General features: G+C 67.0%; 49 protein-coding genes (2 of these 49 only partly in view). 11 read left to right on the plus strand and 38 right to left on the minus strand.

Annotation, left to right across the window (positions count from 1 at the left end; translation table 11 throughout):
* Both uvrA and AC1KAR_RS09410 read left to right on the plus strand, forming a co-directional pair.
* Window positions 1-549 carry the 3' end of an excinuclease ABC subunit UvrA gene (gene uvrA, locus AC1KAR_RS09405; RefSeq protein ID WP_480316791.1) on the plus strand. The gene continues 2376 nt to the left of window position 1, outside the view, so the window shows 549 of its 2925 coding nt (coding positions 2377-2925); the start codon falls outside the window, past its left edge; its stop codon occupies window positions 547-549.
* 137 nt (window positions 550-686) lie between these two features.
* Window positions 687-3500, plus strand: a complete 2814-nt coding sequence (locus AC1KAR_RS09410; protein ID WP_480316792.1) for an ATP-binding protein — start codon at window positions 687-689, stop codon at window positions 3498-3500.
* A gap of 281 nt (window positions 3501-3781) precedes the next feature.
* On the opposite strand, the gene AC1KAR_RS09415 is transcribed toward AC1KAR_RS09410, so the two are convergent.
* From AC1KAR_RS09415 to AC1KAR_RS09475, 13 genes are all read right to left on the minus strand, one after another.
* Window positions 3782-4219 carry an SWIB/MDM2 domain-containing protein gene (locus AC1KAR_RS09415; protein WP_480316794.1) on the minus strand — a complete coding sequence of 146 codons (438 nt, stop codon included), beginning with the start codon at window positions 4217-4219 and terminating at the stop codon, window positions 3782-3784.
* A 234-nt stretch (window positions 4220-4453) separates the two neighbouring features.
* Window positions 4454-5824, minus strand: coding sequence for a sulfite reductase subunit alpha (locus AC1KAR_RS09420; RefSeq protein WP_480316796.1), 1371 nt, complete (start codon window positions 5822-5824; stop codon window positions 4454-4456).
* On the minus strand, window positions 5821-6843 hold the full coding sequence (locus AC1KAR_RS09425) for an FAD:protein FMN transferase (RefSeq protein WP_480316798.1): 1023 nt from the start codon (window positions 6841-6843) through the stop codon (window positions 5821-5823). The genes AC1KAR_RS09420 and AC1KAR_RS09425 overlap by 4 nt, the downstream gene beginning before the upstream one ends.
* 14 nt (window positions 6844-6857) lie before the next feature.
* Window positions 6858-7697: a DUF4198 domain-containing protein gene (locus AC1KAR_RS09430; RefSeq protein WP_480316800.1), complete on the minus strand. Its 840-nt coding sequence runs from the start codon at window positions 7695-7697 to the stop codon at window positions 6858-6860.
* Window positions 7698-7716: 19 nt separating this feature from the next.
* Window positions 7717-8235, minus strand: a complete 519-nt coding sequence (locus AC1KAR_RS09435; RefSeq protein ID WP_480316802.1) for a DUF2271 domain-containing protein — start codon at window positions 8233-8235, stop codon at window positions 7717-7719.
* Between the two features lie 17 nt (window positions 8236-8252).
* Entirely contained in the window at window positions 8253-8873 is a 621-nt protein-coding gene (locus tag AC1KAR_RS09440) for a PepSY-associated TM helix domain-containing protein (protein WP_480316804.1), read from the minus strand.
* Window positions 8870-9550, minus strand: coding sequence for a Fe2+-dependent dioxygenase (locus tag AC1KAR_RS09445; protein ID WP_480316806.1), 681 nt, complete (start codon window positions 9548-9550; stop codon window positions 8870-8872). Before AC1KAR_RS09445 ends, AC1KAR_RS09440 begins: the two co-directional genes overlap by 4 nt.
* A gap of 50 nt (window positions 9551-9600) precedes the next feature.
* Window positions 9601-11883 carry a catecholate siderophore receptor Fiu gene (locus AC1KAR_RS09450; protein ID WP_480316808.1) on the minus strand — a complete coding sequence of 761 codons (2283 nt, stop codon included), beginning with the start codon at window positions 11881-11883 and terminating at the stop codon, window positions 9601-9603.
* Between the two features lie 149 nt (window positions 11884-12032).
* Window positions 12033-12242 carry a hemin uptake protein HemP gene (gene hemP, locus AC1KAR_RS09455; protein WP_480316811.1) on the minus strand — a complete coding sequence of 70 codons (210 nt, stop codon included), beginning with the start codon at window positions 12240-12242 and terminating at the stop codon, window positions 12033-12035.
* 6 nt (window positions 12243-12248) lie between these two features.
* Window positions 12249-12668 (minus strand): ExbD/TolR family protein, encoded by a 420-nt coding sequence (locus AC1KAR_RS09460; RefSeq protein ID WP_480316813.1) that lies wholly within the window; start codon window positions 12666-12668, stop codon window positions 12249-12251.
* 10 nt (window positions 12669-12678) lie between these two features.
* Window positions 12679-13398, minus strand: a complete 720-nt coding sequence (locus AC1KAR_RS09465) for a MotA/TolQ/ExbB proton channel family protein (protein ID WP_480317815.1) — start codon at window positions 13396-13398, stop codon at window positions 12679-12681.
* A gap of 44 nt (window positions 13399-13442) precedes the next feature.
* Entirely contained in the window at window positions 13443-14150 is a 708-nt protein-coding gene (locus AC1KAR_RS09470; protein ID WP_480316815.1) for an energy transducer TonB, read from the minus strand.
* A 287-nt stretch (window positions 14151-14437) separates the two neighbouring features.
* Window positions 14438-17605, minus strand: a complete 3168-nt coding sequence (locus AC1KAR_RS09475; RefSeq protein ID WP_480316817.1) for a S8 family peptidase — start codon at window positions 17603-17605, stop codon at window positions 14438-14440.
* A gap of 224 nt (window positions 17606-17829) precedes the next feature.
* Here AC1KAR_RS09475 and AC1KAR_RS09480 point away from each other — a divergent pair, with 224 nt between their 5' ends.
* The gene (locus AC1KAR_RS09480; protein WP_480316819.1) at window positions 17830-18186 is read left to right on the plus strand and encodes a phage holin family protein; all 357 of its coding nucleotides are present in this window, start codon (window positions 17830-17832) and stop codon (window positions 18184-18186) included.
* A gap of 66 nt (window positions 18187-18252) precedes the next feature.
* Here AC1KAR_RS09480 and alaC read toward each other — a convergent pair whose 3' ends face one another.
* The gene (alaC, locus tag AC1KAR_RS09485; protein ID WP_480317817.1) at window positions 18253-19437 is read right to left on the minus strand and encodes an alanine transaminase; all 1185 of its coding nucleotides are present in this window, start codon (window positions 19435-19437) and stop codon (window positions 18253-18255) included.
* Between the two features lie 160 nt (window positions 19438-19597).
* Here alaC and AC1KAR_RS09490 point away from each other — a divergent pair, with 160 nt between their 5' ends.
* A complete protein-coding gene (locus tag AC1KAR_RS09490) occupies window positions 19598-20635 on the plus strand; it encodes an alpha/beta fold hydrolase (RefSeq protein WP_480316821.1) in 1038 nt (345 codons plus the stop codon).
* Between the two features lie 45 nt (window positions 20636-20680).
* Here the strand turns inward: AC1KAR_RS09490 and pbpC are convergent, their stop codons facing one another.
* From pbpC to AC1KAR_RS09505, 3 genes are all read right to left on the minus strand, one after another.
* Window positions 20681-22768, minus strand: a complete 2088-nt coding sequence (pbpC, locus tag AC1KAR_RS09495; protein WP_480317819.1) for a penicillin-binding protein 1C — start codon at window positions 22766-22768, stop codon at window positions 20681-20683.
* 140 nt (window positions 22769-22908) lie between these two features.
* Window positions 22909-28785 (minus strand): alpha-2-macroglobulin family protein, encoded by a 5877-nt coding sequence (locus AC1KAR_RS09500; protein ID WP_480316823.1) that lies wholly within the window; start codon window positions 28783-28785, stop codon window positions 22909-22911.
* Window positions 28786-28861: 76 nt separating this feature from the next.
* Window positions 28862-30436, minus strand: a complete 1575-nt coding sequence (locus tag AC1KAR_RS09505) for a M48 family metalloprotease (protein WP_480316825.1) — start codon at window positions 30434-30436, stop codon at window positions 28862-28864.
* A gap of 114 nt (window positions 30437-30550) precedes the next feature.
* On the opposite strand from AC1KAR_RS09505, the gene moaC reads away from it, so the two are divergent.
* Complete coding sequence (moaC, locus tag AC1KAR_RS09510; protein WP_480316827.1) at window positions 30551-31057, plus strand: cyclic pyranopterin monophosphate synthase MoaC; 507 nt, start codon at window positions 30551-30553, stop codon at window positions 31055-31057.
* A 12-nt stretch (window positions 31058-31069) separates the two neighbouring features.
* Here moaC and AC1KAR_RS09515 read toward each other — a convergent pair whose 3' ends face one another.
* The 15 genes from AC1KAR_RS09515 to recA form a co-directional block, all read right to left on the minus strand.
* Window positions 31070-32959, minus strand: a complete 1890-nt coding sequence (locus tag AC1KAR_RS09515) for a PglL family O-oligosaccharyltransferase (protein ID WP_480316829.1) — start codon at window positions 32957-32959, stop codon at window positions 31070-31072.
* A gap of 18 nt (window positions 32960-32977) precedes the next feature.
* Window positions 32978-34375 carry an O-antigen ligase family protein gene (locus AC1KAR_RS09520; RefSeq protein ID WP_480316831.1) on the minus strand — a complete coding sequence of 466 codons (1398 nt, stop codon included), beginning with the start codon at window positions 34373-34375 and terminating at the stop codon, window positions 32978-32980.
* 64 nt (window positions 34376-34439) lie between these two features.
* Window positions 34440-34886, minus strand: coding sequence for a pilin (locus AC1KAR_RS09525; protein WP_480316833.1), 447 nt, complete (start codon window positions 34884-34886; stop codon window positions 34440-34442).
* Between the two features lie 185 nt (window positions 34887-35071).
* A complete protein-coding gene (locus AC1KAR_RS09530; protein WP_480316834.1) occupies window positions 35072-35848 on the minus strand; it encodes an MBL fold metallo-hydrolase in 777 nt (258 codons plus the stop codon).
* Window positions 35849-36019: 171 nt separating this feature from the next.
* Entirely contained in the window at window positions 36020-36697 is a 678-nt protein-coding gene (locus AC1KAR_RS09535) for an FHA domain-containing protein (RefSeq protein WP_480316836.1), read from the minus strand.
* 68 nt (window positions 36698-36765) lie between these two features.
* Entirely contained in the window at window positions 36766-37548 is a 783-nt protein-coding gene (locus AC1KAR_RS09540) for a Stp1/IreP family PP2C-type Ser/Thr phosphatase (RefSeq protein ID WP_480317821.1), read from the minus strand.
* 43 nt (window positions 37549-37591) lie between these two features.
* Window positions 37592-38854, minus strand: a complete 1263-nt coding sequence (locus tag AC1KAR_RS09545) for a serine/threonine-protein kinase (RefSeq protein ID WP_480316838.1) — start codon at window positions 38852-38854, stop codon at window positions 37592-37594.
* Between the two features lie 75 nt (window positions 38855-38929).
* Complete coding sequence (locus AC1KAR_RS09550; protein ID WP_480316840.1) at window positions 38930-39379, minus strand: hypothetical protein; 450 nt, start codon at window positions 39377-39379, stop codon at window positions 38930-38932.
* A gap of 18 nt (window positions 39380-39397) precedes the next feature.
* Window positions 39398-40099: a TerC family protein gene (locus tag AC1KAR_RS09555; protein WP_480316842.1), complete on the minus strand. Its 702-nt coding sequence runs from the start codon at window positions 40097-40099 to the stop codon at window positions 39398-39400.
* 278 nt (window positions 40100-40377) lie between these two features.
* Window positions 40378-41064, minus strand: coding sequence for a TerC family protein (locus tag AC1KAR_RS09560; RefSeq protein ID WP_480316844.1), 687 nt, complete (start codon window positions 41062-41064; stop codon window positions 40378-40380).
* A gap of 121 nt (window positions 41065-41185) precedes the next feature.
* Window positions 41186-42079, minus strand: coding sequence for a succinate--CoA ligase subunit alpha (sucD, locus tag AC1KAR_RS09565; RefSeq protein ID WP_480316846.1), 894 nt, complete (start codon window positions 42077-42079; stop codon window positions 41186-41188).
* A 17-nt stretch (window positions 42080-42096) separates the two neighbouring features.
* A complete protein-coding gene (gene sucC / locus AC1KAR_RS09570; RefSeq protein WP_480316848.1) occupies window positions 42097-43257 on the minus strand; it encodes an ADP-forming succinate--CoA ligase subunit beta in 1161 nt (386 codons plus the stop codon).
* A 12-nt stretch (window positions 43258-43269) separates the two neighbouring features.
* Window positions 43270-43866 (minus strand): DUF2889 domain-containing protein, encoded by a 597-nt coding sequence (locus tag AC1KAR_RS09575; RefSeq protein ID WP_480316850.1) that lies wholly within the window; start codon window positions 43864-43866, stop codon window positions 43270-43272.
* A 114-nt stretch (window positions 43867-43980) separates the two neighbouring features.
* Window positions 43981-44457, minus strand: coding sequence for a recombination regulator RecX (gene recX / locus AC1KAR_RS09580; RefSeq protein ID WP_480316852.1), 477 nt, complete (start codon window positions 44455-44457; stop codon window positions 43981-43983).
* An 8-nt stretch (window positions 44458-44465) separates the two neighbouring features.
* Window positions 44466-45560 (minus strand): recombinase RecA, encoded by a 1095-nt coding sequence (gene recA / locus AC1KAR_RS09585; RefSeq protein WP_480316854.1) that lies wholly within the window; start codon window positions 45558-45560, stop codon window positions 44466-44468.
* A 130-nt stretch (window positions 45561-45690) separates the two neighbouring features.
* Between recA and AC1KAR_RS09590 the strand changes: the two genes are divergently transcribed.
* The 4 genes from AC1KAR_RS09590 to AC1KAR_RS09605 all read left to right on the plus strand — a co-directional run bounded on the left by AC1KAR_RS09590 (window position 45691) and on the right by AC1KAR_RS09605 (window position 49634).
* A complete protein-coding gene (locus tag AC1KAR_RS09590) occupies window positions 45691-46152 on the plus strand; it encodes a MarR family winged helix-turn-helix transcriptional regulator (RefSeq protein WP_480316856.1) in 462 nt (153 codons plus the stop codon).
* 47 nt (window positions 46153-46199) lie between these two features.
* Window positions 46200-46871 carry a response regulator gene (locus tag AC1KAR_RS09595; RefSeq protein WP_480316858.1) on the plus strand — a complete coding sequence of 224 codons (672 nt, stop codon included), beginning with the start codon at window positions 46200-46202 and terminating at the stop codon, window positions 46869-46871.
* Between the two features lie 95 nt (window positions 46872-46966).
* Window positions 46967-48496 (plus strand): sensor histidine kinase N-terminal domain-containing protein, encoded by a 1530-nt coding sequence (locus AC1KAR_RS09600; protein ID WP_480316860.1) that lies wholly within the window; start codon window positions 46967-46969, stop codon window positions 48494-48496.
* Window positions 48497-48560: 64 nt separating this feature from the next.
* Window positions 48561-49634 carry a patatin-like phospholipase family protein gene (locus tag AC1KAR_RS09605; RefSeq protein WP_480316862.1) on the plus strand — a complete coding sequence of 358 codons (1074 nt, stop codon included), beginning with the start codon at window positions 48561-48563 and terminating at the stop codon, window positions 49632-49634.
* A 6-nt stretch (window positions 49635-49640) separates the two neighbouring features.
* Here AC1KAR_RS09605 and AC1KAR_RS09610 read toward each other — a convergent pair whose 3' ends face one another.
* The 6 genes from AC1KAR_RS09610 to AC1KAR_RS09635 form a co-directional block, all read right to left on the minus strand.
* Complete coding sequence (locus AC1KAR_RS09610) at window positions 49641-50549, minus strand: NAD(P)-dependent oxidoreductase (RefSeq protein WP_480316864.1); 909 nt, start codon at window positions 50547-50549, stop codon at window positions 49641-49643.
* A gap of 16 nt (window positions 50550-50565) precedes the next feature.
* Window positions 50566-51720, minus strand: a complete 1155-nt coding sequence (gene rodA, locus AC1KAR_RS09615; RefSeq protein ID WP_480316866.1) for a rod shape-determining protein RodA — start codon at window positions 51718-51720, stop codon at window positions 50566-50568.
* The gene (mrdA, locus tag AC1KAR_RS09620) at window positions 51717-53861 is read right to left on the minus strand and encodes a penicillin-binding protein 2 (RefSeq protein WP_480316868.1); all 2145 of its coding nucleotides are present in this window, start codon (window positions 53859-53861) and stop codon (window positions 51717-51719) included. The genes rodA and mrdA overlap by 4 nt, the downstream gene beginning before the upstream one ends.
* A 207-nt stretch (window positions 53862-54068) precedes the next feature.
* Window positions 54069-54587: a rod shape-determining protein MreD gene (mreD, locus tag AC1KAR_RS09625; protein WP_480316870.1), complete on the minus strand. Its 519-nt coding sequence runs from the start codon at window positions 54585-54587 to the stop codon at window positions 54069-54071.
* 31 nt (window positions 54588-54618) lie between these two features.
* Window positions 54619-55548, minus strand: a complete 930-nt coding sequence (gene mreC / locus AC1KAR_RS09630; RefSeq protein WP_480316872.1) for a rod shape-determining protein MreC — start codon at window positions 55546-55548, stop codon at window positions 54619-54621.
* A 101-nt stretch (window positions 55549-55649) separates the two neighbouring features.
* Complete coding sequence (locus AC1KAR_RS09635) at window positions 55650-56693, minus strand: rod shape-determining protein (RefSeq protein ID WP_480316874.1); 1044 nt, start codon at window positions 56691-56693, stop codon at window positions 55650-55652.
* A gap of 279 nt (window positions 56694-56972) precedes the next feature.
* On the opposite strand from AC1KAR_RS09635, the gene gatC reads away from it, so the two are divergent.
* On the plus strand, window positions 56973-57272 hold the full coding sequence (gatC, locus tag AC1KAR_RS09640; RefSeq protein WP_480316876.1) for an Asp-tRNA(Asn)/Glu-tRNA(Gln) amidotransferase subunit GatC: 300 nt from the start codon (window positions 56973-56975) through the stop codon (window positions 57270-57272).
* A protein-coding gene (gatA, locus tag AC1KAR_RS09645; protein WP_480316878.1) for an Asp-tRNA(Asn)/Glu-tRNA(Gln) amidotransferase subunit GatA crosses the window boundary here: on the plus strand, window positions 57269-57671 show its start. It continues 1085 nt past the right edge of the window; only the first 403 of its 1488 coding nucleotides appear in the window; it begins with the start codon at window positions 57269-57271; the stop codon falls past the right edge of the window. The genes gatC and gatA overlap by 4 nt, the downstream gene beginning before the upstream one ends.

Consider the following 57671-nt stretch of genomic DNA (forward strand, 5'->3'; position numbering starts at 1 on the left):
TACGTGCCCTGCGACGTGTGCATGGGCGCGCGCTACAACCGCGAGACGCTGGAGGTGCTCTACAAGGGCAAGAACATCACCGAGGTGCTCAACCTCACGGTCGAAGATGCTCACGCTTACTTCAACGCCGTGCCCAGCATTGCGCGCAAGCTGCAGACATTGCTCGACGTGGGCCTGGGCTACATCCGCCTCGGACAGAGCGCGACCACGCTGTCGGGCGGCGAGGCCCAACGCGTGAAGCTCGCGCTCGAACTCAGCAAACGTGACACCGGGCGCACGCTGTACATCCTCGACGAGCCCACCACCGGCCTGCACTTCGCCGACATCGACCTGCTGCTGCGCGTGCTGCACCAGCTGCGGGATGCAGGCAACACCATCGTGGTGATCGAGCACAACCTCGACGTCATCAAGACGGCCGACTGGCTGATCGACATGGGCCCCGAGGGTGGCGCCGGCGGCGGCACGGTGGTGGCCACCGGCACGCCAGAAGACGTGGCTGCCAACCCGGCGAGCCATACCGGCCACTACCTGAAGCCGCTGCTGCGCTGACGCATCAGCCACGCATGTCGCGCTGCAATGCGGCATGAAACATGCGAAGTTGCCACTATTGGCGGGGCCGGGTGCGTTGCACTACATTGCGCCAGCCCGACAATTCCAGCTTCGCCTTCTCATCGCGCGCCACACCCATGCCGCCTGCGTCGACGCCCACTGACGAACATCACCGGTTGGCCACGCTGCTCGCTCTGGGCGTTCTCGACACGTCGCCCGAAGAGAGCTTCGACGCCCTCGCCCAGTGCGCCGCACAGTTGACCGGCAGCCCGATGGCCGCCATCAGCCTGGTCGACGAACACCGCGAGTGGTTCAAGGCCATCCACGGCTGGGACGACCTGCCGGTGCGCGAGATCCCGCGCACCATTTCGATCTGCAGCCATGCGGTGCTGGTCGAGGGCGTGTTCGAGGTGCCTGACACCACGCGCGACCCGCGCTTCGCACACAACCCCTTCGTCTGCGGCGCGCCGCACGTGCGTTTCTATGCCGCCGAGCCGCTGCGCGTGAACGGCGCGGCCATCGGCGCGCTGTGCGTGATCGACATGCACCCGCGCACGCTGCAAGCGGAACAGCGCGCCTCGCTGCGCCGGCTCGCGCGCGTCGCGAGCGACCTGCTGTCGCAGCGCAGCGAGCGCCCGCTGGTCGAAGACGAACGCACGCGCCTGCTCGACTTCGCACGCGCCTCGGGCGACTGGATGTGGGAGACCGACGACCAGCTTCGCTATACCTGGGTCTCGCCTAACTTCGAAACTGTGACCGGCACCCCGCCGCACGAGATGCGCGGCCGCCCGATCGCCGACGCCCCCATGCTCGACGGCCTGGGCCAACCCCTGAGCGGCCAACGCAGCCTGCACGCGCTGCTGCAACGCCAGCAGCCGATCAGCCGCGTCATCACCGACAAGGCCACGCCGCGCGGCGTGCTGCAGGTCTCTCGCAGCGCGGTGCCGGTGTTCGATGGCCAGGGGCGCTTCAGCGGCTACCGCGGCACGGCACGCGACGTCTCGGCCCACATCACCGCCGAGCGGCGGGCGCACGAGCAGTCTGAACACCTGCGCAAGCTCACCTCGCAGGTGCCCGGCGTCATCTACCAGTTCTGGCTGCGGCCGGACGGCAAGGTCCACTACAACTACGCGAGCGATGCCTCGCGCGACATGTTCGGCGCCGAACCGCCGCGCCGTGACGACGGAGGCGTGGGCGATGCCGTGTGCCGCCTGCTGCACACCGACGACGCAGCCACCTTCATGCCGAGCCTGGTCGCCGCCTCGCGCAGCATGCAACCCTGGCAGTGCGAGTTCCGTGTCGTGCGCAATGGCGAGGTGCGCTGGATCGAAACGCGCGCCCTGCCCGAGCCCCACCCGGCCGGCGGCACGCTGTGGAACGGCTTCTCGTCGGACGTGACCGCACGCAAGGAGACCGAGCTGGCCCTGCGCAGCAGCGAGGCGCGCTGGGGCCTGGCGGCCGACGCCGCCGGCATCGGCATCGCCGAGTTCAACCTCGCCAGCGGCCTGTGGCGCCTCGACGCGCGCGCCTGCGCGATCCACAACCTGAAGTTCCCGCAGCCGAGCCTGCGCAACAGCGACTGGCTCGACGCCATCCACCCCGACGACCGCCCCACGGCGCAGGCGCGTTTCGAGCTCAGCGTGGCCACCGGCAGCTCGATGGAGGCACGCTACCGGCTGCGTCGAGGCGATGGCCGCGAGGCCACGCTCGAGATCTTTGCCCGCTGCACCTACGGCCCCGATCTCGAGATCACCGGGCTGATCGGCACCTGCCGCGACATGACGCAACAGGTGGCCCACGAGCAACTGCGTGCCGAGAAAGAGGCTGCCGAGCGCGCCAACCGCGCCAAGACCGAGTTCCTCTCGCGCGTGAGCCACGAGCTGCGCACGCCGCTCAACGGCATCCTCGGTTTTGCCCAGCTCATGTCGGTCGATGGCGAGACGCCGCTCGAAGACACCCAGGCGCGCCGCCTCGACAACGTGCTGCGCGCCGGGCGACACCTGCTCGAGTTGATCAACGACATGCTCAATCTCGCGCGCATCGAGCAGGAAGACTTCTCTCTCGAAGAGGCGCCGGTCAACCTCACCGCCACGCTGGATTCGTGCTTCGCCCTCATCCAACCGCTGGCAGACGACGCCGGCGTGCACCTGATGGCCCCGGCACGCCGCGCCCACTGGGCGCGCGCAGATGCACGCGCGGTCGAACAGGTGCTGCTCAACCTGCTCTCCAACGCCATCAAGTACAACCGGCCGGGCGGCAGCGTGCGCGTGGCGCTCACGCGCAGCGGCACGCGCATCCAGGTGGCCGTCAGCGACGAAGGGCACGGCCTCACCGCTGAACAGCAAACCAACCTGTTCCAGCCCTTCAATCGCCTGGGGGCCGAACACACGCGCGTCGAAGGCACCGGGCTCGGGCTCGTGATCGCGCGCGAGCTGGCGGCGTCCATGAACGGCGAACTGCGGGTGCACAGCGAACCCGGCCAGGGTTCGACCTTCTCGCTGCTGCTGCCCGCCGGCGCCGCACCGGCACGCGCCCGCGGCGGCCAGGCCAGCGGCGCAGCCGCGCAGATTCCGGCGGCCGATGTGCAGCGGCGCGTGCTCTACATCGAGGACGAACCGCTGAACGTGCTGCTGATGCAGGAGGTGTTCAAGTCGCGCCCGCAGTGGCAACTCGACGTGGCAGCCGACGGGGGCTCGGGCCTGGAGGCCGCCCGGGCACAGCGGCACGACCTGCTGCTGATCGACATGAACCTGCCCGACATGAGCGGCCTGTCGCTGATTCGCGCGCTGCGCAGCAGCGCCCACGGCGCCGGCCTGCAGTGCATCGCGCTCTCGGCCGACGCCATGCAGACCCAGATCGACGCCGCGCTGGCGGCCGGGTTCGATGGCTACTGGACGAAGCCGATCAACGTCGTCCACATCCTCGAAGGCCTAGGGCAGGCTTTGAGTTAGCCCCCCAGTCGCTTCGCTCCTGCCCCCGAGGGGCGCCGCCTGGCGGACCGGCAGAGCCGGATCCGCGGGCGTGGCTTGATGGGTGCTTCGCTGCGCTCGCACGGCACCAACCGCTCAGCCTGAGGTATCGAAGGCCCGCTCCGACGCCCCCAGAATGACAACGACCGTGGCCGTTGCGTTGGAGGCTAACTTCGCGCAGCGAGGTTAAGGTGCGAAGCGCCGGCCGGAAACAAAAAAGCCGGTGCGAAGCACCGGCTTTCTCAATCGTGGAGCCCCGCGATTTACTTCAGGTGACCGTTGATCAGCTTGGTCATCTCGAACATCGAGACCTGGGCCTTCTTGAAGATTTCCTTCAGCTTGGCGTCGGCGTTGATCATCGTGCGCTTGGCCTTGTCTTGCAGGTCGTTCTTCTTGATGTACTCCCACACCTTCTTGGTCACTTCCGTGCGCGGCACCGGGGTGGAGCCGATGATGGCTGCCAGCGATGCGCTCGGGGTCATGGCCTTCATGAAGGCAGCGTTCGGGGTGCGCTTCTTGGCCGGAGCCTTCTTCGCTGCTGCCTTCTTGGCGGGAGCCGCCTTCTTGGCCGGAGCGGCCTTCTTGGCGGGAGCTGCCTTCTTGGCCGGAGCGGCCTTCTTCGCCACGACCTTCTTGGCCGGTGCCTTCTTCGCGGGGGCCTTCTTTGCTGCGGGTTTCGCAGCCTTCTTCGCAGTTGCCATTTTGAATTTCTCCATCACATGAGTTGTTGATGTGCCCGGGTTGGGTGAGAGCCGCATGAGCTCTCTGTTCTCCATGGACCACGTGCGGAGCGAATACTACTGCGAGAGTGCTGCACTGAGAAGCAGTTTTCATAGGTAAAACGCGCATTCCTGCCCCGTGCAGCGCGCTTTTGTCGCTGCGGCACATCACCTCGATGCGCTCTCGGTGCGCCGCAGGTGCACGTACCCGCGCGCTCAGTACACGTCTCTGCGGTAGCGCCCCGCATCACTCAGGTGTGCGAGTTCGTCTGCACCGAGCAGCTGCGCCAGCGCAGCGTCGACGCCACCCGCCATGCCTTCGAGGCTGCCGCACACGTAGATCGCAGCGCCATCGGCCACCCACTCGCGCAGGCGTTGCGCCTGGTCGATGAGGCGATGCTGAACGTAGATGCGCTCGGCCTGGTCGCGAGAGAACACGAGGTCGGCGTGCGCGAGCACGCCTTGCGCAAGCCAGGCCTCGATCTCGTCGGCGAAGTAGCGGTCGTGCGCCGACTGGCGCTCACCGAACAGCAGCCACGCGGGGCGTCGATCGGCGGATGCGGCGCGTGCCTTCAGGTGGCTGCGCAGGCCGGCGAGGCCGGTGCCGTTGCCGATCAACACCAAGGGGCGCGCCGCGTTGTCGCCGATGCGAAAGCTGCTGTGCGCGCGCAGGCGCAGCGCCATTGACTCACCGACCGCGGCCTGCGCGGTGAGCCAGCCAGAGGCGCAGCCCAGGCTGCCGTCGGCATGACGCTCCTGGCGCACCAGCAGGTGCAAGCGGCCATCAGAGGGCAGCGAGGAGATCGTGTACTCGCGCGGCCGCGTCGGGTCGGCGGGGGCGCGCACCTGCACCAGGTCGCCGGCTTCCCACTGCGGCAGCAGCGCACCGTCGGCGGGTTCGAGTTCGAGGTGGCACACGGGCGCACCGGCGCTGCCGGCATTCAGCACGCGGCGCTCCACCAGCCGCCAGGGCGAGAACGACGGGGCCTGCCAGTCCGGCAAGTCGCTGGTGCCGGCGAGTCGGGCGACGTGGTGCTGCCAGGTGGTGAGGGCCGCAGCATCCTCGTTGTCGAGCTCCACGCGCTCGAACAGCAGACCGGCCGAGCGCTCTTGCAGCCAGGTATCGAGGCGGCGGCCGAAGCCGCAGAAGTTGGCGTAGCTGCTGTCGCCCAGCGCGAGCACTGCGTGGTGCAGGCGCGGTAGCGCCACCTCGGCCGACATCACCTGCTGCGCAAAGCGCACCGCGCCGTCGGGCGGATCGCCTTCGCCATAGGTGCTGACGATGAAGAGCGCGCGCTCGGCGCGGGCGAGTTCGTTGAGCGTCAACTGCCCGAGCGTCAGCACGCGCACCGGGATGCCCGCGGTGTGCAGCAGGCGCGCGCTCTGCCACGCCAGCTGCTCGGCAAAGCCGGTCTGGCTGCCATAGGCCACCAGCATGGGCACGGCGCCTTCGGCGGCCGGGCTGAGCGCGGCGGCGTCGCGCGCGGCCTGCTCGCGCTTGCGGCGCTCACGGCGGTAGATGAAGAAGCACAGGCCGGAATAAGCCAGCAGCACGGCTGCGGCGGCAAGGAGGCTTTGCGGATTCATGCGAGGGCGGCGAAGGCGCGGCTCATGCGCTCTTGCAGGCGGCCCTCAGGCTGGCGCACGACGAAGAGCGCCGCAATGTCGCGCTGCTCGGCCCAGGCCAGGCCCTCATCGAGGCCCAGCACGCCGAGCGCGGTGGAGAGCGCATCGGCCGCCATGCAGCGCTCGTGCAGCACCGTCACCAGCGCCACGCCGTGCGCGATCGGGCGGCCGCTGCGCGGGTCGAGGGTGTGCGGGTAGTTCGTGCCACCCGCGTTGAAGAAGCGCCGGTAGTCGCCCGAGGTGGCCACGCTCAGGCCGTGCAGCGCGATGCGCGTGGGCACCACGCCGGCGGGCTCGGTGTGCGGCGGCGACTCCAGCGCCACCCACCAGGGTTGGCCATCGGGCTTGACGCCGCTGCCGCGCAGCTCGCCGCCGACCTCGACCAGACTCTCGTCGAAACCAAAGCGTTGCGCGAGTATGGCGGCCACGCGGTCGACCGCATGGCCCTTGGCGATGGCCGACAGGTCGAGCTGCAGGCCACCGGGTTGGCGCACGCGGCGCTTGGCGGCGTCAACCTCGATGCGCTGCCAGCCGCTCACGGCGCGAGCCGCATCGATCTCGGCCTGCGAAGGCGGCTCAAAGCCCGGCTCGGTGTGGCGGCCGTGCGGGCCGAAGCCCCAGGCGTTGACGACAGCGCCCGCGCTCGGGTCGTAGGCGCCGCCGCTGTCGCGGGCCACATCCAGGGCGCAGCTCAGCACCTCGAAGAACGCTGGCGGCAGGCTGTGCCACGTGCCCGCCGCGGCCTGGTTGAAACGCGTGATGTCGGAGCCGCTCTCCCAGGGGCTCATCTCGGCCACCACCGCGTCGAGTTCGCACTGGATGGCGTGCGCCAAAGGCTCGGCGTCGAGCGCGCGCGGCCCCACCAGGCGCACCGACCACGTGGTGCCCATGCTGAGGCCTTGCAGCGCGTGCACCGCGCCGCCCAGGGCAGGCGCACGCGTGCCGATGGCCTGCGGCACCAGCACGCGCACGTCTGTCACCGCAGTGCTTCTTCTTATTGCGGCAGCACTTCGACCGTGGCGCTCAGGCTGGCGCGGCGCGCAGGCTGCGCTGCCGTACCGCTGGCACCGCGGGCGCCGTGGCTGGCGCCGATCCAGTAGCGGCCGGCTTCGGGCCACTTGACGGTGAACTGGCCCTGGGCATCGGTCTTGAGCACGATCTCGCCCAGCTTGTAGCGGTAGCGGTTGCCGCCGCGCAGGATGGTCACGTCGTTGTTGGCAACCGGCTTGCCGTCGAGCAGGAGCTTGAAGCTGCTGGTGTCGCCCACGCTCAAATCGGTCGGCGTGGTGAGCGGGATCAGTTCCAAGCCGGCGCCCAGGGGCGCGAAATTCGTGGCAGCGGCCTTCTTGCCGTCGGCCTCGTAGGTGACGTAGGTCTCGACGCGGCTTTGCATCTGCGTCACCTGCACGTCTTCGGCATTGGCCGGCACCTCTTTGGCCAGCGCATCGAGGCTGCCGCGCCAGCGCTTGGTCTCGCCGCCCAGCTTGTAGCTGGCCATGGCGCTCTCGACGAAGTTGACGACGCGGTAGGTGCCCGGCAGCGTAGGCTTGAAATCGAAGCTGCTGCGGCGGCGTGCCTTGCTGAGGTTCTCAGCGCTCAGCTTGCTGCCATCGGGCGCGATGATGCTCAGGCCGTCGAGCGCCAGCGCGTTGGTGTCGTACTCGAACAGGTCTTCGGAGATGGCGCCGTCAACCGACACCAGCGGCTCCTTGCCGCTGACGACGGTGGCCAGCGGCAGCAGCCAGGGGTGGTGTGCCAGTGCGGCGGTGGGCAGCAGGGCGGCCGAGGCGAGCACGGCGGTCAGCAGGGCGCGGGGGGTGCGGGGGAAGTTCATCGCGTGGCTCCTTGGCGGGTCAGGGCTTGAGTTCGAGCGAGATGGCACCGAGCTCGTGTTCGCCCTGGGCCTTCACGGTCTGGGCGGTCTTGACGGGCCAGTCGAAAGGCGCACGCAGCACCTCGCGGCCACCGTTCTCTCGCGAGGCTTCAACCACCAATTGGTAGCTGCCCGGCGGCAGCGCGGCCAGGGCCTTGGCACTGCCGAGGCTGACGCTGTGCTCGCCCGGTGCGCGGGTGGCGGCGCTCACGCCGTCGATGGGGGTCTGCAACTCGCGACCGCTCTTGCGCCACCACGAGCGCATGTCCTTGAGCCACTTGGCGCCGCCGTTGTCCTTCTTCTTCACGTCGTACCAGAGCGCCAGGTTGCCGGCGAAGCTCTGGTCGGCCGCCTTCTCCACCCACACCGCCACGTAGGGGCGGTGGTACTCGGCCACGCTCAACTGCGGCAGCTGGAGCTTCAGGTTGGCGTCGGCCGCGAAAGCCGGCGCCGCGAGCGCGGCAGCCGCGCCCAGGGCCATGGAATAGCGCATTTGCATCATGGTTCCTTCAGGGGTCAATGAATAAAGAGAATCGCCAGCAGCAGCGGGATCACCAGCCCCGCGGCCACCACGGGCCAGGTGCTGGGGCGGTTGGCCGCGTGCATCTTTAGAATGAACAGCCCGGTCACAGAAAACACCAGGCAGGCCAGCGCAAAGAGGTCGATGAACCAGCTCCAGACCGCGCCGGTGTGGCGGCCCTTGTGCAGGTCGTTGAGGTAAGACACCCAGCCGCGGTCGGTGCGCTCGTATTCGAGCTCGCCGCTGTCGCGCGCGATGCGCAGCCAGGCGTCGCCCCCCGGGCGGGGCAGCGAGAGGTAGATCTCTTCAGGCGACCACTCGGCCGCGCGGCCCGCCACGTCGACCTTGATCTCGCTCGCGACCCACTCGGCCACCGCCGTCGGCAGCGGCGCTGCATCGTCGGCCTGCGCGAGCTGCGGCAGCAGCGCGGCCGGCATTTGCGCGGTGCGGTTGGTCACCTTCGGCTTGGATTCGATCTGGGTGGCGTGATTGAGCGTGAAGCCCGTCACCGTGAACAGCAGCAGGCCCAGCAGGCTCAGGGCCGAGCTGATCCAGTGCCACTGGTGCAGCGTCTTGAGCCAGTAGGCGCGGCGCCCGCTGTGCGCGCCCGCGCTCATGTCTCGGACCACATGCGAACGAGGTTGTGGTACGTGCCGGTGAGCGCAACCACCTCGGCGCTATCGCCGTGGGCTGCGCGCAGGCGCTGGATGGTCTGGTCCATCTCGAACAGCAGGCTGCGCTGGGCGTCGTCGCGCACCAGGCTTTGCACCCAGAAGAACGAGCACACACGCGCGCCGCGTATGACGGGCTGCACGCGGTGCAGGCTGCTCGACGGGTAAAGAATGAGATCGCCCGCCGGCAGCTTGACTTCGTGTGCGCCGTAGGTGTCCATCACCTCCAGCTCGCCGCCGTCGTAGTCGTCGGGGTCACAGAGAAAGAGCGTGCACGAGAGGTCGGTGCGCAGGCGCAGGCTGGTGCCCGGCACGCCGCGCACCGCGCCATCCACATGCAGGCCGTAGTGCTCGCCGCCTTCGTAGCAGTTGAAGAGCGGCGGCACGTAGCGCAGCGGCAGAGCCGCCGACATGAAGAGCGGGTTGGCCTCCAGCGCCTGCAGGATCACCCGACCCAGCTTCAACGACAGCTCGCCCGCCTCGGGGAGCTGCCGATTTCGCTTGACCTGAGCACCCTGCGCGCCGACGGTGGCGCGGCCGTCTTCCCAGTCGGCCATGTCGAGGGCCTGGCGCATGTCGGCCACCTGCTGCGGTGTAAGCACCTCGGGCACATGCAACATCATGCGAGGCCTCCTTTCACCAAGACAACAAGCGCCGACATGGGGTTCAAACCTCAGAACGACAGGTTCGCCGTGAGCAGCGCGTTGCGAGCGACGCCAGGAACGTAGCGCGAACCGCCGTTGTTGACGGACGCCACGTACTCCTTGTCGAACAGGTTGTTCAGGTTCAGCTGCAGCGAGACGTTCTTCGTCACGTCGTAGCTGACCATCGCATCGGCGATCCAGTAGTCGTCGATCTCGACCACGCCACTGGCGACGTTCGAGTTGCTGGTGCGCGACACGGTGTCCACGTAACGCAAACCGCCGCCAATCGTCAGCGCGGGCAGGACCTTGTAGCTCACCCACGAGGTGAAGGTGATCTTGGGCGTGTAGACGATCGTGTTGCCCGTGGAGCCGCTGGCGCCCGTGGTGCCTTGCAGGATCTCCGAGTCCATGTAGGCGAAACCGGCGTTCACGTTGAGGTCGGGGGTGATCTGGCCCACGACACCCAGTTCGAGCCCGTCAACGCGGCGCTTGCCGATCTGCGAGTAGGTGGCCGGCGTACCACCGTCCGAAACGATCTCGTTCTTGTTCTCGGCGCGGTAGATCGCACCCGTCAGGCCGAGCTTGCCGTCCAGCAGATCCCACTTGGTGCCCAGCTCGATGTTGCTGGCTTCCTGCGGCTCGAAGTCCGTGCGGTTCTGGCTGTTGCCATTGTTGGCGAGCTGGAAGTTGTTGCCACCCGGGGGCTGCGCAGAGTTGGACACCGCCGCGTAGACGCTGCTGGTGGGCGTGGGCTTGAAGACGCCACCGAGCTTCCAGCTCAGCAGGTTGTCGTTCACGCTCAAAGGCGCCGCCTGCACAAGCGGCGTGCCGCTCGCGCTGTTGGCTTCGGTGTGGAACTTCTCCCAACGCAGGCCGCCCGTGAGCAGCCATTGCTCGCCGAACTTCAAGGTGTCGAAGCCGTAGACCGCTGCGGTCAACGTGCTGCCCTTGTTGTAGGCGCCGGTGTCGACGGTGTCACGGAACACGTCGCCGGTGCTGGGGTTGTACAGGTTGGCCGGCGCTTGAGTCACGCCGGTCGGCAATGACTTGTTGACCTGGTTCTGGCGCTCGTAGGTGAACTCGACACCGGTCGACAGGTCATGCTCGACCGAGCCGGTCTTGAAGGCCGTCTGCAGGTTGGTCTGGTTGGTCAGGATCTCGTTCGACTGGTGGCGGCCCTGGCGGCTGCGCGCAATGGTGTAGGTCGACGGGTCGCTGGTCACGAAGCCGCTGCCAGCGGGGTTGACGCCGTTCACGCCCGTCAGCTGGTAGTCCTGCTCTGTGTGGCCCAGGCGCGAGGTGTTGCGCAGCACGATGCCTGGCGCAAAGTCATGCTCGAACTTCGCGGTGAACATGTTCACGGTGATGTCGTTGTAGTCGCCGGTCGAGCCGTAGAAATTGCTGCGATCGACAGCCGGGGAACCGGGCAGCGTATTGGCGGGGTAGGTGTAACCCGGCAGACCGATGGTGGACACACCGCCGTCCGGGATGTTGTTCTGCTTGACGTAGAGGTAGTTGAAGGTGGCGCGCGTGGGCGTGCCCAGACCGAACACCAGCGAAGGCGCGAAGCCGAAGCTCTTGTTCTCGGTCTCGTCGCGGCCCGGCACGCCGTAGTCTTGCGCCATCACGTTCAGGCGCAGCGCAGAGCCGGGGATGCCCAATTCCAGCGGGCGGTTCAGGTCGGCGGTGGCGCGCAGGCGCTTGTCGGTGCCGAGCACGACGCTGCCGTTGTTGAACGCTTCCTGGCTGGCCGTCTTGCTGACCAGATTCACATAACCCGAGGCCGCGCCGCGGCCGTTGTCGGAGCCCGATGGGCCCTTCACCACTTCGACCTGCTCGATGTTGAACATGTCGCGCGAGATGGCGCCCATGTCGCGGATGCCGTCGACGAAGATGCTGTTGGCGGTGTCGAAGCCGCGCATGAAGATGCCGTCACCGGTGGTGGTGTTGCCGTTCTCGCCCAGTTGCAGCGTCACGCCCGGGGTGTTGCGCAGGGCCTCGGTCAGCGTGGTGGCGCTTTGCTGCTGCAGCAGTTCTTTCTTGATGACGGTGATGGTTTGCGGCGTGTCCACCAGCGGCTGGGTGAACTTGGGGCTTTCCATCTTCTCGGCCTTGAACTCCGACTCGGCGGCGGCCTTGGCCTTCACGGCCGGCAAGGTCACCTCCTGAGCGCTGGCCGGCTTTGGTTCGGCCGGCGGCGTGGTGGTCTGGGCGACCACTGGCATGGCGATGGCCATCAGGCCCAGGGCCGCGGGGTAGGTGAAGGCGGATTGCCGCGCAGGCGCATGCTTGCGGCTCTTGATGTAGGCCAAGGTGTTCTCCTGAATGATGAGATGTCGAACGACGACGAAGGTGTTCCTTGGCTGGCGAAGAGCTGGCTAAGAGATTGACGAAATCGGTGTACGGCGAGGCGCTTTCCCTGATGGCCTTGCACGCGCGGAGCGGGAACGCTCGCAGCTTTTTATTTGGTGAGGATCAACTTGCCGAGAGAGGTCTGGCGCAAGCGGTAGAGCGCGCCGTGGTGCTCGATGTGCAGTTCCACGCCGCCGGCCAGCAGCTCGTCGCTGCTGATCCGCGGGATGCTTTCCGGCGAGCTGTGTGCAGCGCGTTCCGGCTGCGGCTCACGCCGCAGGTCGATCGGAGAACCGGGTGGCAAGGCGGGCGTGATCATGGTGGTTCAAGGCTGCTCGGGGTCGCTGATGAAGCCAACCTTGGTGAGGCCGGCCTTGGTGGCGTCGGCCAGCGTGTGCGCGACCTCGCGGTAGGGCACGCTCTGGTCCGCCTTGAGGTGGATCTCGGGCTGCGGCTCTTTCTTGCCTTCTTCGGCGAAGCGGCGCGCAGCCTCGGCGCGATCGATCGGCTCGCCGTTCCAGAAGCGCTGGGCGTTGGCGTCGATCGCGAACTCGACCTTCTCGGCCTTCTGGATGTTGGGCTGCGCGTTGGCGCGCGGCAGCTCCAGCTTCACCGCCTGCGTGAGCAGCGGCGCGGTGACGATGAAGATCACCAGCAGCACCAGCATCACGTCGATGAGCGGCACCATGTTGATCTCGGCCATGGGCGCGCCGGCGCTGCGGTTGTCGAAACTAGCGAAAGCCATGCTGCTCTCCTCAGGCGGCGCGCGGGCGGCCCGCCGCAGCAGCGTTGCGCACCGGTTGAAGCGGTGCGGGCGAGGTCTCGCTGCTCAGCGGCTGGCCCATCGACACGAAGGTGTGCAGCTCGTAGGCGAAGGCGTCGAGCTTGGAGAGGATCACGCGGTTGGAGCGCGTGAGCCAGTTGTAGCCCATCACCGCAGGGATGGCCACGGCAAGACCCAGGCCGGTCATGATGAGCGCTTCGCCCACGGGGCCGGCCACCTTGTCGAGCGTGCCGGCACCGCTCATGCCGATGGCCACGAGCGCGTGGTACACGCCCCAGACCGTGCCGAACAGGCCGACGAACGGCGCGGTGGCGCCCACGGTGGCGAGCATGGCCAGGCCGTTTTCCATGCGGGTGGTTTCTTCGTCGAGCACCTTCTTGATGGTGCGGGTGACGAAGTCGCCCGAGGTGCCCGCCTCTTCGAGCTTGGCGGCGCCGTACTTGGCGTGGTGCGCCTGCGCATGCATCGCATGGCTGGTGAGGTGCGAGAACGGGTCGTTGGCACCGTGCGTGGCGATCTCGTTGGAGACCGAGTCGAGCGAGGTGGCGTTCCAGAAGAAGTCGAGGAACTTCTCGCTGCGGCGCTTGCGCGTCATCATCGACAAGCCCTTGATGACGATGATGGCCCACGAGACCACGGACATCAGCACCAGGATGACGAGCAACGACTTGCCCACCACATCGCTTTGCATGATGAAGTGGCCGAAGCCCAGTGCGGAATCAGCAGTAGACACAGTCATTTCTCCAGTTCGAACATCACGGGGATCACGGCGTAGCCCGACATGGCCACGCCGTTCTCGGTATAGGGTTTGAAGCGCCACTTCTTGACCGACGCGAGCGCGGCTTCGTCGAGGCGCGGGAAGCCTGACGAGCGGCTGAGCTGCACGGCGGCCACATGGCCCTGCTCATTGATATAGACACGCAGGGTGACCGTGCCGGCCTCTTGCAGGCGGCGCGAGGTGCGCGGGTATTCGAGCGGCGTACTGAGGTACTCGACCGCCGACGCCGGGATCATCTTGGGCGGGGCCGGCGGCGCCGGGGGCGCGGGCGGGGCCTCGATCACGGTCTGCATCGGCGGCGTGGGTGCGGGCTCTTCGGGCACGGCCGGGGCCTCGAAGGCGGCGGGTGCCGGCGTGGGCTTGGGCGGCGCCGCCAGGATCTTGGGCGGCGGTGCCTTGACCACGGGCGGGGCGGGCGGCGGCGGCGGCGCGGGTGGCGCCGGCGGAGCGAGCAGCTCCACGAAGATCGGTGCCGACTCCATCACCGCCTCGCGCACGGCCGGCACCTGAAGGATGGCCCAGATGCCTGCGACGTGCGCCAGCGCAATGCCCGCGATCACGCCGCGGCGTTGGCCAGTACTCAGCCCGTCGGACGAGGCAGGCGGCCGGCGCGGCGCAAGCGGCGCACGGGGCACGGACGCGGCAGCAACGGAATGCGTGGACATGGAGTGCGAGTGAGGGGGAAACAAAGCTTTGCGTGTGAGCCGCAAAGCAGAAAACGCAAAGTCTAGCACTAACGCGAACGATTCGCATTTGCGAAATTGAGGAGCGTGGTGCAGAACGCACATTGCCGCACGATCGTGCATAAATTCCATCGGGCCTCGGGCCGGTTGCAGCAGCGGCCGGCCTCATGCGATGCACCACAAAAAAGGGCCGCCCGAAGGCGGCCCTGCTGGTCAGGCGATGAAGCAAGGCGATCGCGCGCTGCGGACCGCCTTGCGCGAAGCCCCGGTCAGTTCACGACCAGTACCTCGGCCTCCTTGCCGGCGTTGCTGCGCATCATGACGAGGAAGCCCGTCTGCGATGGCGACGCCGCCGCGCCATTCGCCACGCTCTGCGTGTCGACGCGGCCCAGGCGCAACGACCGCACGACACCGCTGCTGTCGCCCACCACCGCATAGCGCGGCGTGGCGGGCGTGAAGCGCATGTCGAGGATCTGGTCGGTGGTGGCGCCGGTGAAGTAGTTGTCGTAGGCGAAGGCCGAGAAGCTCAGCTGCGTCTGCGGCGTCACACCCAGCACGGCCAGGGGCACCGAGAAGATGGTGTTGGCCGAGTTGAGATCCGCATCGTCGTAGTAGTACGCCGTGCTGGCGCCCGTGGTCAGGTTGAGCACGTAGACCAAAGTCACGCCCGTGGCGGCGAAACCGGTCTGCTCCTGGTTGTAGACCGCGAAGTCGGGCACGCCGTCGGCGTTGACGTCGATGTCGATCTCGAACCCGCCAGGGTAGGCCGGGTGCGCGCGCCGCCCGAAGGTGTTGATGGCGAACTGCAGCGCGCCGGCCTCGGCCACGTAGCGCACACCCACCGCGCGCATGTCGACGAGTGCGAAACTCGAGCCCGGCGGGGGTTGGTCGGCCGCGGGGTACTTGGTGCTGGTGCCGGTGAGGGCGAACACGTCGAACTCGCTGTCGGCCAGGCCGGCGTTGGCGAAGAGGATGATGCCGCCCGGCCAGTTGGAGCGCTGAGCGATCAGCGCGCCCGCATCGGCCGCCTTGCGCGGCAGGATGTGCCAGGGCACGCTCAGCACCTCGGTGCCCGCGGTGAGCGTGAGGTAGCCGTCGTACTCGGGGCCGTCGAGCAGGTCGCCGCGGCCGCCGAGTGCGCCACCGTTGAGGGCCCAATCCGGCAGGTTGCGCGGGTTCACGCGCAGCTTGACGGTGATGGTTTCGCGGCTGTTGGCCGCCACCCGCACGCTGCCGGGCACGTGCACGGACACCGCACCACTGGCCTGGTCATCGGCATAGCGGAAGCCGTTGCGGATGGTGAAGGTCTTGGCCTTGTTGCTCAGGTTCTCGACCACGAGCTTCTTCTCGTACTCCACCGGCAGGCTCACCTCGCGCGCACCGAACGACAGCGCGGCCGAGAGGTCGTCTCGGTTGTAGGCCACAGCGCCCAGCGCGAGCGCCTTGTTGACGCGCACTTCGCCCGCGCCGATGCGCGTGATCGGCGCCAGCCGCCCGGGCAGCAAGGCCGGCTGGGTGTAGACCTCGGTGGTGGCACTGTTCATCAGCATCGCCTTCACCTGCAGCGGCGAGCGGTTCGGGAACGCCTGCAACAACAGCGCCGCCGAGCCGGCGATCATGGGCGTGGCGCCCGAGGTGCCGCCGAAGGCTTCTTCGCCATCGGCGCTGCCGGCCACGGCCGACACCGACGCGCCCGGCGCGCCGATCTCAGGCTTGATGGTCTGGAAGCTGATGCTCGGGCCGCGCGCCGAGGTGCTGGCCATGCTGCCGACCATCGCCACGCGGGTGGCGTCGGACACCGTCACGTGCACCGGCGCGGCGATGTTGGCCTTGATCGCGCTGGACAGCGACTGCTGGATCACGAGCGTGGGCACCATGTTCGTGCCGCCGCCATAGCTGAACGAGACCGCATCGCCCGGGGCGATGAGGCCGATCAGCACTGCGGTGGCGCCGGCTGCGCCGGCCGCGTCCACCTTCAGGCTGATGGAGCAGGTGCCGCGGTCGATCAAGGCCACCTTGCCGGCCACGTTGGGCAGCGCCTCGCCCGGGCATGCCGTGCCCGCGAAGACCACGTCGCCCGTAAAGCCGGCACCGACGGGCGCCCAGTCGACGGTGGCGGTGTTGCCGTACTCACCGGCGATGCCCGCCGGCGCATCCACGCGCAGGCGGTATGAGGTGGCGCTCGGCACCGCCGTCTGCGCCACGCTGATCACCCCCGGCGAGATGGAGGGCGAGCTCACCACGTAAGGCAGATTCGCGCTGTTGCCGGCCGCCGCCACGACCACGATGCCCAGGTTGACCGCGTTGGTCAGTGCCTCGGTGCTGTCGTCTTCGACCTGACCATAGCTGGAGCCGAGCGACAGGTTCATCACGTCGACCGCGTCGGAGAGATCGCCGTCGTCGTTCGGGTCGATCGCGTAATCGATCGCCTTCAGGATGGCAATGCCGTTGCAGCTGGTGGCCACCGAGCTGCACACCTTCAGCGCCACGAGTTGTGCGCCGGGTGCCACGCCCTTGTGTGCGCCGTCGAGGCTCTTGCCGCCGATGATGTCGGCCACGTGCGTGCCGTGACCCTGGTAGTCGATCGGATTGGGGTCTTCGGTGCGCGCGCCGTTGGGCCAGGCGTCACCGACGAAGTCGAAGCCCCCCACGACCTTGGTGGTGGGGTACACGCTCGGGTCGATGGTCGTGTTGCGCGGGTCGCTGGTGCTCGTGCCGAAGGCCTTCTCATAGGCCGCGGCCGTTCCCTCGCCACCCAGGTTGCGGTGCGTGTAGTCGACGCCGGAGTCGATCACGGCGACCTTCACGCCCGTGCCATCCACGCCCGTGGCCTGCGCGGCGCTCGCGCCGATGTACGGCACGGTTTCGCTCAGGCTCATCTCGTGGTGCACCACGCGGCGCACCTTGGTCACGCCGGGCAGGGCCGCAATCGCCTGCAGGCGGCGCGCATCGACACGCACCGCAATGGCGTTGTGCGCCACATGCACGCGGCCCAGCTCCACTGCGCCCAGCGCCTGCAGCCGGCTGGCGGCGGCCGACTGGCTGCTCACCAGCGCCGCACGGTGCGAGCGCAGAGCCGCACGCATGCTGTCGGGCGCCGCGCGCAAGGCTCGCATGTTCTTGCCCGAATCGGGTTCGGTGCCGCCCGCGGCCTGTGCACGCGAACTCAGGGCAACGGCCGCCGCGGCCACCGACGTATCGGAAAGGCTCACCCACACATCGACCGGGCCACTCGCGTTGGCGAGCTGCTTGTCGACCACGCCGGCGATCGCACCGCCGGGTGGCGCCAGGGCACCGACGCTGCGTGAGCTGGGGTCGGCCAGCGGCGCCTTGTCGGCATCGGACTGAGCGGGGCCGCTGTCGCCACCGCCGCAAGCGGCGATCACGAGGCTCGCGGCAAGGGCCAAGCCTGTCTTCCAGGAAAACGATATGGACACGAAGCACTCCTTGTGGGGTCACGTCCGATCAGAAGCGTGCCGGGGGTAGGTGCGCGCCCTGAGCGTGGTGTGGGGGTTGGGTGAGCGGCCATGCTCCGCGTTGGGTGCCAATGGCGTCAAGGCACGCCGACCCCCTACCACTAGGGGGATGAAGGAACCAGCCGGCGAGGATCCGATCGCGCAGCGCGTGCTCGCTCACGCGAGCTGCCGCTATCCTCGCGGGCATGAAAATCATCATCCGTTGGCTGCTGCTCGCAGCCGCGCTGCTTTTGCTGGCGCAAATCTATGGCGGCGTGTCCGTGGCGAGCTTCGGCTCGGCCATGATCGCCGCCGTCGTCCTCGGGCTGCTGAACGCGCTGCTGCGCCCGCTCCTGGTGCTGCTGACGCTGCCCGTGACGGTGCTGACGCTCGGCCTGTTCCTGTTCGTGATCAATGCGCTGATGTTCTACTTTGCAGCGCAGATCCTCAGCGGCCTGGCAGTCGCAAGCTTTGGCGCCGCACTGATCGGCTCGCTGATCTACAGCGTGTTCGGCCTGATCATCGACGCCGCCCTGGAACGGATCTTCTTCAAGCAGGGCTGAGCGGTGATGGCGGCGCAGCACGCCGCCATCACACACGACACCGCGCGAGCCGATGGGCAGCGCGGGCTACTTCAGCATCGCCTTGATGCCGCGCACCGCCTGGCGGATGCGCGCTTCGTTCTCGATCAAGGCAAATCGCACGTGGTCGTCGCCGTGGTCACCGAAGCCGATGCCCGGTGACACGCTCACCTTGGCCTTTTCCAGCAGCAGCTTGGCGAACTCCAGCGATCCTATCGCGCGGTAGCGCTCCGGGATCTGCGCCCAGATGTACATCGAGGCCTTCGGGTTCTCGACCATCCAGCCGGCCTCGTGCAGGCCCTTGACCAGCACGTCGCGCCGGCGCTGGTACTGCGCGGCGATCTCCTTCACGCACGCCTGGTCGCCCTCGAGCGCGGCGATCGCCGCCACCTGCAGCGGCGTGAAGGTGCCGTAGTCGTGGTAACTCTTGATGCGCGCCAGCGCCGCCACGAGATCGCGGTTGCCCACCATGAAGCCCACGCGCCAGCCGGCCATGTTGTAGCTCTTGCTCAGCGTGAAGAACTCGACCGCGATGTCTTTCGCGCCCGGCACCTGCATGATCGACGGCGCCTTCCAGCCATCGAACACGATGTCGGCATACGCCAGGTCGTGCACGACGAAGATGTCGTGCTTCTTCGCCAGTGCAATCACGCGCTCGAAGAAATCGAGCTCCACGCATTGCGCAGTCGGGTTCGACGGAAAGCCCAGCACCATCATCTTGGGCTTGGGGTAGCTGCCACGAATGGCGCGCTCCAGCTCGGCAAAGAAGTCGACACCGGGAACGAGTGGCACCGAGCGGATGTCGGCCCCCGCGATCACCGCGCCATAGATGTGGATGGGGTAGCTCGGGTCAGGCACGAGCACGGTGTCGCCGCGGTCGAGCGTGGCAAGCATCAGGTGCGCAAGGCCCTCCTTCGAGCCGATGGTCACGATCGCCTCGTGATCGGGGTCGATCTCCACCGCATAGCGATCGCGGTACCAATGCGAGATCGCGCGGCGCAGGCGCGGGATGCCCTTGCTGGCTGAATAACCGTGCGTGTCGGGCCGCTGCGCGACCTCGGCGAGCTTGGCAACGATGTGCGGCGGCGTAGCCCCGTCGGGGTTGCCCATGCTCATGTCGATGATGTCTTCGCCACGCCTGCGCGCCGCAAGCTTCAGCTCGGCCGTGATGTTGAAGACGTAAGGGGGGAGGCGATCGATGCGCGCAAAGCGGCGCTTGCCCGAGACAGACATTGAATTGACTTTCACGTAAGCGCCCGGAACCGTCCGAGCGACGTGCCCTGCGTGGTGCGGGGCGGAGGGGATGGTAAGGCAAGCCCGTTCCTGGGAGTCGCTTCTGCAGCAGCGCTAGCATCCCTCGTCCGGCCGAAGAGGCCCGCTGCATCGACATGCCATGCCCATCCATCCCCATGTGTACGGACACCGGAACCTGCGATCGTTGCTGCTGGTAGGTGCACTCGCAACCTCCCTGTCTGATCCCTCGCGCGCTGGCGCGGCGGGCGATGCTGCCGACTACGCGCGAGCCCACCGGCTTGTTGACATCGATCACGGTCGTCGACTGAACCTTTTCTGCAAAGGCAACGGTGGCCCGGTCGTAATCTTCGATGCAGGAATGGGACAGGAGAGCTGGGACTGGCTCGGCGTGCATCCGTCTGTAGCCAAGCTGACCACCGCCTGCGTTTATGACCGCGCGGGCTATGGGTTCAGTGATGCGGCAACACGGCCGTCCACCCACGCGCAGTCGGCTGCTGATCTCCACGCCCTGCTTCATCGTGCAAACCTGAAGCCACCGTATGTGCTGGTCGGCTTCTCTCTGGGGGGACGCGTTGCGCAGCTCTACGCCTACACCTGGCCCAAGGAGGTCGCTGGCTTGGTAATCGTCGACAGCGAACACGAGGACGAACCCGAGCGTGGAAACCGCGTGACCGGCGGAAGGTTCTCCACCCTGCTGACGCAGGAAAAAGCGATGCACGAGGCCTGCGACAAGGCGCTGCGCGCGGGCGTGAAAGAAGGAACCGACGCCCACACGCAGTGCGTGGGCGACAGCTCCAACACCTACGGGCCAGTCCTGTGGCCCGTGGTGAAGGCGGCACAGCAGGAGCCGAAGCGGCTGAACGCCGCGAGATCTGAATTTGCCAACTACTACGGCCGAAGTGCAACACAGCTGCGTGCCGCACGCGCTCGCTTCGGGGACCTGCCGCTCGTGTACCTGAGTCGCAGCATCAGCCCCTACGCGACACCCGGACAACCCCCCAGTGAGCTCAGCAGAGCATTCGAAGCAGAGGTACGAACGTCACACGAAGAGATCGCCCGCCTGTCGAGCCGTGGTGTCCACCGCGTGGTCGCCGGTGTCGGGCACAACATCCCAGGGGAGAACCCGCAAGCGGTGATCGACGCGGTGATCGAGGTGCTAGGCATGCAGAAGCGGTGAAGTCTGTCCACAGGCTCGAAGGCCAATCTGAAGCGGACCCCCTGCCTACGGGCGTGAAGGTGACACCAACCCCACCGTCTTCACCCCCGCCCCACGCACCTCGAACCTCACAGTCTGCACCACGCGCCCATCGTCGGCCACGAGCCGCAGCTCATGCCGCCCCGGCCAAGGCGCCCAGTCGTGGCCCGTGCCTCGCGCCACGCGCTTTCCATCGAGCAGCCACACGCCGCGCTCGCCTTCGAAGCGGATGCGCTGCGTGTGCGGCGGCATGTCGGGGTCGAGCGCGAAGAGGCTGCCGTCGCGTGGGCTGGTGATGCCGTAGCGCTGCGCGCCGCTCACCTGCGCGCTTGCTTGCCATTGCCGCTGCGTGGTGCCGGCGAGGAAGAGTTCCTCCCTCGGGGCTTCGCGTTGCGCGGCCAGTTGCGCCGGCTCGCGGACCACGCCGCGTGGCAGGGGCGGCCGCTGCGAGGGCTGGCCTTGATGCAGCCAGCGCACGAGCGACTGCCACACGGGCGCCGCGCCGCTCACGCCGCTCACGTGGTGCATGGCCTCGCCGCTTGCGTTGCCCACCCACACGCCAACCGTGTAGCGATCGGTGTAGCCGATGCACCAGTTGTCGCGCATGTCCTTGCTGGTGCCGGTCTTCACCGCGGCGAAGCCGGGCGTGGCGAGCACGCTGTCGAGCCCGAAGGTGCGCGCGCGCGCGGCGTTGTCGGAGAGGATGTCGCCGACCAGGTAGCTCGCGGCCGCATCGGCCACGCGGCGTGGTGGTGCGGGCGCACGGCGCACCACAGGCGTGGCCGGGGTGTAGAGCCCGCCGTTGGCGAGCGTGCGGTAGGCGTTGGTGAGCGACAGCAGCGCGACATCTGCCGCGCCGAGCGCGAGCGCGTGGCCGTAGTAGCCGGCCGGTTCGGGTAGCGCGAGGCCGAGCGCATTGAACCGCGCGTGCAGCGCGTCGGCCCCGAGCATGGCGCCCACGCGCACGGCCGGCACGTTGAGGCTCGCGCCGAGGGCGGTGCGCGCCGAGACCCAGCCCTTGTAGGCGAGGTCGTAGTTCTTCGGCAGGTACAGGCCGTTGGTGGTGGACAGCTCCGCCGGCGCGTCGTCGAGCAGGCTGGCCGGCGTGATGTAGCGGCGCTCGAAGGCGAGGCCGTAGACGAAGGGCTTGAGCGTGGAGCCCGGCTGGCGGCGTGCGGTCACGCCATCGACCTGCGCCGCCGCCGACAGATTGCCGCTGGAGCCGACCCAGGCGAGCACCTCGCCGCTGGCGTTGTCGAGCACCAGCACGGCGCCGTCTTCGACGTTGCGGCCGCGCAGCTCGGCGAGGTGGCGGCGCAGCGTGGCGATGGCCACGCGCTGCAGCCGGGCATCGAGCGTCGTGCGCACCTGGGCGGCTGTGCCGGTGTCGACCTGGCGCGCGAGGTGCGGCGCGAGCTGCTCGCCGAGCGGCATGCCACCACGGCGCTGCAGGGCGGTGTGGGTGAGCGCCGTGACGCCGGTGCACTCGGCGTTCTGCTGGCGCAGGATGCCGCAGGCGCGCTGCGCGACCACGTCGGCACTGGCGTTGGGGCCGCGCACGAGTGCCGCGGCAATGGCGGCCTCGTGCGCGTCGAGGCCGCTCGGGTACTTGCCGAAGAGCGTTTGCGACAAGGCACCGATGCCCACCAGCTCACCGCGGAAGGGCACGCGGTTGAGATAGGCCTCGAGGATCTGGCTCTTCGACCAGCGCGCATCCAACTGCGCGCCGGTGACGGCCTGGCCGATCTTCTGCGCCACGCTGCGACCACCGGCGGGGCGGGCCACGTCGTCATCGATCAGGCCGGCAAGCTGCATGCTCAACGTGGAGGCGCCGCGTGTGCGCGTGTTCCACAGGTTGGCCCACGCGCTTTGCGCCACCGCACTCCAATCCACGCCGCTGTGCTCGTAGAAGCGCCGGTCTTCGCTGAGCACGATGGCGTGCAGCAACGCGGGCGACATGTCGGCCAGCGGCACCCACGCGAGGCGGCGCACGGACATGTCGGTGCGCAGAGTTTGGATGGGGATGCCCCGGCGGTCGAGCAGGGTGATGTCGGAAGGGCGGTGGGCGAGCTTCACTTCGTTGAAGGCAGGCACGGCAAGTGCGCCACCTGCCATCACCGCCAGAGAGAGCCCCACGCATGTTCGGGCGAGCCTGAAACTCTTCTTCGCACACCCCCACCCGCTCAGGCTGAGGTATCGAAGCCCGGGCACCGCCTGAGCAGGGCTTCGATACCTCTTGAGCAGGGAGAGCATGCTCACGGCGCGACCTCCAGTGCCGCGTTGGGCAGCTCGCCAAAGGTCTCGGGCGCGTACATCGCCTCCACGCGCGACGGCGGCAGCGCAAAGCGCCCGCCGTTGTTGAGCCGCAGGGTGTACTCGATCACATGCTTGCCCTGCGGCAGGTGATCGAAGTAGCTGCGGAAGGCCTCGAAGCTGCGCTCCTCGAACACCGGCCAGGCGCTGCCGCTGCGCTTCTCGCCCGAGGTGGCGAGGCTCGAATCGCGGCCCAGGCCCGAGCCGAGCAGCGTGGCGCCACCGGGCACCGGGTCACTCACCACGACCCAGCTCATGTCGCTTTGTGCGTCTATCTCCAGGCGCACACGCAACACGTCGCCGCGCGACCACCTGGCCTTGTCCTTCTGCTCGACGGCGCTGACGCTGCGCTTGATGTGATACCCCGCGGCGAGCGGCGCCTTCAACGGCACGGCCGCCAGGCTCTGCACCGTGACCCACGGCTTGCCGCTGCCTTCTTGTGAGAGCGCCAGCGTGGCAGCCGCATCGGGCCACGGCAGGAGCAGGCTGCCGCCATCGGGCTGCAGCACCCAGTCGATGGCCTGGGGCTTGCCACCCACTTGCGCGAGCGTCTTGCCGGTGACGCGCACCGACTCGTAGCGCGCCGAGAACTTCTCCAGCGCGAGCGCGCCCCACAGGTTGGCCGTCGTGGTGAGCCACGCGCCACCGCGCTGGCGTGCGAGGCTGCCGACCACCATGCGTGGCACATCGTCTTTCCAGGCGGGATCGTCGATCACCGCGAGCAGCAGGCGCGCCGCGTTGGCATCGGCGCTGTCCATCAGCCACCACCAGAAGTCATCGGCCTCGTTGCTGAAGCGCAGCGTGGTGCCCGCATAGGTGAGGCGGCCGCGCAGGATCTGCTGCGCCTCGTCCAGCCGCTTGGCGTGCTCGGGCACACCGTTCACGCGCTTGAGGATCTGCAGCCAGTCGATCACCGCCGCGGTCGGCCATTGGTTGGGCGTGATCTGGATCGCACCGAGCCACTTGGCCTGCGCGCGCCCGTAGCGCGAGAGCGCTTCGATGGCGGCGAGCTTGCGCACCGCCAGGTCGTCGCGCGGCGCCCAGAAGCGGCGCTCGATGCGGCCCTCGACGAACGCGCTCAGGCCATCGAGCATCTGCGCCTGCGCGGGGCCGGGCAGCACGAAGCCGGCCTCGTGCGCCGCGGCCAGCAGGTAGGCAGTGAGGCGGTCGCTGCCACGTGACGCGTCTTCGGCGCGCGGCGGGAAGTAGCTCGCGAGACCATCGCTGTCCAGGTAGGTCGGCAGGCTGTTGGCCACGTGTTGCCACAGCTCGGCATCCTTGAGGCCGATGGCCTTGGAAGCCTTCGGCTCCAGGCAGGCGTACGGGTAGGTCTCGAAGTAACGGCGCAGCCCCGGCAGCGCCGCGCCGAGGCGGGGTTGCAGGTTCACATTCACGCCGCCGCGCCGCACCGGCATGCCGCCCACCACGTCGGCGAGCGCGTCGGCCGGCGCTTCGATCGGCACGCTGAGCGAGCCGTCGAGCTGCATCAGGCTGGCCTGCATCACGCGCACCGGCACCGCCGGCAGCACGCGCTGCGTGAGCGCGACACGGTCTTTAGCGAGCGCGGCATTGCTGGCGGCATTGGCACTGCCGACGGGGCCCAGCTCTTGCGCCGCGGCTTCCCAGTTCAGGCTGCTCACGCCCACCGGCACGGCCACGCCCCAGCTCAGTTCCTTCGCACCGCCCGCGGGCAGCAGCACTTCTTGCGGGGGCAGCGCCAGGGTGGGTCGCGTGAGCTCGCCCACCCCGCCGCGCGACGTGCCTTGCAAGGTCACCCGCACCTTCATCTCGCGCGGCGTGGTGTTGCGCAGCGTGAGCATCGCGGCGTACTGGTCGCCTTCACGCACCAGCGGTGGCAGGCCGGCGAGCAGTTGCAGGTCTTGGGTGACGCGAATGCTGGCGCTCGCGCTGCCGAACTGCTGCGCGCCGGCATCGGCAACCGCCACCAGCCGGAAGCTCGTGAGCGAATCGTTCAGCGGCACCTCGATCTGTGCCTCGCCGTTCGCATCGAGCGTGACGCGGTCCTTCCACACCAGCAGCGTGTCGAACAGTTCGCGAGTGGCGTTCTTGCCACCGCCCCCGCCCGCCGCCACCGCCTTGCGGCCGTAGTGCCGGCGGCCGATGATCTCGCTCTGCGCGGTGCTGGTCTCCACGCCCCAGGGGCGCTCTTGCAGCATCGCATCGAGCAGATCCCACGACGCGTTGGGCAGGAGCGCGAGCAGGCCCTCGTCGACCGCCGCGAACGCGATCTCGGCGCCCGCCGCAGGGCGGCCCTCGAACATCACCTTCACCTTGGCACGTGCCTTTTGGCGCACCGCGTACAGAGGCTGATCGGTCGTCACGCTCACGTCCAGCTTGTGCGAGGCCACGCCCACCTGCAGCGCTGCCATGCCGAGCTTGAACGCGGGCTTGGAGAGATCAACCATCGCCGTGGGTGCCTGGTACTCACGCCCTTCGTACCAGAAGGATCGCGCCCAGTTGATGGGTTCCTTCCAGCCCCAGGTGAAGAACGAATACCACGGCACTTCGCGGATGCGCCCGCGCAGGGCCAGCACGCTCACGTACACGTTGGGGCCCCAGGCCTTGTCGATCTTCACGTCCACGGTCGGGTCGTCGCCGCGCAGCGTGACCACCCGCGTGTCGATCACGCCTTCGCGCTCCACGCTGACGAGCGCGGTCGCTTCGCGAAAGGGCATGCGCACCTGCAGGCGCGCCGTCTCGCCGGGCTCGTAGCGCTTCTTCTCGGGCAGCACGTCGATGCGGTCATCGTTGTCCTGCGCGAACCAGAGTTCGCCCTGGCGGGTGATCCATACCGTGGTGGCGGCCTGCGCCAGGTTGCCGGCCGCATCGACACCGCGCGCCACCAGTTCGATCTGACCCGCGGTCTCGAGCGCGGCCTCGCACACCAGCAGGCCACGGTCGTCGGTGTTGCCGCTGCACAGCGTGCCCAGGTCCTTCGTCTCGGTGCGGTTGTCGTACGCGTAGAAGCCACCCACCATGCGCTTGCGCGTGCTCACCACCTGAGAGGCGCGCGCCCGCACCTCGACCTTCTGGCCCTTCAGAGGCTTGCCCGCCGTGTCGAGCGCCAACGCCTGGAACAGCACCCGACCGCGGTTGCTTGCCCAGGCGCCCGACTTCACGCCCATCACCAACGCGCTCGGCCACAGCGGGATGCGGTTCGACGCCGTCTGCACCTCGCCGTTGGGGTCGTTGAAGCTGAGCTCGGCGACCAGCTCGCTCGCGCGCGTGAGCTTGGGCAGGTCTTTGAGGGTGACGCTCGCCGCGCCGTTGCGATCGGTGTTGAGCGGCAGCTTGTCGGCCACGATGCGGCCGTTGTCGCGCTGCACATCCAGCGAGTCGTCGTCTGCGACCTCGGCGGCGGGCGCGTCTTCGCGCGGCGGCTCGAAGCTGAACTCCGGGTAGCCGGGCATGTTGACGCTGCGGTCGCGCAGCAAGGCCGTCACACGGGCCGGCGCCTGCGCCATGCCGCCGCCCGACAGGTAGCTGAGCTGCACACTGAGCGGCAACTCCGTCGGCGCCACCGGCACGCGCGCCGGGCCGCCGATGCGCGCGTCCACCAGCGGCAGGCGGAACTCCTCAACCCGGAAGCTGCCGCTCGACCAGCTGCTGCGCCGCCGCCCGTCCTTGTCGGGCTCGCGTTCGAGCAATACGTCGTAGGCGCCGAGCTTGGCCGAGCTGGGGATCGCCCACACCGCGCTTGCGCTGCGCGTGCCCTGCCAGGCCAGCGCCTGCACGAACTCCTGGCCTGTGCCCTGGTGAACGATCTTCATGCGCGTGGGCAACTCGTCGGGGGCGAGCATCGCGAGGCCGCTTGATGTCTCGCGCCGCACGAAGTGCTTCATCGACACCGTCTCGCCCGCGCGCAGCAGCGTGCGGTCGAACACCGTGTGGGCACGCAGCTCGGGTTGCGGGTCGCTGCTGGTGGGCACGCCGAAGCGCCACGGCTCGATACCCTTCTGCCAGCCGCTGAACACGAAGGCGACATCGGCCGCGCCCTTGGCGGGCTGGTGACGCGCGGTGATGAAGAAGCTGTTCTCGTCAGGGCAGTCGCTGCGCGCTTCGAGCACGCGATCGACGCGCGCCAGCCCCTGGGCGTCGGTGCGGCCGCTCCATACCGGCTTGCCCTGGCAATCGTTGACCGCCACGTCGGCCTGCGCCACCGGCTTGCCGCGGTCGAGCGAGGTCACCCACACCAGGCTGTTCTCGCGCCCGAGCTTGAAGTGAACGCCCAGGTTGGTGACGAGCACGCCGGTGCGTACGTACATCGGCGAGGCCTTGTCGAGCAGCGCCTGGCCGAGGCGCGCGGATTCGACTTCGACCACGTGGTAACCGGGCTGCGCAATCGGGATGCCCACCACCTCGAACGGCCGCGGGTCGCCGCCTTGCAGCGTCGGCAAGTCCATGCGGCGCACGTCGCTTGCGGCCTTGAGCAGCGTCAGTTCGCGGGTCGGCAGCTCGCGCATCTCCTTGATGGTCTTGCTGGCGCCCGGCTTGTCGCCTTCTACGCGCCGCGTCACGTACCACTGCGACTCGGGCAGCCCGGCCTGCCGGGCCGTGATCTCGCGCTGGTGATGGAGCGCGACGCGGCGGTACCACGCCAGGATCTCGGCGTCGCTGTGCAGCGTCTTGATGCGCACCGCGCCGCCGGGGGCACCGGGGCGCAAGTCACCTTGCACATGGCGCAGCGTGAGCGGCAGCATCGCCTCGCCGTCCAGTTCGATCACACCGAAGGGTGCGGCGGCGAACTTGGCGATCGGCGGAGCATCGCCGGTGGCCACGCGCAGCGGGAAGCTCGCCGCGTTGCCGAGCGCGCGGCCGGACACATCCTTCACCTCGCGCAGCAGTTCGATCGTGTAGGCCGCGTTCTCGGCGAGCGGCGTGGCGAAGCGCACTTCGCGCACCTCGCTCGATTTGTCGTCCTTGTCGAAGGCGGGCGCCATCGAGGCGCCCGAGGCCGGCTTGAGCCGCACCGCCTCGGCCACGCTGCGCGCGACAGGCGCCGAGAAGCGCAGCACCATCGGGCGGATCGGCAAGCAGGGCGCGTCGGCGCGCTCGCGTTCGCAGCTGAACTCGGCACTGAAGGCTTCACGCACCTGGTAGTCGTAGCGCTGCTCGCCGCGCGTCAACACCTTCGGGTTGGCGGCCGACGCAATGCCCGCGCCCCACACCAGCCGCACCGCGGCTCCGCTGGGCAGGGGGCGCTGACAGGTGAGCAACAGCGTGCGCGCGGCCTGCGACGTGAGGCGCCGTGCCTTCAGCACCTCGTCGCGCACGGCGCCACCGACCACGCGCACCGGCACCCGTTCGCCGATGCCGTCGACCTCGCAGGCGGCATGCGCCACCACGCTCGCCTCCACCGCCGGGCCGGTGAGTTGCAGCAGAAAGTGCTGGTCTTCTTCGATCGTGCCGCCACCCGGCCACGCCCGTGCGACCGCAGGTCCACCGGTGCTGAAGCTGAAGGCGCTGCGCGCAATGGGCGCACCGCTCTGCGGCTTCCATTCGGCGCGCGGCTGCACGGTGCAGCGCGTGCCCGGGGGCAGGGGCTCGCGGAAGTCGTACAGCCACAGGCGGCCGTCGGCCCATCGCCCCTGGCCCGCGGGCGCTGCGCCTTCGCAGGCCACGCTGTAGGGGTCGGCCTGGCGCACATCGCCCAGCGGCACGACGGCCTCCGAGAACGTGACGGTGATCTGCCTCACCTGAGCCACCTCGCCGCGCGGCGTGGCGCTGGTCACGGTGGCGGCTGGCGCGCTGGTGGCAGCGAACCCGGCCAGGGCAGCGATGGTGAGCAAACGGTGCATGCAGTCTCCCGCGCCAGCAAAGGCGGCAAGGATACGGCAGCGGTGTGTGCGAAAAGGGGCGTGCCGTGCGGCGTGCTCAGCCGCGGCGGCCGCGCTCGTCGGCCTCGCGCTGGCGCACCTGCGACTCGATCTCGCGCAGGCGCGATTCGATCACCGAGGCCTCGATGAAATCGACGGTGCGTTCGCTGCGCGCGAGCTTCTGCCCGGCACGCAGGCGGTCGAGGCCGCCGACCAGGTCACCGGAGACGATGCGCGACTCGGCCTCGGCGCGCAAGGCACGCAACTTGTGGCCCAGCAGCTCCCACGAGCGAGCGAGGTGCGCCCAGGCGGTGGCGTCTTGCGGGTGGCCGGAGATCCAGCTCTGCAGGTCTTCGGTGCTGCGCTGCACGGCGGCCTGGCCCACGCCGAGGGCGGCCTGCGCCTGCAGCAACATCACGGCGCGCGACTGCGGCATGCCGTCGCTGACGTAGGGCTTGAGCACATCGGCGGCACGCCGGGCGTCACCCCGCGCAAGCAGCAGTTCGGCCTGCAGAAGCACCACCTCGCGCTCGGCGAGGCTGTCGCTGCTCGGGCTGCCACGCACGAGCCCCAGCGCGAGTTGGGTGGCCGCGTCGGCCTGCGGCCAATCACGCAGGTAGACGGACGCGAGCGCATTGCCATAGACCACCAGCAGCTTGTCGGCAACGCTCGCGTCGGCGGGTGCTTCGAGCTTCTGCCAGCGCCGCAGCGAATCGATGCGTGTGTCCATCAGCACCCGCGAGCGCGCCTGCGCCACGGTGTGGGCCAGCACGCTCACCGGTCGGGGCTGCGCCGCCGTACCCAGGCGCGCACGCGCCTCGCCGATGCGCTCGGTGGTCAACGGGTGGGTGCGCAGGTAGGGGAACGATCCGCTGTCGTTGAGCCGCGACGACTGATCGAGCTTCTCGAACATCGCCGCCATGCCACCGGGCGCGAAGCCCGCCTTGGTGAGCACCGCAAAGCCGATGCGATCGGCCTCGCGCTCGAGATCGCGCGAGAAGTTGAGCTGCGTCTGCACCGCCATCGCCTGCCCGCCCGAAAGTATGGCGTTGGCACCGTCGCTTCGGTTGCTGCGGCTGGCGGCCAGCACGCCCAGGATGATTGCGGCCAGGCTGAGCAGCGACGCGCGCTGGCTGTTGACCATGCCGCGAACGATGTGGCGCTGCGTGACGTGGGTGAGTTCGTGCGCCAGCACCGAGGCGAGCTCGTCGCGCGTGCTCGTCATGGCGATCAGGCCGAGGTTCACGCCCACGAAGCCGCCAGGCAACGCAAAGGCGTTGACCGCACGGTCACGCACGAGAAAGAGCTCCCACGCAAAGCTGTTCTCGACGTCGGGCGTGATGTCGCCACGCGCGCGCGCGGCCGCCACCAGGGGCTGCCACAGCGACATCATGTATTCCAGCAGCAGCGGGTCGTCGAGATAGTCCGGGTCGTTGCGGATGCTGCGCATGATCTGCTCGCCGATGCGCCGCTCGTTGCCCACGCTCAGGTCGTCGGACACCGCCTCGCCGAGCGCCGGCAGGCGGTCCTGCGCGAACACCGGCGGGGGCGCCGCCGGGAGCATCAGGCTCAGCGCGCAAAAGCCCGCCAGCAGGCGGCGAGCGCGTGGGAATCGGGACGAAGCAGCGTTCAAGGCGATGCGAAAAATGCGAGTCGGTTCGAGCCTGCGGAGCGACAAAGGTTCACCCCGCGGCACGGATGGCCTCGCTATGATGCCAGCGGCACTTTGCCGGCTTGTTTCCCGACCATGTCATCGTCTGCGCCTTCCCACCCCGCATCGCCCCTGACCCACTTCGACGCCCAGGGGCAGGCGCACATGGTCGACGTGTCGGCCAAGGCCGAAACCCACCGCATCGCCCGCGCCAGCGGCGTGATTCGCATGCAGCCGGCCACGCTCGCGCTGATCCAGTCGGGCAGCGCCAAGAAGGGCGACGTACTCGGCGTGGCGCGCATCGCGGCCATCCAGGCCAGCAAGCGCACGGCCGAGTTGATCCCGCTGTGCCACCCGCTGCCGATCACCAAGGTGGCGGTGGAGTTCGAGGTGGAGACCGCGACAAACCTTGTGCGGTGCACGGCGCAGGTCGAAACACTCGGCCGCACCGGAGTCGAGATGGAGGCTCTGACCGCCGTGCAGGTCGGCCTGCTCACCATCTACGACATGTGCAAGGCCGCCGACCGCGGCATGGTGATGGGCGAGATCCGCGTGCTCGAGAAGCACGGCGGCAAGTCGGGCGACTGGGTCGCCATGGCCTGATCGCCCTGGCGCTCAGTTGGAGCGCATCTTGAAGTCCTGGTAGGTGAACTTGCGCGTCGCCGGCGTGCACTGGAAGGGCTTGGGCATGCCTTCGGGCAGGGGTTTGTCGCACACCGCGAAGAACCCGGCCGAATCCGGGTTTCGAAACTCCCGCAGACGATCCGCGAGGTAGCGCGCACGTTCCACATCGCCCTTCTCGGCATAGGCGGTCGCCCACGCCATCATCAGGCGCGTGTCGAGCAGGTAATGCGGCGCACGGCGGAACGCGCCCATCACCTGCGACGGGTGCTCCGCCGTGGTGGCCGCGGCGTAGTCGGCGTGGTGAGCGAAGAACGTGCTCTGCTGACCCCGCGCGATGCGGTAGGCCAGCGGCGTGTCTTCGTCCGTCGAAAAAATCGCGGCGACGCGAATGTAGTCGAACACTGAGTACACCGTGCCGAGCATCATCACCACCGAACCACCGATCAGCACGCGACGCAACCACGGCGAGGCCGGTGCCTGCGCAGCCGCGTCATCCACCCGCGGCCCCGCGTGGCCCAGGCAGATGCCCAGGAAGAAGGCCGTCGGCAGGAGGAAGTAGGCGTACCACAGCGGGTACTCCAGCATGCTGTGCACGACCATCATCAGCACCATCACAAAGGCGGTGCGAACCATGGGTTTGTCGGCATCGCCCGCCGTGCGACATGCCGTGAACGCCTTCCACAACGACCACGCCAACAAGGCCAGCACGGTGCCGCCGAGCGGGATGCCCATCTCCACCAGGAACTGCAGCGGCAGGTTGTGCGTGTGGTCGAAGAAGGCCGTCGGGCGGCCGGGGAAGGGCGTGAGCGTCCACGCGAAGTTGAACTCGCCCCAGCCGACGCCGAACCAAGGGTTCTGCTTGATGAGATCGAGGGTGTTGGACCAGATTCCGAAGCGGGAGCTGGAGGGGTCGGATTTGTGGAGCTGGGTGATGCCGGCGAATTCGTTGGACGGAGCACTTGCCGACAAAGCGAACCAGAAGAGCGCGTAGACAAGCGGTAGCAGCCAAAGCATGACGCGTACGCGGCGGGACAGACGCCTGTCCACCACACCCCAAAGTCCGAGCAGAAGGATGCACACTGTGCCTGTGCGAGATACGGTGAGCACAACGCCGAAGGTCAAGAGAGCCAGCCCGGCGGCCATGAACACCCACCACCCCCTGGGCGATGACGCCACACCCTGTTTTGGTTGCGTTTCATGCAGGTAGATCAGCGCCGAAATAGACCACAGCAAGAGGCTGCTGAGGTGATTCGGTTGACGAAGGTTGCCACTGGCACGGCCTGGTGTTGAGCCACGAGCGACCCAGTCGCCGTCCGCCGCCGCAGGAAAGAACACCTGCACCGACGCCAGCACAACGCTCACAAGGCCAGCCAGACACAGCGCCAGGCCAATGGCCTGGAAAGCTGACCGATTCGATGGCGCACGGAGCAAACCAACGAGCAGCACCAGAATGGAGCCCGCGAGCAGGCTAAGGCCGGACAGGGCTATCCCGCTTGGCAACCGCTGCAATAGCCAAGACCCGGCCACCCCGCTCGCCCCGCATACCAAAGCCAGCAAGGCCGCCATCGATCCGCGTGATGCGTGCTCTAAACCGCATCCGAGAGCCAGGGCACCGAGCAACGCAGCCCAACCCATCAAAGCAAGAGCTTGGTTGAAGAAAGTCGCCGAAGGCGCTAGATTGAGTGCCAACCACGCCGGGCCGCAAATCGCCAGCGCGACTAGAAAGAACTTCGCGGCAAGTGAAGGCACGGCGCATGGTGCGAGCCGACAAGGGTACATGTGCACGCTCGGGATCTCGTTACTTGAACGAGCCAATGTAGCCGCCCTTGAGTACCAGGTTGGCTGCTTAAGGTTTGCGCACTCGATGAACTGCGGACTCACACAGCAACTGCCTTAGTGTCAGAACCATCCGTTTGACCAGAATCGCGGGTTGATCTTTGGGTTCTGAACAAGGCCCTCAGCATGGCGAAGATGCGTATCAAGATCGATTGCTTCCGGCCACACGCCAACAGAGAGGCTTACCTGCGTGGCAAGAAGCGCTGCCGCGAACCCAAGAGTCAGTACACGGCGTACCGGCCGCCTCTCGCCAGCGGCTGGCGCATCGAAGTGCCTTGTCCACGCAACACTCCATCCCAATAGCACAGCGATCCATACCTGCGGCACAGGCATCACCCAGGCAGCCGCAAACGCAGCGTCAATCGCTACAGCAATACATGCCATCCAAAGGCAAAGCCCCACTTGCAGCTGCCGTGCGTCGGAGCAGCGACGTATTGCCCTCGTCATTCGGATCAGCCCCCAACTTGCAAAGGCAAGCAAGAGAGACAGCATGGGCAGGCCCCACTCTGCTGCCGTCTGAAGATAGATGTTGTGCGGATGAGCGGCCTTCGGGTTCGGGAAGTGGGCAAAGTGCATGGGACCAACGCCCACCAGCGGCGCACTTTCCACATGCGCGAGTGCAATATTCCAGAGAAAGTATCTGTGGTTGTCTGCTTGAAGATGAGCGAATGACTCATCTATGGCGCTCGGTGTGATGGAGCCAAACTGCAAGGGCGCCCACACGAAGATCACTGCATAGACCAGTAGACCCACTACAGCGCCAATGCCCATGCGCGTCAGGCTCGGTACAGAACGTCGGCCAAATGCGGCAAATGCAAGCAGTGCTGCAATAGAGAGCCCCAGCATGGCCCCCCGTCCGACTGTGTATATGAGGACAGCGTATCCAATACCCAGTGAAAACCAAGCTGCGCCTGTCAGTGCCTTGCCCAGATGCCGGGAAGAAACTGCCGCCACCAAGAACGGAAGCGCAACGGTTTGAACATGGCTGTAGAACCGATAGTTGTCGTAACCGACAAACAGGTCTCCACGGGACAGGGGCATTCCTTGCACGCAGATGGCGCCTATAAGCACCAAGAGGACGGTACTGTAGATGGCCGTTGCCACTGTGGTGCCGGTGATCAACCAGTCATGCCTTGCGGGCTCCTCACAGAATCTGGCCACACAACTCACGACACACGCGAGCCCTACGTATAACGCGTACTCCCGCACAGCGTAGCTAGAGACTGCGGCATTGGCAACCGATGCCGTTGCCAAAACCGCTATCACGGCAACCGCCACTGCGGCGTTGCTCGAAATTCGCCCGGCCCCCTGCCTGCACAAGCCTACAGACACACCGATCGCGCATGCACCGCACAACATCACCTGCGCAATACGGGCAGCGTCGTGGTTTGAAAAGGGCACCGTCAGCAAAGTGATCGGCACCAGCACCAGATACAAAAGCGGAAGCCAGCCGATCAACATGACTGCGGCATCAAAGCAAAAAGAGGCCCGAAGGCCTCTTTTGATGAGCACGGAACCAATCAACTTATGTTGCGCGGCAGTTCGAAGGAACGTACTTGTTCTTCGTGTTCGAGTCCACCAGGCAAGCCCAGGTCACGGCGCCGTTTTGCAGCGTCGGAGTCAGGGTAATCGTCGATCCGTTGAACGTCGGGCTACCACCCAGAGTGGCGTTGTACAGGATAGAGATCACACCGTTCGCGCCGACCGTCACCGACGTCACTGCATTGCCACGGATGTCGGTTGCGGCCGCGAGGCCTGCTTCTGCATTCGAAGCCGGGAAGGCACCGCGGGATGCGTTCGTTTCAGCCACGGCCACCTTGGCAGAAGCAGCAAGGCCGAGACCTTCAGTGACCTTTGAACGAATCGTGTAGTCCTGGTAAGCCGGCAACGCCACAGCAGCCAAAATACCAATGATCGCCACAACGATCATCAGTTCGATCAGGGTGAAACCCTTTTGCATAGAACGCTTCATTTGAAACTCCTGAGAGGAATTGGGGGTGAAAGACACGAGATCTACGTTGCACCCCTCGTGCCATCGCCAATCCGCTGAGAAACCGTGATTTTCGACGCCTGTTCTGACACAAACGGTCACCGCAGGCAGGAGTTCACGTTGCAGGCAGACACAGGTTGACGGAAATCGTCACCCCAGCAGCCGCGTCAGGCGAGTTCCAGCACCTGGCCAGCCTGCAATGCGCTCAGCCGGTGCGCGGTCGCAAGCCGGCCAGCCTCGGCCATCACCGCGTCGACCTCGCCCGGCTTGATGTGGGTGATGTGGACGTCCACACACCCACTCAGTTGCGCAAGCTCCAACCCGAGCTTCTTCGGGTGCAGGTGCTGACTCAGGCACGCGAGATCGTGCTCTTCGTCGCTGAACGCGGTTTCGATCACGAGGTGAGCGACGTTCATGGACGCCAGGCGGCGCCACAAGGCGGGGTTCGGCCCGGTATCACCCGTATAGACCCACCAAGCCTCGCGGCCCTTCAGCGCAAAGCCCACCGCAGGGACGGTGTGGGCGGCGCTCAGAACTTCAAAGATCTTGCCGCTCAGATCCAATTGGTCGCCAATCTGAAACGGCACCATCTTCAGCGCCGGCCGGTCGGCCACAGGCAGGCGCGTGAAATCCGGCCAGATCACCCCGTTGAATATATGCGTGCGCAAGGCAGTGATGGTCTCTGGCAAGGCATGCACTTCGATCGGCCCGCGGCCCTGCGCGGAACGCAGGCGCATCACGCTGTCGGCCAGCAGGCCGATCGACAGGACGTGGTCCAGGTGGGAGTGGCTGATCAGGATGTGATCGATCTTCGCCAGGGCTTCCAGGGGCAGGTCGCCCACCCCCGTCCCGGCGTCGACCAGCACGTCGTGGTCGACAAGGAAAGAGGTGGTTCGGCTGCCTTCGGCAATGGCGCCGGAGCAACCGAGAACGCGAATGTGCATGGGACTGAGAGCGAGCGGAGGCAGAGGCAGCGCGTCTCGCGCGCTAAGTCTCAATCCTGACGGCCCGCGCCCGCGCCGGCAAGGTGCGGAAGGCGCATTTCCCCTGCAATCGATCGCGCTCGTGCGGCGCGAAAGCGGTCGCCGTGAAAAGCATCACGGCGACGCGGCAAGTCAGGCCTGGATGAATTGCATCTGGGTGCCGGCGAGCTCGATCACGTCGCCGTTCTTCAGATGCAAGGTGTCGCCGACCAGCGGGTTGCCGTTGATGGTCGGCCGCGTAGCGCCTTCGACGTGGGCAAACACATAACCCCCCGGGCGCTTGGTGATGGACGCAACCTGCACGCCCGGCTTGCCGACCGTGGTGACCACCTTGGTCAACGCCACTTCCCGGCCTGCGGCGGCGCCGTTCAAGACCTTGATCGTGCCGGGCGTGACCGCCTGGCCGAGCCCGCCGAAGCCGGAGGTGGGCCCTTGCGCCGAGGTGTGCGCGAAGCCCTGGCTGTAGCTCGCAGGCGCGGGCGCGCCCTGCTTCATGATCATGGTCTTCTCGTAGTCGGTGCCGTCGTCCACGAGGTACTTGATCTTGTACTTGCCGATCTCGACCGTGTCGTTGTGGGCCAGCAACTGCTTTTTCACGGCCTTGCCGTTGATGTAGGTGCCGTTGGTGCTGTTGAGATCTTCGATGAAGACGTCGGTGCCCACCATCTGCAGCACGGCGTGCTCGCCGCTCACTGCCAGGTTGTCGATCACGATGTCGTTGTATGGACGGCGGCCCAGGGTCGTCTTGTCCTTGGTGATCTGTACCTCCTTGATCACCACTCCGTCGAGCGATACGACCAGCTTGCCCATGCTTGACCTCAGTCTCTCTTCTATCCCTTGGTCCCCCGTGGGGACGATTTTGGCGGTGTCGTGTGTACTCAGCGCCTGAACGGCCACCACGAGCGGGCCGGGCTGCTTTGCCCGCGCACCCGCACCAACACCACCGCGATATTATCCTTTCCACCCGCGTCGTTCGCCGCGTCGATGAGGCCAGCGCCGGCCTCTTCCAGCGAATCGTGCGCCTGCAAAACCTGGGCGATGCTCTCGTCATCCAGCATGTCGGACAAGCCGTCGGAGCACAACAGGTAGATGTCCCCCGGCATGATGTCGTGCAGGTGGGTTTCGAGCAACACGGTGTCCTCGACACCCACGGCTCGCGTCACGAGGTTCTTGTTGGTGGAGAACGCAGCCTGCTCCGGCGTGATGAGACCCGAGTCGATCTGCTCTTGCAACAAGGAGTGGTCGTGCGTGATCTGCGTCAGCCGGCTCGCACGGAAGCGGTAGCCGCGCGAGTCGCCCACGTGGCCCATCAGCAACCGGCCATCGCGGAAGGCACCGACCACGAGCGTGGTCCCCATGCCGGCGTACTGCGGATTCGAATTGGCTGCGTTGAAGATGGCGCGGTTGGCGTTGTCGACGCAGATGTCCATCGCGCGACGCACGTCTGTATCTGTCGCATTGCCCGACGCCTCTTGCAGCCAGCGGCCGAGTTCGCTCTTGATGAACGAGGTGGCCATGCCGCTCGCGACTTCGCCGGCGTTATAGCCGCCCATGCCGTCGGCGAGAACGACCAAACCGGCCGCTTCATGGACGGCGATCGAGTCCTCGTTGTTGTTCCGAGCGCGACCGGTGTCTGTGGCACTGAAATACTCGAGCGACATGGCGGAGGCGAGCACGGGGAGATTCATCGAGGCTGAGAACCCATCAGAGACCGGAATTGTGCCCTGTATCGGCTCGATCCATTTTCACGGTCGCGGCGAATCCGCTGGAATCGGGGGGGCTCGCCGATTCCAATGGTGGTGCGGGCTGCAGCCCCGTCGCCTCCATCTGGCGCACGATCTCACGCAACTCGAATGCGAGTTGTTGACCACTTGCAGGGCGAGCCTCTGGGCCCTTCTCCAGAAGGGCCGCAACGGTTCGGGCGAGGCTTTCTGGCACCTCGGGGCGAAGGCTGAGCAAATCTGGAGCAGGTGCATTGGCAATTTCGTGCATCAATGCAGCCATAGTGGCCGCTTCATGCGGCAATCGCCCTGTGAGAAGCTGAAAGAGCATCACGCCCAACGAGTAGAGATCGCTGCGCCCATCGACTCGGCGCCCCGCCAGCTGCTCAGGCGACATGAAAGAGGGCGTACCCAGCACCATGCCCGTCCTTGTACGACTCGAGTCGGTGACGCGCGCGATTCCGAAGTCGGTGACCTTCACCACGCCACCGTCGAGGTCGAGCATGACGTTGGCGGGTTTGACGTCCCGGTGCACCACGCCCTGGCTGTGCGCGTAGCCGAGCGCATCGGCGACCCGCGCGGCCACGCTCAAGACGGTAGCTACGGGCAGTAGCCGCTGCGGCTGCGTGAAGTGCTCGAGGTTCTCACCTTTGAGCAGCTCCATTGCGATGAACGCCAGCCCTTGGTCTTCGCCCGCATCGTAGATGGTGACGATATCCGCATGGTGCAGGCGGCCGGCGGTCTCCGCCTCACGAAAGAATCGCTGCCGTGCTTCGTCAAGTGCCTCGCCGGCAAACTCCTTGCTGAGTGCCAGTGTCTTGATCGCGACCTGTCGGCCGATCTTCGGATCGCGACCGACGTACACCGCGCCCATGGCACCGCGCCCGACTTCGCGTTCGACCTGGTAGCGGCCCAGAAAGGGCTGAGGAGATGCCGTGCTGGGTGTCGATGACGGCGGCGCGGCCCCCACCCGGGCTGGTGAAGCATCGGCCGCGAGGACAGGCCTGCGTGCGCCGAGCCACAGGCCGAGGTGCCCAAACAGCAGGGCGACAAGTGCACACGACACGGCGGACCGCGAGTGTTCCGGCACCAGCCACGCAATGGTGCCAGCGAGCACCCCCAACAGCACCGAAGCAGCGACATGTAGCGAAGGCCGAAGGCGCGGCAGAACCCAGACGAGATGGGCGGCCACCAGAAGCAGCAGCACACCCGTGAGGCTCAGCGTCCCGACCAATTCTTTGCCCATGTCCTGGGGTCAACTCCCGGCTGCACCGGAGGGGACCTTATCACAGGGGGTAGGCGCAGCCCCCTGTCAGGACTGTCAGTCAGCCAGAGCCAGCATGGCACTCAAGCCGGTCGTGACAGCCACCGGATACGCCCACCGGCTGATCGCCGGGTCAGGCTGATCTGCGGACAGCAGTTCGGCCGGGCGGCCCAGCCGGGGCCGACGCGCATCGACCACCTTGATGCCGCCATGGCGCTCATCCAAACGGGTCGCCACTTCGATCAACGGCCGCTTGGCCTGCATTTTCTCGACGCGGGCGCCAGGGTGGGTCTTGAGCAACGGCTCGACCTGGGCGAACAAATCGCTCGACCACCGCTCGCGCCACTGCGCCCGGGCAGGCGCCGAGACCCAGCGCCCGATGTGTCGCGTGAGTGTGGGAGGGCACGCGACCATGATCCAGTGGCTGGGCGCACCGCTGTGCGCCAGCCGCTCCAGCACCGCCTGCGCGTGCGCTGCGTCATTCAGGAACACTGCGATCTTTTCCATCGAATGCCTCCTCGAGGATCACGTGGTTGACGTCGGGCGCTCGGCCACCGCAGCGCGACGGGTGCTCCACCAACCGGCCGCCAACACACCGACGATGAGCACGGCATACGTCGCCAGGCGGCGGGTGAGGCTGGCATCGAAGACGTTGTCCAGCAGCGGTTCGCTCACGATCATGTGGCCGGCGGTGTATGCCAGGACGGCTGCACCAATGTAGATGATCACCGGGAAGCGCTCCACGAGTTTGAGCACCAGGGTGCTGCCCCACACCACGATCGGTACGCTGATCAGCAGGCCGATCACGACCAGCGCGAAATCGCCGTGGGCGGCACCGGCCACGCCCAGCACGTTGTCGATACCCATGAGTGCATCCGCAATCACGATGGTCTTCATCGCGCCCCAGAAAGTATTGGCAGCAGGCGCGTGCGCACCTTCGTCATGACCGGATTGCTGCGCAAGAAGCTTGTAGGCGATCCAGACCAGGCCCACGCCACCGATGGCCATCAGGCCGGGGATCTGCAGCAGCCAAACGACGCCCACCGTCATCGTGGCGCGCACGGCGATGGCACCGACGGTGCCCCACAGGATCGCCTTCTTCTGCAAGTGCGAGGGAAGGCTGCGCGCAGCGAGCGCAATGACGATGGCGTTGTCGCCGGCCAGAACGAGGTCGATCAGGATGATCGCCAGCAGGGCGGAAAACCAGGCGGAAGAGAAGAGTTCCATGTGTGTCCAGAGGAGTTGCACGACAAACGGTGCAAACCGGGTGGAGACAGGACACGGAGGAAATGGGGTCGCCTTCGAGCCTGCCGTCAATCGGCTTGCATCGAAGGTCTTGCTCGGCTGGAGTGGTTGTTATCGCCCAGCAAACCGGAAGCATCGCTTCGTATTGACGGCTTGCTGCAACCCGGGGGCCGCTGAACTGAACTCAGCGGGCGGGTCGAGCTACTCCCCTTCAAGCGAAAATTATAGGCTGGGGCTGTAGCTGCCGGTTGCGTGGATCGTCAATCAGCCGCTCGATTCTGTGAACGACGCTGCAGCCAGAGCCCCACCGAGACCACGATGACGGCGCCCACTGCGCCCGCCAGGTTGACGACCTGGTGCGAAAGCTCGCCGAAGCGAGCGGTGACGGCGGGGTCGGTCAGGAGCATCTCGCCGGCCAGGAAGCCGAGCAAGGCCGCGCCCAAGGTGATGATGAACGGGAAGCGCTCCATGACCTTGAGCAACAAGGTGCTGCCGAACACGATCAGGGGGATGCTCACGGCCAGGCCGATCACGAGCAGGGGCGTGTTGCCCTTGGCCGCGGCCGCCACGGCCAGCACGTTGTCGAGGCTCATCACCAGGTCGGCGACGAGGATGGTGCGGATCGCGGCCATCATGCCGCCCGATTCCTTGTGCTCGTCGCCGTCGCCTTCGTCCTCGTTCAGCAACGAGATGCCGATGTAGACCAGCAGCAAGGCACCGACGATCTTGAGATACGGCCACTTCAGCATTTCGACCGCGATCAAGGTGAGCACGATGCGCATCACGATCGCCGCGGCGCTGCCCCAGAAGATGGCCTTCTTCTGCTGCTCTGCCGGCAACGAGCGCGCGGCAAGCGCAATCACCACCGCGTTGTCACCCGAGAGGATGATGTTGGCGAGGATGATCGAGCCGAGTGCAGCCCAGAAAGCGGCAGAAGTGAAATCCATGCAGGGCCCGCTTGTAGGATGGGTTGGAAAGGCCGCGCGGGGCCTTCCTTGTCGAGCTGCCGTGGATTCTAGAAAGGGGCCCGAACCACCACGTGCGTAGTAGTACGGACCGCCTGCACGATCAGAGCAGGCCCTTGAGCAGCCGGCCCATTTCCGACGGATTGCGCGTGACGGTGAAGCCGCACTCTTCCATGATGGCGAGCTTGGCATCGGCCGTGTCGGCGCCGCCGGAGATCAGCGCACCGGCGTGGCCCATGCGCTTGCCCGGAGGGGCGGTGACGCCCGCGATGAAGCCGACGATCGGCTTCTTCATGTTGGCCTTGCACCAACGCGCCGCATCGGCTTCGTCGGGGCCACCGATCTCGCCGATCATGATCACGGCATCGGTGTCGGGGTCGTCGTTGAAGGCCTGCATCACGTCGATGTGCTTCAGGCCGTTGATCGGGTCGCCGCCGATACCGACTGCGCTCGACTGGCCAATGCCCAGCTCGGTGAGCTGTGCTACGGCTTCGTAGGTCAGCGTGCCGGAGCGCGAGACGACACCCACGCGGCCCTTGCGGTGGATGTGGCCCGGCATGATGCCGATCTTGATTTCGTCAGGGGTGATGAGGCCCGGGCAGTTGGGGCCGAGCAGCAGCGTCTTCTTGCCGCCCTTGGCTTCCTTGGCCTTCATCTTGTTGCGCACTTCGAGCATGTCGCGCACAGGAATGCCTTCGGTGATGCAGATGGCCAGGTCGAGGTCGGCCTCGACGGCTTCCCAGATCGCGGCGGCGGCGCCCGCGGGCGGCACGTAGATCACCGAGACGGTGGCGCCGGTTTGCTGGGCGGCTTCCTTGACAGTGCCGTAGATGGGGATGTCCGAGAACTTCTCGCCCGCCTTCTTCGGGTTCACGCCCGCCACGAAGGCGTTCTTGCCGTTCGCGTAAGCCTGGCAGCCGAGGGTGTGGAACTGGCCGGTCTTGCCCGTGATGCCTTGGGTGATGACCTTGGTGTCTTTGTTGATGTAGATCGACATGTTGTGTGCTCCTGGGCTTACTTCACGGCGGCGACGATCTTCGTCGCGGCCTCGGCCATCGTGTCTGCGCTGATGATCGGCAGGCCGGATTCGGCCAGCATCTTCTTGCCCAGGTCTTCGTTGGTGCCCTTCATGCGCACGACCAGCGGCACGGAGAGGTTCACGGCCTTGCAGGCGGTGATCACGCCGGTGGCGATGGTGTCGCACTTCATGATGCCGCCGAAGATGTTGACCAGGATCCCCTTGACGGCCTTGTTCTTCAGCATGATCTTGAAGGCTTCGGTGACCTTCTCGGCCGTGGCGCCACCGCCGACGTCGAGGAAGTTGGCCGGCTCGCCGCCGAAGAGCTTGATGGTGTCCATCGTGGCCATCGCGAGGCCGGCGCCGTTGACCAGGCAGCCGATGTTGCCGTCGAGGCTGATGTACGCCAAGTCGAACTTGCTGGCTTCGACTTCGGCCGGGTCTTCCTCGTCGAGGTCGCGGTAGGCCACGATCTCGGGGTGGCGGAACAGTGCGTTTGCGTCGAAGTTGAACTTGGCGTCCAGCGCAATCAGGTTGCCCTTGCTGTCGCAGTTCAGCGGGTTGATCTCGACGAGCGACGCGTCGGTGTCCATGTAGCACTTGTAGAGCTTGGCGAACACGTCGACAGCCTGGTCCACCGACGCACCGGTCAGGCCGATGGCTGCAGCCACTTTCTTGCTCTGCTCGACGGTCAGGCCCGCCAGCGGATCGATCATCTCCGTGATGATCTTCTCGGGCGTCGAATGGGCCACCTCTTCGATGTCCATGCCGCCTTCGCTGGAGGCGATCAGCGCGACCTTCTGCGTGGCGCGGTCGGTGACCAGCGACACATAAAGCTCGTTCTTGATGTCCGCGCCTTCTTCGATGTACAGGCGGCGCACCTTCTGGCCTTCGGGGCCGGTCTGGTGGGTCTTGAGCTGCATGCCGAGGATCTCACCCGACAGCTTCTTCACATCGTCGAGCGACTTGGCGAGCTTGACGCCGCCGCCCTTGCCGCGACCACCCGCGTGGATCTGGGCCTTCACCACCCACACCGGGCCGCCCAGCTTCTGGGCGGCTTCGCTCGCCTCTTGCACGCTGAACGCCGGGTAGCCCCGGGGAACCGGCACGCCGGCCTGGCGCAGGATTTCCTTGCCTTGGTACTCATGAATTTTCATCGCTGACTCTCTTCACTCAGTGTTCTGGGAACGGTTGCGGGCGGGTGGGAACTTGGACGCGCCGGGCTTGTACCAGCGCGGGTAATGGAGGCGCACGGCGTTGCCATCGGTGCGCAGGGCATGACAACGGTCGAGCTGGAAGGGTTGGCGCGCATCGGCCGCTTCGCCGCGCGTGTCGATCACGTCGCCGGCGAACGCCTGCACCACGGCAGTGGGCAAAACCTGCGTGAGCTCGGTGATGTGGGTGCAGCCGGCGACGCCGCCGAGCCGCTCCGCCACCGCAAAGCGAAAGCCCTTGAGCAGGTTGAGCCCGACCAGCGCCTGGTAGGCATCACCATGGTCGTCGCATTCGCCGGGGTAGGGCATGGCCCGCGTCTCGGAGCCCGCCTGCAGGATGTTGAAGCGCTCGTCGATGACGAGGCGCAGCAGCATGTCGTGGATGGGTTCGCCGGCACGTCGCACGCTTTCGGTGAGTTGCGTGTCGCGCGTCTTGACGTCGCTGATGACGGCGTCGACCTCCCACAGGCCGCCCCCACGCGCAAAGACCTGGACGTCGATGCGGCGGCTGTGCTTGAGCTGGCGCTCGGGCGCGGCGGGGGGCAAAGCCATTGAAGCGGGGGACAGCGAAGGGGATGGTGGCGGCCGGAAGGCCGTTGGCCCTCATGGCAAACCCTAGAAATGTAGCACCGCATATCGCCACGATATGAAACGGAAGTGCGGTCTTCAGTCCCCGTCGATGGACGCGGCTCCTTGTATGACGCGGCGGATCACCTCGCTTGAAAAGCCCCGCCCGGCGAGGAAGCGCATCTGCCGAGCACGCTCGGCGGCGTCGACCGCCGGTTCACCGAACTTGCGCTGCCAGACCTCGCGGGCGCGGTCGAGCTCGCTGAGTTTGAGCGCCGACGCGGCAGCGTCGCTGAGCGCCACGCCGTGCCGGGCCAGCTCCATGCGGATGCGCAGATTGCCGTAGCGCGCGGCGCGGGCGTTCACGCGGCTTTCGGCGAAGCGCTCTTCGCACAGGTAGCGCTGGGCCACCAGCCAGTCGAGCACGGCGTGCACCTGCTCGATGGCATCGGGCTCGTCTTGCGCATGCGACTCTTTCGCATGCGACAGCAGCTTGCGCCGCATCTCGCTGAGGCTGTGCTCGCGCTGCGCCAGGATCTGCAGCGCTCGTCCCTTGAGCGACAGGCGCGGCCTCATGCGCGGGCTTACTCCTGCGCGGCCGCCTCCTTGGCGGCGCGTGATTTCCTGGTCGGTGCAGGCGCTTCGGCATCGCCATCGGAAGGCAGCAGCGGGATGCCCATGGCGTCGCGCACCTTGTTCTCGATCTCCACGGCCAGCACCGGGTTCTCGCGCAGGAACTCGCGGGCGTTGTCCTTGCCCTGGCCGATCTTCTCGCCGTTGTAGGCGAACCAGGAGCCGCTCTTTTCCAGGATCTTGGCGTCGACGCCCATGTCGATCACCTCGCCTTCACGGCTGATGCCTTGGCCATAGAGGATGTCGAACTCGGCCGTCTTGAACGGGGGGGACACCTTGTTCTTGACGACCTTCACCTTGGTCTCGTTGCCGATGACCTCTTCGCCCTTCTTGATGCTGCCGATGCGGCGGATGTCCAGGCGCACCGAGGCGTAGAACTTGAGCGCGTTGCCGCCGGTCGTGGTTTCGGGCGAACCGAACATCACGCCGATCTTCATGCGGATCTGGTTGATGAAGATGACCATGGTGTTGGTCTTCTTGATGGTGGCGGTGAGCTTGCGCAGCGCCTGGCTCATGAGCCGCGCCTGCAGGCCGGGCAGCGAGTCACCCATCTCGCCTTCGATTTCGGCCTTGGGCGTGAGCGCGGCCACCGAGTCGATGACGACCAGGTCGACCGAGCCCGAGCGCACCAGCGCGTCAACGATCTCGAGCGCCTGCTCGCCGGTGTCGGGCTGGCTGATCAGCATCTCTTGCAGGTTGACGCCGAGCTTTTGCGCGTACGAGGTGTCGAGCGCATGCTCGGCATCGATGAAGGCGCAGGTGCCGCCCAGCTTTTGCATTTGCGCGATGACTTGCAGCGTGAGCGTGGTCTTGCCCGACGACTCCGGGCCGTAGATCTCGACCACCCGGCCGCGCGGCAGGCCGCCGACGCCGAGGGCGATGTCCAGCCCCAGCGAGCCGGTGGAGACGACCTCGATGTCCTCGATCTTCTCGCCCTCGCCGAGCTTCATGATCGAGCCCTTGCCGAACTGCTTTTCGATCTGGGCCAGAGCGGCTTGCAGGGCCTTGGCCTTTTCGGTGTTCAGTGCCTTGACGGGTGCGTCCATGAGAATCTCCTTGTGAATCAATCAGTTAGAGCCTGCTCATAACAACAGGCTGGATGAATGAACAGCATTCTGCGAGGCTTGTAGATCAAAGTAAACCCACTTTATGGTCAGTTTGCCTTACTATCGATAGATGTCTGGCGATTGGAGACAAACCCACCTCGGCCGTTTGCTGGGCCATGCGATGCGCCGCTTCGACGAGCGCGTGCTGGCCCTGATGGCGCGCAATGTGGAGGTGCCGCTCGCGCTCTCCAACCTGGCGGCGCGCGCGCAGGTGAGCGCAGCCCACATCCACATCACGCGACACCTGGCGCTGGAGGGCTCGCGCCTCACCGACCTGGCCGAGCAGGCCGGCATGAGCAAGCAGGCCATGGGCGACCTGGTCGACCAATGCGAGGCCTGGGGGTTGGTGAAGCGCGAGCCCGACAGCCGCGACAAACGGGCCCGCCTGGTGCGCTTCACACCCACCGGGCTGGCCTGGCTGGCGGCCTTCGAGCAGGCGGTGGCGCAGGCCGATCTCGAGTTCCGCGACGAGCTTGGCGCCGAGGTGGCCACAGTGGTCGCCCTGGGTCTGGAAGCCTACGCACTTCAATAGAATCCGACGACACGCCGCACGCACCGCGGAGCCACCAGGAGACAGCAATGCGGATACTGATTGCCGAAGACGATCAGGTCCTGGCCGACGGGCTCTTGCGCACCCTGCGCAACTCGGGCTATGCGGTCGATGCGGTGGCCAGCGGCACCGAGGCCGATGCCGCGCTCGGTTCGCATGAATTCGATCTGCTGATCCTCGACCTCGGCCTGCCCAAGATGCACGGCCTGGAGGTGCTGCGCAAGCTGCGCGCGCGCGGCGCCACGGTGCCGGTGCTGATCCTCACAGCAGCCGACAGCGTGGAGCAGCGCGTCAAAGGGTTGGACCTCGGTGCCGACGACTACATGGCCAAGCCGTTCTCGCTGCAGGAGCTCGAAGCGCGCGTGCGCGCGCTCACGCGGCGCGGGCTGGGCACGGCCTCCAGCCTCATCAAGCACGGGCCGCTGACCTTCGATGCCACCGGCCGCGTGGCCTACATCAATGACCAGATGATCGAACTCTCGGCGCGCGAGCTGAGCCTCCTTGAAGCGCTGCTGCAGCGCTCGGGCCGGCTGGTGAGCAAGGACCACCTGGTGGAGCGCCTGTGCGAATGGGGCGAAGAGGTGAGCAACAACGCGATCGAGGTCTACATCCACCGGCTGCGCAAGAAGATCGAGCAGGGCCCCGTGCGCATTGCAACCGTGCGCGGCCTCGGCTACTGCCTGGAAAAAATCCCCGGATGACCGTTCGCAGCCCTTGCGTGAGCGACGCGAGACGCCCATCGGGCGCAGAGTCGGAGCCCCTGGGCAGGAGCGAAGCGTCGGGGGGGCCATAGCCCATGGGATTCCCGCGCGAACAACGCTCCCTGTTTGGCGAGATCCTCGACTGGATGCTCGCGCCGCTGCTGCTGCTGTGGCCCATGAGCGTGGTGCTCACGTGGCTGGTCGCGCAGGGCATTGCCAACAAGCCGTTCGACCGCCAGCTCGGTGAAATGGCACGCCTGCTCTCGCAGCAGGTGAGCGTGCAGCAACTGGCCGACGGCAGCGCGCGGGCGCAGTTCACGCTCACGCGCAGCACGGCCGACCTGCTGCGTGCCGACGAGGCCGACACGCTCTACTACCAGGTGCTGGGCCTTCGCGGCGAGCTGCTGAGCGGCGAACGCGCGCTGCCCGCACCGGTCACGGGTGACGAAGACCGCGCCACTGCCGGCCAGCTTCGGTTTCGTGACGACGAGGTGGGCGGCACGACGGTCCGCGTGGCCTACGTTTGGGTCGTGCCGCCGGAGTCGCCTTCTGCCCAACCGGTTCTGGTTCAAGTGGGCGAAACGCTGGGCAAGCGCTCGCGCCTGGCCACCGAGATCATCAAGGGCGTGATGCTGCCGCAGTTCGTGATCCTGCCGCTGGCGGTGCTGCTGGTGTGGCTGGCGTTGGTGCGTGGCATCAAGCCGCTGCATGAACTCCAGCAGCGCATCCGCCACCGTGAAAGCCACGACCTGAGCCCCATCAACGAGCGAGAAGTGCCGGAAGAGGTGGCGCCCCTGGTGCGAGCCATCAACGACCTGCTCGCGCGGCTGGACCGCAGCATCGGCACGCAGAAGCACTTCCTGGCCGACGCAGCCCACCAACTCAAGACGCCGCTGGCGGGCCTGCGCACGCAGGCCGAGCTGGCGCAACGCGAGATCGATGCCGGTCAGCACGACCCGCAGGCCCTGAAGAAGTCGCTGCAGCAGATTGCGCGCAGCAGCCAACGCGCAGCGCGCATGGTCAACCAGTTGCTCGCGATGGCGCGTGCCGAGGATGCCTCGCAGACACAGAACCTCCAGGACACCAACCTCGCCCGTGTGGCCACCGAGGTGGTGCGCGACTTCGTGCCGCGTGCGCTCGAGAAGCGCATCGACCTGGGGTACGAAGGGCCCGCCAACGGCAGCCAGCACCCCGACGCGCTGATGGTGCGCGGCCAGCCCGTGCTGCTGCGCGAGCTCGCGCGCAACCTCGTCGACAACGCCCTTCAGTACACGCCGGAGGGCGGCACGGTCACGGTGCGCGTGGTCGACGACCCGTTCGGTCAGGTCGTCGTGCTGCAGGTGGAGGATTCAGGCCCCGGCATCGCCCCGGCCGAGCGCGACAAGGTTTTCCTCCCCTTCTACCGGTCCCTCGGCACGCAAGTCGATGGCTCCGGGTTGGGTCTGGCGATCGTGCGCGAGATCGCGCAGGCGCACCATGCCGAGATTGCGCTGGAAGACGCGAACCTGCGTCACCGCATCGGCATGCTCGCCGACCACGGCGGTGCAGCGTTCGGCCCGGGCGCGCGCTTCACGGTGCGCTTTCCGGCCGCGAATCCTCGGCCACCGGGCGGCACCGCGCATTGACCCTCGCGCTGCAGTGCAGCATTCGGGCGCATAGACTGGCCTCGACCACAGAAGGAGTCTGCCCATGCCCGCACCACGGGAAGCACAGCCCGACCCCAGTGCGCCACGCGCCGTCGACCTGGCCCTGCAAGGCGGCGGCTCGCACGGCGCCTTCACGTGGGGCGTGCTCGACAGGCTGCTCGAAGATGACCAAGTCGCTTTCAAAGGGGTGTCTGGCACGAGCGCCGGCGCGCTCAATGCCGCGGTGATGGCCACCGGCTTCCAGAAGGGCAAGCGCGAAGGCGCGCGTGAAGCACTGGCCGAGTTCTGGCGCGACGTGAGCCGCTCCGGCTCGATCTTCTCGCCCTTCTCGAACGCGCAGCGGCAGGCATTCAATGACACGCTGCAGTTCGACAAACTCCCAGGCTATCAGTGGATCAGCGCGTTCTTCCGCTCGTTCAGCCCCTATGAGTTCAACCCCCTCAACCTGAACCCGCTGCGCGACGTGCTGCGCCGCCATGTCGACGAGACGGCGCTGCACCGCAGCCCGCTCAACCTGTTCATCACCGCCACCAGCGTGACCACCGGCCAGGCGCGCGTGTTCACAGGCCGCGAGCTGTCGATCGAGGTTCTGCTCGCCTCCGCCTGCCTGCCCTTCCTGTTCCAGGCGATCACCATCGACGGCGAACCCTTCTGGGACGGCGGCTACAGCGGCAACCCGGCCATCTACCCGTTGATCTACAACACCGAGGCACTGGACATCCTTCTCGTGCGCATCAACCCGCTCGCGCGCGAGACCACGCCCACGCGCAGCGAGGAGATCATCGACCGCGTGAGCGAGATCACCTTCAACGCCACACTGATCGCCGAGATGCGCGCCATCGCCTTCGTGTCGCGGCTGGTGCGGGAGGGCCACCTCGACCCGGGCAAGTACAAGGACCTGCGAGTGCACATGATTGCCGACGATGCCGAGATGGGGCCGCTCGGAGCCAACTCCAAGTTCAACACCGACCGGGCGTTCCTGGAGGGACTGTTCGAACTGGGGCGCAAGACGGCCGACACCTGGCTGGCCAAGCACAAGGGCGACATAGGCGTGCGCAGCAGCGTCGACCTGGAGCGTGAGTTCCTGCGCCGGCCACAGCGCCGCAAGAGCGGCTGAGCGCGTTCAGCGCCGGCGCAGCATCTCGAACAGGCTGGCGTCGTCCATCGCGGCGAAACCGCTCTCGCAGGCGCGTGCGAACAACGCCGCGGCTTGCTCCCCCAACGGCGTGGCGGCGCCCGCCTCGCGCGCCATGCCGAGCGCGAGGTGCGTGTCTTTCTTCAGCAGGGTCGTGTGGGCACGCGGTGCATAGTCACCCATCACGGCGCGGCGCATGCGATCGCTGCCGATCCAGCTCTGCCCGCTCGATTGCTCGATCACCGCCAGCGTGCGTGGCAGGTTCAGGCCCATGCGTTCAGCCAGCACCATGGCCTCGGCCGCGCCCGCTAGGTGGATGCCCGCCAGCAGGTTGTTGACGAGCTTGGTACGGGCGCCATCGCCCGGCCGTTCGCTGATGTGGAACACCTTGGACGACAAGGTGTCGATCAAGGCACGGTGACGCGCGAGCACGGCCTGCGGGCAGGCGAGCATGAGGCTCATGCTGCCGTCGCGCGCGCGTTGCGGGCCGCCGGACATCGGAGCATCGAGCCAGTCGATGCCTCGCTGCGCCAGGCTATCAACGATGCGCTCGGTCTCGGCCGGCGCGATGGTGGGGCAAAGCATCACGGCACGGCCCGCAGCGAGCGCGGCCATCGCGCCGTTCGGGCCGAACAGCACCGACTGGGTCTGCGCCGCATCGACCACGGACACGATCACCACGTCACTCGAAGCGGCCAGGCCCGCGGGTGTGCTGCATGCCATTGCGCCAAGGCCGACGGCCTGCGCTTCGCGCTGCGGGTCGATGTCGTTCACCGCGACGAGGTAACCGAGCGAGAGCAGCCGCTCGGCCATCGCGCCGCCCATGTTGCCCACGCCGATGATGCCTACGCGGGCCATGGGCAGGCCGCTGGACTCGGATAGGTGCGGCGTGGCCACGGCTGCACTCGGCGCCTCAGCGCTGCATGTAGCCGCGGCTGCGCGAGATCGACATCAGGATGCCCAGCCCGAGCCCGAGCGTCACCATCGCCGTGCCGCCGTAGCTGATGAAGGGCAGCGGCACGCCCACCACCGGCAGGATGCCGCTCACCATGCCCATGTTGACGAACGCGTAGGTGAAGAAGCTGAGCGTGATGGCGCCGGCCAGCAGGCGCGAGAACACCGTAGGCGCTTCGGCCGCGATCATCAGCCCGCGGAAGATCAGGAAGATGAACCCGAACAGCAGCACCGCGAAGCCCGCAAGGCCGAACTCTTCGGAGAAGGCGGCGAAGATGAAGTCGGTGGTGCGCTCGGGGATGAACTCGAGGTGCGTCTGCGTGCCCTTCATGAAGCCCTTGCCCGACAGACCGCCCGAGCCGATGGCGATCATGCCCTGCAAGATGTGGAAGCCCTTGCCCAGCGGGTCGGTCGTCGGGTCGAGCAGGGTGCACACCCGGTTCTTCTGGTACTCGTGCAACACGTGCCACTCCACGCCGGGCTGGCAGATCCGGTCTTCCGACAGGATCAGCGCCGCGATGGCCACCACTCCTACGAAGAGCACCGGGAGGATGAGCTTCCACGACAGCCCCGCGAAGAAGATCACGAAGATGCCCGCCGAGAGCACCAGGATCGCGGTGCCGAGATCGGGCTGCTTGACGATCAGCCCCACCGGCACGGCCAGCAGCAGCAGCGCCACCACGAAGTCAGGCGCACGCAGGTGGCCTTCGCGCTTCTGGAACCACCACGCGAGCATCAACGGCACGGCAATCTTCAGAATCTCGCTCGGCTGGATCACCATGCCCACGTAAAGCCAGCGTGTCGCGCCCTTCTTGGTGATGCCGAACAGCGCCACCGCAATCAACAGCGCGACGCCGACAAGGTACAGGGGCACGGCGAGTTGCATCAGCCGCTGCGGCGGCACCTGTGCCACCACGAACATGATGCCGGCGGCCAGGAGCATGTTGCGACCGTGATCGACGAAGCGGGTGCCGTGGTCGAAACCGGCCGAGTACATCGTGACCAGGCCCACGGCCGCGAGCCACAGCACCGCGACGAGCAGATAGCCGTCGAAGCCGGTGAAGATGGGCTTCAAGCGCAGCCACGGCGAGGGTTTGCTGAAGGTGGCGCTCATGGCCGCGCCCCCGATGCCGCGCTGGCAGGGCGCGCTGGCGACCGCACGCCGACGCTCGATGCGCTCGTCGATACAGGTGCCGAGGCCGATGCCCGAGCCTGTGCCACCCCCGATGCAGGCGCGGCACTCCCCGCGGCCGCCACCGGGATCAGCTCACCCGCGCCGCCGACGCTCAGTGCGGCCGACAGCGCGCCGCTGCCGACGATCGGTACGTCGTCGACCGAGCGCGGCACACCGACCGGCGCAGCGGACTTGCCTTCCTGTGTGAGCAGGATGTCTTCTTCGCTCGGGTACACACCCAGCAGCAGGTAATCCATCACACGCCGCGCGATGGGGGCCGCGCTGGCGGCGCCGAAGCCCGCGTTCTCAACGATCGCCGCCAGTGCCACCGTCGGTGCCTCGACCGGTGCGAACGCGATGTACAGCGCGTGGTCGCGCTTGTGTTCCTCCAGCTTGGAGGCGTTGTACTTCTCGTTCGCCTTCACGCCGACGGCCTGCGCGGTGCCGGTCTTGCCGCCACTCACGTAGCCGGCACCGGCGAACACGCGCGTGCCCGTGCCACCAGTCGTCACCTGCTGCATCGCGTTCTTGATCACCTTCACATGCTCGGGCTGCAGCAGCAGCGGGTCGAGCGCCGCGTGCGCGACCTCGCGGCGCTCGTGCGTGACGATGTCCTCGACCTCACGCACGAGCCGCGGCTTGTACCGCTGCCCGCCCGAGACCAGCGTGGAGACGGCGCTGGCGAGTTGCAGCATGGTGAAGTTGTTGTAGCCCTGCCCGATCCCCAGCGAGATCGTGTCGCCCGGGTTCCAGCGCTTGGCCTCCGGCCGCTTGAAGTAGCGCTTCTTCCATTCGGTCGAGGGCAGCAGGCCGGTCAGCTCGCCTTCGATGTCGATGCCGGTACGCCGGCCGAATCCGAAGGGCTCGAGCTGGTCGTGGATGGTGTCCACGCCCAGGTCATTGGCCAGCGAATAGAAGTACACGTTGCTCGACAACGCGATCGCACGTGTCATGTCGACCGGCCCGAGGCCATGGTCGCCGTGGCTGCGGAACGTGTGGTTGCCGAACTGGTAGTTGCCACCGTCGAAGATCACCTGCGTCGCGCTGCGCTTGCCGGTATTGAGCGCAGCCATCGCCATGAAGGGTTTGAAGGTGGAGCCGGGCGGGTAGGTGCCGCGCATGGCCCGGTTCAGCAAGGGCTTGTCGATGGAGTCGTTCAGCTCGCGCCACGATTCGACATCGATGCCGTCGACGAACAGATTGGGGTCGAAGGTCGGCATGCTGACGAAGGCGAGCACCTCGCCATTGCGCGGGTCGATTGCCACCAGCGCGCCGCGCCGGCCGCCGTAGAGCCGCTCCACCAGGGCTTGCAGCTTGATGTCGATCGACATCACCAGCTTGTGACCCGGCGTCGGCGGGTTGCTCTTGAGGCGCCGCACGGCGCGGCCACCCGCGCTCGTTTCCACCTCTTCGATGCCGGTGGTGCCGTGCAGGTCGGCCTCGTAGCTTTGCTCCACGCCGAGCTTGCCGATGTATTCGGTGCCACGGTAGTTGTCGAGCTGCTCCTCGGGCCAGTCGTCCATCGCGGCCTTCTCGGTCTGGTTGATGCGCCCGATGTAGCCCAGCAGGTGGCTGCCCACGTCGCCCAGCGGATAGTTGCGAAACAGCCGTGCCTTGATGTCCACGCCGGGGAAGCGAAAGCGCTGCGCCGTGAATCGCGCCACCTCTTCGTCGCTCAGCTTGGTGCGGATCGGCAGCGACTCGAAGCTCTTGCTCTCGTCCATCAACCGCTTGAAGCGCCGGCGGTCGCGCGGCGTGATCTCGATCAGGGCCTCGAGCGCGTTGATGGTGGCTTCGACGTCGTCCACCTTCGAGGGCATGATCTCCAGCGTGTAGGCCGAGTAGTTGTTGGCCAGCACCACCCCGTTGCGATCGACGATCAACCCCCGGTTGGGCACGATCGGCACGACCGCGATGCGATTGTTCTCGGCCTGCGTGGCCAACTCGTCGTGACGCACCACCTGCAGGAGCACCAGCCGCGCGGCCAGCAGCCCGAACGCGATCAACACGAACGCCGCAGCCGCCAGCAGCCGGGTGCGAAACCGCCCCAGCTCCTGCTCGACATTGCGCAGTTCAGTCAAAGCGCCTCCGGCAACTCAAGGCGGGCGCAGCCACGCCGCCCCTCAAACAACACCCGCGGATCCGGCTCCGCCGGTCCGCCAGGTGACGCCCCTCGGGGGCTGAGCCGGGACACAAACAGTCCAGTGGGCTGTTTGTGCCTGGCGAAGAGCTGGGCCTCTGGCACAGCGCGGCCTGCAAGGCGGCAGCGAAGCGACTGGGGGGCCACATCACAACGGCCGATTCTGATCCGGATCCGGCGGCCTGCGCTGCGGCGCCAGCAGCAGCCCCGTGACCACCGGCCACAGCAGGCTTTCGATCACCGGCGCGAGCATCACCTCCCACCCGGGGAGCATGCCACCCATCAGCATGCGCACGACCATCGACACGGCATGCGCCGCGACGAAGAGCGGCAGCACCTGGAGCGATTGCGACAGCACGCCGAACCAGAGCAGGCGGCGATGGATGGTGATCGCAAAGAACGACAGCAGCGTGTAGGCCAGCGCGTGCTGCCCGAGCACGGCGCTGTCGTGCACGTCCATCATCAGGCCGAACATGAAGGCCACACCCAGCCCGACACGACGCGGCTGGTGCACGTTCCAGAACACCAGCACGAGCGCCAGGAAGTCGGGCAGATACGGCGTACGCCCAAAAGGCACGAGGTTCAAGGTAAACGCGAGCAGCAGCGTGAACCACATGAACAGCGGGTTCACCGGCAACAGCAGCTGGTCGGCGCCGCGCGGCATCATGGGGCGAGCCCTCCGAGTCGATGCGCCGTCGTCATCTGCGCGGCCCCTTCTCTTTCTTGGCTGCCGCAGACGCCGCGTCGGCGGGTGGCTCCGCCGGCCGCGGTGGCATCTGAACGCCCACCGGTTCGAGCACCAGCACATGGCGAACGCCGTCGGGTTCGGCCAGCGTGGACAGCGCGATGCGCGCAAAGCCGGAGTCGACACGCCGGTCCACGCTCACCACCTTGGCCACCGGGATGCCGGCAGGGTAGACGCCGTCCACACCGGAGGTGGAGAGCAAGTCGCCCACCTGCACGTCGGCGTTGCCGGCCATGAAGCGCAGCTCCAGCCCGGCACCCGTCGAGTTGCCGAAGGCGGCGCTGCGCGCCTGGGTGCGCGAATTGAGCACCGGGATGGCGGCCTCCTTGTCGGTGAGCAGGGTCACCTCGGCGCTGTACGGGAAGACGCGCGTCACCTGGCCAAGCACGCCCACCTCATTGATCACCGGCGACGACACCACCAGGCCATCGCGGTTGCCTCGGTCGATGATGACCTTGCGCGAGTACGGGTCCGGCGCGTCGTACAACACCTCGGCCGTCTGCGATCGCACCTTGATGGCCGAGCGCAGATCGAGCAGCGCGCGCAGGCGGGTGTTCTCCTGCGTCAGCTGCTCCACGCGCGCCGCCCGCTCCGACTGCTGCACCAGCGCCAGCCTGGCCTCGGCCTCGCCCTGGCGCGCGGCCGCAAGGCCGATCACGTACTCGTAGGCCGCCACGCAGGCATCGACCGGTGCGCGCAACCCGCGCTCGACCGGGTTGAGCGCGGTGGCCACCACTGCCCGCAACGGCTGGGTGACCTTGAAGCGGGTGTCGGCCACCATCAGGAAAAGCGACAGCGCCGAGAAGAACACCAGGCGCGTGAACGCCGACGGCCCCTGGCGGAAGAAGGGCGGCGGGGTGCGGTCGAGAGTGCCGAGTGGCATGGGCGCTCAGTGGGAGACGTGAGGCGTGGAAGGCGACATCGTACGAAGCAAAAAGGCCGGCCACGTCTGGCAACGCGCCGGCCTCGTGATGTGGGTCACGCTCACTCGGAAGTGAAGATCGAACCCAGCCGCTCCATGCGCTCCAGGGCCATGCCACAACCGCGCACCACGCAGGTCAGCGGGTCTTCGGCAACGAGCACCGGCAGGCCGGTTTCCTCGGCCAGCAGGCGGTCGAGATCGCGCAGCAGCGCGCCGCCACCGGTGAGCATCATGCCGCGCTCGGCGATGTCGGCACCGAGTTCGGGCGGGGTCTGTTCTAGCGCGTTCTTCACGCTGGAGACGATCTGGTTCAGCGGGTCGGTCAGCGCTTCGAGGATCTCGTTGCTGCTAATCGTGAAGCTGCGCGGCACGCCTTCGGAGAGGTTGCGGCCCTTGACCTCCATCTCGCGCACTTCGCTGCCGGGGAAGGCGGAGCCGATTTCCTTCTTGATGGCTTCGGCGGTGGGCTCGCCGATCAGCATGCCGTAGTTGCGGCGGATGTAGTTGATGATGGCTTCGTCGAACTTGTCGCCGCCGACGCGGACCGAGCCCTTGTAGACCATGCCGCCCAGCGAGATCACGCCGACCTCGGTGGTGCCGCCGCCGATGTCGACGACCATCGAGCCGCTGGCCTCGCTGACCGGCAGGCCGGCGCCGATGGCCGCGGCCATGGGTTCCTCGATCAGGTAGACCTCGCTCGCGCCGGCGCCCAGCGCCGATTCGCGGATGGCCCGGCGCTCGACCTGGGTGGAACCGCAGGGCACGCAGATGATGATGCGCGGGCTCGGCTTCAGCATCTTGGAGTCGTGAACCATCTTGATGAACTGCTTGAGCATCTGCTCAGTCACCGTGAAGTCGGCGATCACGCCGTCTTTCATCGGGCGGATGGCCTCGATGTTGCCCGGCACTTTGCCCAGCATGGCCTTGGCTTCGGCGCCGACCGCCTGGATGGTCTTCTTGCCATTCGGCCCGCCTTCGTGGCGGATGGCGACGACCGAGGGCTCGTCGAGCACGATGCCCTTGCCACGCACATAGATCAGCGTGTTGGCGGTGCCCAGGTCAATGGCCAGGTCGGTGGAGAAATAACGACGGAGGGAAGCGAACATGTTCTTTTTCGGCAGATCGGCAAGCGCGACGGCCAACGGTGGCACGCGACGCGCGAGGCGATGTGAATGGAGTGTGAGGTAGCTGGCTTTCAGGCCCGCGCGCCCGATAGAAATCGAGCGCAAAGGCGGAATATGGTTCCAAGCATTCATGAAAATGCGGCAAACCCTTGGATTTCCTTGGGTTTTCGCCTTCAGCAGAGGCTTGTGGATAACCGGGGATAATACTGCATCACCCCTGGTTTTCGACCCCTCGGACACCCTTCCTAGAGTGCATTTCCTATGGCCCTGACACCCCAAGACGTCGGCCGCATCGCCCACCTTGCCCGCCTCGAATTGCAGGCCCCGGAACAGGCGGCCATGCTGCAACAGCTGAACGGCTTTTTCTCGATCGTCGAACGCATGAGCGCGGTCGACACCAGCGGCGTGGAGCCGCTTTACACCCCGCTGTCCGCCGTGCAAAACGTCGAGTTGCGCCTGCGCGAGGACGCCCCCACCGAGACCGACCAGCGCGAGGCCAACCAGCGCAACGCCCCCGCCGTGGAAGACGGCCTGTTCCTGGTTCCCAAGGTCATCGAATGAAGGATCTGCAGCAGTTGAGCGCGGCCGACATGGGCCGCGCGCTCGATGACAAAGCCGTCTCCAGCGTCGAATTGACGAAACATCTGCTCGCACGCGTTGCGGCTCACGAACATCTCGGCGCATTTCTCTGCGTCGACGAGCAAACGGCGCTGAAGCAGGCTTTCGACGCCGACGCGCGCCGCGCCTCTGGCGAGCGCAGCCCGCTGCTGGGCGTGCCGCTGGCGCACAAGGACATCTTCGTCACCCAGGCCCAGCCCACGACGGCGGGCTCCAAGATGCTCAACGCCTACCGCAGCCCCTTCGACGCCACTGTGGTGAGCAAGCTCAGCGCAGCCGGCCTGGTGACACTGGGCAAACTCAACTGCGATGAGTTCGCCATGGGTTCGGGCAACGAGAACT

This window comes from Piscinibacter sp. PDB1-1 (assembly GCF_056675995.1).

Excerpts from the sequence above, each read along its gene's own strand:
- AC1KAR_RS09410 (WP_480316792.1), top strand. The coding sequence starts at position 687 with ATGCCGCCTGCGTCGACGCCCACTGACGAACATCACCGGTTGGCCACG.
- AC1KAR_RS09415 (WP_480316794.1), bottom strand. The coding sequence starts at position 4,219 with ATGGCAACTGCGAAGAAGGCTGCGAAACCCGCAGCAAAGAAGGCCCCC.
- AC1KAR_RS09420 (WP_480316796.1), bottom strand. The coding sequence starts at position 5,824 with ATGAATCCGCAAAGCCTCCTTGCCGCCGCAGCCGTGCTGCTGGCTTAT.
- AC1KAR_RS09430 (WP_480316800.1), bottom strand. The coding sequence starts at position 7,697 with ATGAACTTCCCCCGCACCCCCCGCGCCCTGCTGACCGCCGTGCTCGCC.
- AC1KAR_RS09435 (WP_480316802.1), bottom strand. The coding sequence starts at position 8,235 with ATGCAAATGCGCTATTCCATGGCCCTGGGCGCGGCTGCCGCGCTCGCG.
- AC1KAR_RS09440 (WP_480316804.1), bottom strand. The coding sequence starts at position 8,873 with ATGAGCGCGGGCGCGCACAGCGGGCGCCGCGCCTACTGGCTCAAGACG.
- AC1KAR_RS09445 (WP_480316806.1), bottom strand. The coding sequence starts at position 9,550 with ATGATGTTGCATGTGCCCGAGGTGCTTACACCGCAGCAGGTGGCCGAC.
- hemP (WP_480316811.1), bottom strand. The coding sequence starts at position 12,242 with ATGATCACGCCCGCCTTGCCACCCGGTTCTCCGATCGACCTGCGGCGT.
- AC1KAR_RS09460 (WP_480316813.1), bottom strand. The coding sequence starts at position 12,668 with ATGGCTTTCGCTAGTTTCGACAACCGCAGCGCCGGCGCGCCCATGGCC.
- AC1KAR_RS09465 (WP_480317815.1), bottom strand. The coding sequence starts at position 13,398 with ATGCAAAGCGATGTGGTGGGCAAGTCGTTGCTCGTCATCCTGGTGCTG.
- AC1KAR_RS09470 (WP_480316815.1), bottom strand. The coding sequence starts at position 14,150 with ATGTCCACGCATTCCGTTGCTGCCGCGTCCGTGCCCCGTGCGCCGCTT.
- AC1KAR_RS09480 (WP_480316819.1), top strand. The coding sequence starts at position 17,830 with ATGAAAATCATCATCCGTTGGCTGCTGCTCGCAGCCGCGCTGCTTTTG.
- alaC (WP_480317817.1), bottom strand. The coding sequence starts at position 19,437 with ATGTCTGTCTCGGGCAAGCGCCGCTTTGCGCGCATCGATCGCCTCCCC.
- AC1KAR_RS09490 (WP_480316821.1), top strand. The coding sequence starts at position 19,598 with ATGCCCATCCATCCCCATGTGTACGGACACCGGAACCTGCGATCGTTG.
- pbpC (WP_480317819.1), bottom strand. The coding sequence starts at position 22,768 with ATGGCAGGTGGCGCACTTGCCGTGCCTGCCTTCAACGAAGTGAAGCTC.
- AC1KAR_RS09500 (WP_480316823.1), bottom strand. The coding sequence starts at position 28,785 with ATGCACCGTTTGCTCACCATCGCTGCCCTGGCCGGGTTCGCTGCCACC.
- moaC (WP_480316827.1), top strand. The coding sequence starts at position 30,551 with ATGTCATCGTCTGCGCCTTCCCACCCCGCATCGCCCCTGACCCACTTC.
- AC1KAR_RS09520 (WP_480316831.1), bottom strand. The coding sequence starts at position 34,375 with ATGTTGATCGGCTGGCTTCCGCTTTTGTATCTGGTGCTGGTGCCGATC.
- AC1KAR_RS09525 (WP_480316833.1), bottom strand. The coding sequence starts at position 34,886 with ATGAAGCGTTCTATGCAAAAGGGTTTCACCCTGATCGAACTGATGATC.
- AC1KAR_RS09530 (WP_480316834.1), bottom strand. The coding sequence starts at position 35,848 with ATGCACATTCGCGTTCTCGGTTGCTCCGGCGCCATTGCCGAAGGCAGC.
- AC1KAR_RS09535 (WP_480316836.1), bottom strand. The coding sequence starts at position 36,697 with ATGGGCAAGCTGGTCGTATCGCTCGACGGAGTGGTGATCAAGGAGGTA.
- AC1KAR_RS09540 (WP_480317821.1), bottom strand. The coding sequence starts at position 37,548 with ATGTCGCTCGAGTATTTCAGTGCCACAGACACCGGTCGCGCTCGGAAC.
- AC1KAR_RS09545 (WP_480316838.1), bottom strand. The coding sequence starts at position 38,854 with ATGGGCAAAGAATTGGTCGGGACGCTGAGCCTCACGGGTGTGCTGCTG.
- AC1KAR_RS09550 (WP_480316840.1), bottom strand. The coding sequence starts at position 39,379 with ATGGAAAAGATCGCAGTGTTCCTGAATGACGCAGCGCACGCGCAGGCG.
- AC1KAR_RS09555 (WP_480316842.1), bottom strand. The coding sequence starts at position 40,099 with ATGGAACTCTTCTCTTCCGCCTGGTTTTCCGCCCTGCTGGCGATCATC.
- AC1KAR_RS09560 (WP_480316844.1), bottom strand. The coding sequence starts at position 41,064 with ATGGATTTCACTTCTGCCGCTTTCTGGGCTGCACTCGGCTCGATCATC.
- sucD (WP_480316846.1), bottom strand. The coding sequence starts at position 42,079 with ATGTCGATCTACATCAACAAAGACACCAAGGTCATCACCCAAGGCATC.
- sucC (WP_480316848.1), bottom strand. The coding sequence starts at position 43,257 with ATGAAAATTCATGAGTACCAAGGCAAGGAAATCCTGCGCCAGGCCGGC.
- AC1KAR_RS09575 (WP_480316850.1), bottom strand. The coding sequence starts at position 43,866 with ATGGCTTTGCCCCCCGCCGCGCCCGAGCGCCAGCTCAAGCACAGCCGC.
- recX (WP_480316852.1), bottom strand. The coding sequence starts at position 44,457 with ATGAGGCCGCGCCTGTCGCTCAAGGGACGAGCGCTGCAGATCCTGGCG.
- recA (WP_480316854.1), bottom strand. The coding sequence starts at position 45,560 with ATGGACGCACCCGTCAAGGCACTGAACACCGAAAAGGCCAAGGCCCTG.
- AC1KAR_RS09590 (WP_480316856.1), top strand. The coding sequence starts at position 45,691 with ATGTCTGGCGATTGGAGACAAACCCACCTCGGCCGTTTGCTGGGCCAT.
- AC1KAR_RS09595 (WP_480316858.1), top strand. The coding sequence starts at position 46,200 with ATGCGGATACTGATTGCCGAAGACGATCAGGTCCTGGCCGACGGGCTC.
- AC1KAR_RS09600 (WP_480316860.1), top strand. The coding sequence starts at position 46,967 with ATGGGATTCCCGCGCGAACAACGCTCCCTGTTTGGCGAGATCCTCGAC.
- AC1KAR_RS09605 (WP_480316862.1), top strand. The coding sequence starts at position 48,561 with ATGCCCGCACCACGGGAAGCACAGCCCGACCCCAGTGCGCCACGCGCC.
- rodA (WP_480316866.1), bottom strand. The coding sequence starts at position 51,720 with ATGAGCGCCACCTTCAGCAAACCCTCGCCGTGGCTGCGCTTGAAGCCC.
- mreD (WP_480316870.1), bottom strand. The coding sequence starts at position 54,587 with ATGATGCCGCGCGGCGCCGACCAGCTGCTGTTGCCGGTGAACCCGCTG.
- mreC (WP_480316872.1), bottom strand. The coding sequence starts at position 55,548 with ATGCCACTCGGCACTCTCGACCGCACCCCGCCGCCCTTCTTCCGCCAG.
- AC1KAR_RS09635 (WP_480316874.1), bottom strand. The coding sequence starts at position 56,693 with ATGTTCGCTTCCCTCCGTCGTTATTTCTCCACCGACCTGGCCATTGAC.
- gatC (WP_480316876.1), top strand. The coding sequence starts at position 56,973 with ATGGCCCTGACACCCCAAGACGTCGGCCGCATCGCCCACCTTGCCCGC.